The organism is Salinisphaera sp. Q1T1-3 (genome assembly GCF_003602005.1).
Taxonomy (GTDB): Bacteria; Pseudomonadota; Gammaproteobacteria; order Nevskiales; family Salinisphaeraceae; genus Salinisphaera.
On record NZ_QZWD01000023.1, the window covers coordinates 1 to 47,818 of the forward strand.

Below are 47,818 nucleotides of genomic sequence, written 5' to 3' on the forward strand. Positions count from 1 at the left end.
CGCCTGCGCGCAGAACAAAGCGTTGCAGCCAGCGTAAACAGGCCCTAGTGTCCCGCGCATGAAGATCATCATCCTGGGGGCCGGCGAGGTCGGCGCCACGCTCGCCGAGACGCTGGCGCACGAGTCCAACGACGTGACCGTGGTCGATACCAACGAGGCCCTGCTGCGCCCGCTGCAGGACCGTCTGGATATCCGGGCGGTGCACGGCTACGCCGCGCATCCGGCCGTGCTGCGCGATGCCGGGGCCAACGACGCCGACATGATCATCGCCGTCACCGCGGTCGATGAAATCAACATGGTGGCCTGCCAGATCGCCTACACGCTGTTTCATACACCAACCAAGATCGCGCGTATTCGTTCCTCGGAATATCTGGTCGAGGATCGACTGTTCCACCAGGACGCGATCCCGATCGATATGTCGATCAGCCCGGAACAGCTGGTCACCGACTACATCAAGCGGCTGATCCAGTATCCCGGCGCGCTGCAGGTGGTCGATTTCGCGGACGGCCGCGTGCAGGTGGTGGGTGTCAAGGCCTATTACGGCGGCCCGTTGGTCGGCAACGAGCTGCGTGCGCTGCGCGAGCACATCCCGAACGTGGATACGCGGGTCGTGGCGATCTATCGCCGCGGCAAGCCCTTGATTCCGGAAGGAGACACGCTCATCGAGGCCGACGACGAGGTCTTTTTCGTCGCCGCGCGACGTGATATCAAGCAGGTGATCGGGGAGCTGCGCAAGATCGATCGCCCGGTCAAGCGGGTGATGCTCGCCGGCGGCGGCAACATCGGTACCCGTCTCGCCCTGGCGCTGGAGAATCAGTGCCAGGTCAAGGTCATCGAACACAATCCGGAGCGCGCGAGCTGGCTGTCCGAGCGCGTGAACCGCTCGATCGTGCTCAAGGGCGATGCCGCTAACGAGGCGCTGCTGCGCGAGGAGAACATCGAATCGGTGGATGTGTTCTGCTCGATCACCGACGACGACGAGGCCAACATCCTGTCCGCGATGCTGGCCAAGCGCCTGGGCGCGCGCAAGGCGATGTCTCTGATCAATCGCCTGGCCTATGTCGATCTGATCGAGTCGTCCGGAACACAGATCGATATCGCGATCTCACCGAAACAGTCGACCATCTCGGCGCTGCTTGCCCATGTCCGGCGCGGCGACGTGGTGCGGGCCCACACGCTGCGCCGGGGTGCCGCCGAGGCGATCGAGGCGATCGCCCACGGCGAGCGCGGCAATTCGCGCGTCGTGGGCCGACGCATCGACGAGATCAAACTGCCGCCAGGCGCCACCATCGGCGCGCTCGCCCGGGACGAGGAAGTGCTGATCGCGCATCACGACACCGTGATCGAGTCCGGCGATCATGTGATGATCTTCATCATCGACAAACGCTATACCACGGAAGTCGAGCAGTTGTTCCAGGTCGGCGTGTCCTACGTCTAGTGCCGCGATGATCAACGGCCGACTCAATTATCGATTCGCCGGCGTGCAACGCGTGCTCGGCGTGCTGCTGATGATCTTCTCGGCGTCCATGCTGGTGCCGGCCGGCGTCGGGCTGGGCTACGGCGATGGCGAGGTGCCGGCGTTTCTGATCGGCTTCGCGGTCACGCTGTTCACCGGTCTGGCCGTCTGGCTGCCCACCCGGCGTGTGGTCAGCGAACTCAAGATCCGCGACGGCTTTCTGGTGGTCGTGCTGTTCTGGATGGTGCTGTCGTTGTTCGGCGCGATTCCGCTCTGGGCAGCGACGCGTCCGGACATGAGCTTCACCGACGCTGCTTTCGAGTCGGTCTCGGGACTGACCACCACGGGCGCAACCGTGCTGACCGGCCTGGATACCCTGCCCCACGCAATCCTGTTCTGGCGGGTGCTGCTGCACTGGATGGGCGGCATGGGCATCATCGTGCTGGCTGTGGCTGTACTGCCGATGCTCGGCGTCGGCGGCATGCAGCTCTATCGCGCGGAAACGCCCGGGCCGATCAAGGATTCCAAGCTCACGCCGCGTATCCGCGAAACCGCGAAGGCACTGTGGTATCTGTATCTGTCGCTGACCGCATTTTCCGCGCTGCTGTTCTGGCTGGCCGGCAATCCCCCCTTCGATGCGATCTCGAACGCCTTCTCGGCGATCGCGACCGGCGGATTCGCCAACCATGATCTATCGATCGGTTATTACGACAGCGACTGGGTCTATCTGGCCGCCTGTGTCTCGATGGTGCTCGGCGCGGTCAGCTTCGGCATGCATTACGTGGCCTGGCGCAGCGCGAACCCGCTGACCTACTGGCGGGATTCGGAGACACGTACGTTTCTCGTGATGATGCTCATCGCGACGCTGGTGACGACCATCACGCTGCTGGTCGCGGGCACCTATGTCGACCTGCCCGATGCCTCGCTCAAGGCCTGGTTTCAGGTATTGTCGATCGGCACCACGACCGGGTTCACCACCGGCGATTATTCGGTCTGGCCGCGCTTCGTGCCGGTCTTTCTGCTCCTGGGCAGTTTCATCGGCGGCTGTGCCGGCTCGACCACCGGCGGCATGAAGGTCGTACGATTCATTCTGCTCGCCAAACAGGGCACGCGCGAAATCAACCGCCTGGTGCATCCCAACGCCGAAATCCCGATCAAGATGGGCAGCAAGGTCATTCCCGATCGGGTCGTGCACGCCGTCTGGGGCTTCTTTTCGGTCTACGTGACCATGTATGCCCTGATGTTTCTCGTACTGCTGGCCACGGGTCTCAACGAGCTGACCTCGTTCTCGGCCGTCGCGGCGACGATCAACAACGTCGGCCCGGGGCTGGGCTCGGTCTCGTCCAACATGGCCGGACTGCCCACGCTCGCGAAATGGGTGCTGTGTCTGTCGATGCTGCTCGGCCGCCTGGAGGTCTTCACCCTGCTGGTGATCCTGACACCGGCGTTCTGGCGACGCTGAGCGTACCGGCTGTCGTGGCGGTCGAGCGATTCGGCTCGTATCCGCTTGGAACAGGCCCTAAACTTGTGTTCATGACGATGCGAGACCAACTTCAAGCCATGATCGATGCGGGACGCGACACGCCGTTGGCGCGCTTCACGCTCGGTGAACTGTTGCACCGCGAAGGCGACCATGACGCCGCCATCGCCCATCTGGCCCAGGCCGTGGCCCAGGACGGTCAGTACTCGGCCGCCTGGAAGCTCTACGGACGCGCCCTGCTCGATGCCGGACGCCTCGACGAGGCCGACGACATCCTGGCGCGCGGTATCGCGGTCGCGCGTGACAACGGCGACAATCAGGCGGCACGCGAGATGGAAGTCTTCGCCCGTCGTGTCGCCAAGCAGCGCGGCTGATGTCGGTATACACGCGTCTTGACGCCACGCAACTGCAGGACCTGCTCACCGATTACGCGATCGGCGAGCTGGAGGATTTCACCGGCATCTCGGCCGGCGTGACCAACACCAATTATTTTGTCGACACGACACTCGGCCGCTGGGTGCTCACTCTGTTCGAGCAATCCGAGCCCGACGAGCTGCCGTTCTTCATGCAGTTGATGGATCATCTCGCGGCCCACGGCGTGCCGGGCGCCCATCCGGTCGCCCGCAATGACGGCGGCTTCCTGTCGCACGTCGGCGGCCGGCCGGCGGCGCTGGTCTATCGACTCGACGGCGCCAGTACCGATACCCCGAGCCCGGCCCAGTGTGGCGCGCTGGGCGGCGTCGTGGCCGAGATGCATCGGGCGGTCAACGGTTTCGCGCCCCGCCAGCGCAACCCGCGCGACCTGTCCTGGATCGAAGAGGCGGCCGGGCGACTGCGCGAGGTGCTGGCCGCCCCCGAACGCCGTTTTCTCGACGAAGAACTCGGCTTCCAGCGCGACGTGGCATGCCGCCAGTTCCGAGATCTACCGCGAGCCGTGATCCACGCGGATCTGTTCCGGGACAACGTACTGTTTCGCGACAACCGTGTGGCCGGCGTGATCGATTTCTATTACGCCTGTCACGAATGCCTGCTGTTCGATCTCGCCGCGATCTGCTGCGACTGGGCGTATTCCGATGCCACGTTCCTGGCGGCGCACTGGGAAGCGTTCATTGCCGCCTACGCCCGGCGACGGGCGCCGACCGAGGCCGAGCACGCCGCCTGGCCGGCGATGCTGCGCGCGGTGGCCCTGCGTTTCTGGGTCTCGCGTCTCGTGGATCTGCATTTTCCGATGCGCGGCCATGACGTCCAGGTGCACGATCCGGCGCCGTTCGCGCGCCTGCTCGAGCGCTTTCGCCAGGCGCCGCCGGCACTGGGCCCGGCGTGATCGCCCTCATCCAGCGCGTGCGCGAAGCACACGTGACGATCGATTCGGTGCGCGTCGGCCGGATCGGCCCCGGTCTGGTCGCGCTGGTCGCCGCGGTGCCCGACGACACCGAACAGACGGCACAGCGTCTGGCCGAGCGCGTTCTGGCCTATCGTATCTTCGCCGATGAACAGGGCCGCATGAATCATGGCGCGATCGCCGTCGGCGCGGGCGTGCTGGCAGTACCACAGTTCACGCTCGCCGCCGATACCCGCCGCGGCAACCGGCCCGGATTCTCTCGTGCCTGCCCACCCGATCGAGCCGCGCCATTGTTCGATACGTTCGTCGCAGAGCTGCAGCAACGGCACGCACCGATCGAGACCGGGCGTTTCGGCGCCGACATGCAGGTCGGCCTCGTCAACGATGGGCCGGTGACATTCTGGCTCGAGAGCTATTAATCCGGCACCCAAACAGCTGACGACCTCAGCTGTTTTCAACGCCATCGAAAGAAATGCCGGCACTTGTCCGTCGTTTTATTTTCAATGGCTTCACGGCCGTTGGCCGTGGCGCGCGTGCTGTCGCACACGCGCGTCATCAACCCGAAAAATCATCTATTTTCAGGCCGGGTTAATAAAGCCCCGGCCCGGCCGGCACGCGCCGGGTACGATGCAGCGCGCGGCGGCGACCACCCCGGGCCGTGCCGACGGCATTTCCGGTGCCGGTATTCGTTGCCGCGACAGGACTCGCCTCGGCGCGACCAAGCGCGTATGATCGACCGTCCGCAGGGGTCAACCAGTTAGCGTCCATGACATCGCGTTGCGCGACCGTCGAACGCCGCACGGCCGAAACCGCCATCCATCTGAGCCTGGATCTCGACGGCTCGGGCGCGTTTTCCGCCAAAACCGGCGTCGGTTTCTTCGAACACATGCTCCACCAGGTCGCCCGCCATGGCCTGATCGATATCGATGTCAGCGCCGAGGGCGATTTACACATCGACGATCATCATACGGTCGAGGACATCGGGATCACGCTCGGCAACGCCCTGCGTGAAGCATTGGGCGACAAGCGCGGCATCATGCGCTATGGCCATGCCTATGTGCCGCTCGACGAAGCGCTGTCGCGCGTGGTCATCGATTTCTCGGGCCGACCGGGGCTGCATTTCCGGGCTGATTTCACCGCCGAGAAGATCGGCACCTTCGATACCGAACTGGTCCGTGAGTTCTTTGGCGGCGTTGCGGCCGGTGCTGCGATGACGCTACATATGGACAATCTCGCCGGTGGTAACGCGCACCATATTGCCGAGACGCTGTTCAAGGCCTTCGGGCGTGCGCTGCGCAGCGCCGTCGCACGCGATCCGCGTGCTGCCGAAGCCCTGCCTTCCACTAAAGAAAGCCTCTAGTTCCAAACCGTTATGGCCACCGTCGGAATCATCGATTACGGAATGGGCAATCTGCACTCGATTGCCAAGGCTCTGCGCTATGTCGCCTCCGACGAGCAGATCGAAGTCAGCTTCGACCCGGATGTGCTCTCGCGCATGGACCGGCTGGTGCTGCCCGGCGTAGGGGCGATCGGCCATTGCATGGACGAGCTGCACCGTCTCGAACTCGATGCGATGCTGGCCGAGGTGCTCGGGCAGAAACCGTTGATGGGCGTCTGTCTCGGCATCGAAGCACTGATGACCCATTCCGAGGAATCGGGGGGCGTGGATACGCTGGGGGCCTTCCCCGGCAAAACGGTCAGGTTCGCCGAGCCGGATGCCCAGCCCGACGGGCGACGCCGCAAGATCCCCCACATGGGCTGGAACCAGGTGCGCCAGGAACGCCATCATCCGTTGTGGAAGGACATCGCGCCGTCGTCCTGGTTCTATTTCGTGCACAGCTACTACGTGGTGCCGGACGAGCCGCGGCATGTCGCCGGCACCACGGAATACGGCGTTCGTTTTGCCTCGGTCATCCTGCGCGAGAACACGTTCGCAGTGCAGTTTCACCCGGAGAAGAGCCAGTCCGCCGGGCTGCAACTACTCGCGAATTTCCTGGAGTGGGACGGCGCGGCCTACTGAGCCGACCGGCGGTACTCCAGCGATCCTTTCGACTCGAAGCCGTCATCAACGAGGAGTCACGGCGTGCTACTCATTCCCGCCATTGATATCAAGAACGGATCCTGCGTGCGCCTTCGTCAGGGCGACATGGACAACAACGTCACGGTCTTCGACAGCGACCCGGTCGCCGTCGCGCGCCGCTGGGCCGAGGCCGGCGCCGATCGCGTCCACGTGGTCGATCTCGATGGCGCTAAGGCCGGCCGGCCGGTCAACGACCGGGTGATCGGCGACATCGTCGACGCCGTGGCCGGCATACCGGTCCAGGTCGGCGGCGGCATCCGCGACGAAGCCGCCATCGAAACCTATCTCGACCGCGGCGTGGAATACGTGATTCTCGGCACGCGCGCAGTTTCCGAGCCGCACTTCGTGGCCGATGTCGGGGTGGAGTTTCCCGGACATATCATCGTGGGGCTGGATGCACGGGACGGCATGGTCGCCACCGACGGCTGGTCCAAGCTGTCCAACCACACGGTCGCCGATCTGGCACAACAGTTCGAGGCCGATGGCGTGGTCGCCATCATCCATACCGATATCAGCCGCGACGGCATGATGCAGGGGCTGAACGTGCAGGCCAGCCGCGAGCTGGCCTCGGCGCTGACGATTCCGGTCATCGCCTCGGGCGGTGTCACCGACATGCGCGATATCGAGGCCCTGCTGGAAGCCGAGACCGACGGCGTGGCCGGCGCGGTCATCGGACGGGCCATCTATGAGGGCACGCTCGATTTCGCCGCCGCGCGCGAACGCGTCAATGCCCGTCAGCAGAACAGCGTGGGGAGCTGACTCGTGTCGCTGGCCAAACGCATCATTCCCTGCCTTGATATCGACAAGGGCCGCGTGGTCAAGGGCGTCAAGTTCCTCGAGATCCGCGACGCCGGCGACCCGGTCGAGATCGCCCGTCGCTACGATCAGCAGGGTGCCGACGAACTCGTCTTCCTCGACATCACCGCATCCAACGAGGATCGCGACACGCTCATGGAGGTGGTTGAGCGAGTCGCCGGCGAAGTCTTCATTCCGTTGACGGTGGGCGGCGGCGTACGCACGTTGCCCGACGTCCGCCGTCTGCTTTCCGCCGGGGCCGACAAGGTGTCGATCAACACGGCCGCGATCAGCAATCCGGAATTCGTTGCCGAGGCGGCCTACCGCTACGGCAGCCAGTGCATCGTGGTCGCTCTCGACGTCAAGAACGCGGCGAAGAAGGATGAGGCGCCGCGCTACGAGATCTTCACCCACGGTGGGCGCAAGTCGACCGGCATCGAGGCCATCGGCTGGGCCAAGAAACTGGTGTCGCTCGGCGCCGGCGAAGTGTTGCTCACGAGCATGGATCGGGACGGCACCAAGTCCGGCTTCGACATCGCCCTGACCCGAGCCGTGTCCGAGGCGGTCACGGTGCCGGTGATCGCCTCGGGCGGCGTCGGTAGCCTGGATGATCTCTACCACGGGCTGACCGATGGCTGTGCCGATGCGGTGCTCGCTGCCTCCATCTTCCATTTCGGCACCTACACCATTCAGCAGGCCAAGAACTATCTGGCCAGCCACGGGGTGGCGGTTCGAGACGCAACGCTGCGCTGAGCACGTATCGAAGCAGGGCTCGTCTCTGCTCGTGCCGTCTCACGATAAAAAAACCCGGGCCGGGCCCGGGTTTTTCGCGTCTGCGACGCGGCTGACAATCAGGTGGTCTGATCTTCGTGCTTGCCTTCGGCGAATTCCTCGATCGCTTTCGCGCAGAAGGCATCCAGGTCATCGGGCGTGCGGCTGGTGACCAGGCCCTCGTCACAGACGACTTCCTGATCCACCCAGGTCGCCCCAGCGTTCTGGATATCGGTCTTGATCGACGGGAAGGACGTCACCGTCCGACCGTCGAGCACGCCGGCCTCGATCAACAGGATCGGGGCATGACAGATCGCCGCCACCGGCTTGTGCTGGGCAAAGAAATCGCGGGTGAACTGAACGGCCTTTTCGTTGGCTCGCAGCGCATCCGGATTGACCACCCCGCCCGGTAGAACCAGACCGTGATAATCCCCGGCCGAGACCTGATCGACCGTCTTGTCGACGGCAAACGTGTCGGCCTTGTTGATGTCGGCGTTCATGCCCTGGATTTCGCCGGACTTGATCGAGATCAGCTCGACCGTCGCGCCGGCTTTTTTCAGATCGTTCCATGGCCGCGTCAGCTCGACCTGTTCGAAACCGTCGGCCGCCAGAAACGCGATCTTCTTGCCTTGCAGTTCTTGCGTCATGCCAATGCCTCCTTGGGCTTGGTTTGCATACACGGAGAATGTGCCGCGAAACCCAGGTCTTTCCAATCAGGACAGTTACTTAGGGCATGTCGTCATGGGATAGGCAGCCGCATTTGCCCCCGCGAGTCGCGTCAAGCAAGGCGCGCAGAGCGGCGTGGCGCGACCGGCCGGGGCACCCGAAGGGCCCGAAGACCACCCGGCGTTATCGCGCGCTCACGTGGCTGGGCCACGCCGTGCTCGCGATGCCTTGTCCTGCGCCGATTCGCCGCGGATGCGACGGCCGATCTCGTGACGACGCACCCTGGATTGCGATGCCGGCGGCGTCGACGGCGCTGACCTGCCGCCTCATTCGCGAACGAGCACGGCGTAATAAAACCCGTCCAGGTCATGAGCGCCCGGGGCGATGCGCTGCCCGAACGCGGTCGGCTGCCCCACGAGCGGCGCCGGGTCGAGCGCGCTGGCATCCGGCGTGGCCGCCACGAAATCCTGCACGATGTCGTCGCCTTCGGCAGCCAGGATCGAACAGGTCGCATAGACCAGCCGACCGCCGTGTGCCAGCGTCGGCCACAGCGCCTCCAGCAACCGGCGCTGGCGGACCGCAGCCGTGTCGATATCGGTGGCTCGACGCAGCCATTTGATGTCCGGATGACGCCGGATCACACCCGTGCCGCTGCAGGGGGCGTCGAGCAGTATCCGATCGAACGGCTCGCCGTTCCACCAAGCGGCCGGTTCTGCTGCATCGCCGACGCGCGTGGTCGCCGACAGACCCAGACGTGCCAGCGTGGCCTCCAGCGTGGCCAGCCGACCGGCATCGATATCCAGCGCCGTGAGCGCGATATCGGCACGCTCGCACAGATGCGCGCTCTTGTTGCCGGGCGCCGCACAGGCATCCAGCACGCGCTGGCCGTCGTGCGCGGCCAGCAGATCGGCCGCGATCTGGGCCGCGCCATCCTGAATCGAGACCCGGCCCTCGGCAAAGCCGGGCAGGCGTTCAGCGGCGACCGGTGCAGCGAGCGTGGCGCCGTCCGCGCAAACCGTCATCGGCGAGGCCGACAGATCGGCTGTCCGCCATTCGGCGAGCATCGCATCGCGCGTCGTGCGTCGTCGGTTCACGCGCAGATGCATCGGTGCCCGATCATTGCCGGCCGCCAGCACCTCGGTCGCGGCCGCGCCCCAGTCGGCAGCGATGCGCTCGACCAGCCAGTCGGGGTAGCTGTGCATCACCCCGACCGCGGCCTCATCGCCAAGCCGGACAGGCTCGCGCTGATGCCCCCGCAGCACGGCATTGACCAGCCCCCGGGCCTTGGACAGTTTCAGGGATTTGGTCGCCGCGACCGTGGCATGAACCGCGGCATGGGCCGGTACACGCGTCGCCTCGAGCTGGAACAGGCCCACGCGCAACAAGGCATCCAGCACCGGCTGCGGTGTCTTTTTCAGGCGCGGCGCCAGCAGCGCCCCGAGACGGCGATAGTCGCGCAACGTACCGTAGGCCATCATGCGCGCCAGCGCGAGGTCGGCGCCGGACAGATCAGACGGCCATGCCGCGAGTGCAGCATCCAGGCTCTGCCCCTGATCGATCACGCCGGCCACGGCCCGCGCGGCCAGTGCCCGCGGCCGGGCCCCGGCATCGGCTGTCTCAGCGGCCAAAACGCTGGCCCACCCAGTCGCGGCCGTTGGCGGCCTCGGCCGCCGTCATGCGACGTTTGCCCGGCAGCTGGAGCTCGGTCACGCGCAGCAGACCATCGCCAGTGGCGATATCGATGCCGTCACGACCGGCTGCCACGACCTCGCCGGCCGTGCCCTGGCCTTCACGGGCATGCGCCTGCCAGAACCGTACCGTGGCGCCGTCGAGCGCGGCGTGGGCCACCGGCCACGGCGCGAACGCCCGCACGCGGCGCGCGATCTCCCGGGCCGGTCGATTCCAGTCGTCGATCATCGCTTCGGCCTTTTCCAGGCGCGCGGCATAAGTCGCCCGGGCATCGTCCTGGGCGACCGGTGACAGGCCGTCCGGCAGCTGATCCAGCACGTTGACGAGCGCCGCCGCCCCCAGGGCGGCCAGCGCGTCGTGGAGCGTTCCCGCCGTGGTCGTCTCGTCAATCGGCAACGGCCGGACAGCCAGCATGTCGCCGGTATCCAGGCCACGGGCCATCTGCATGATCGTCACGCCGGTCTCGGCATCACCGGCCTCGATCGCCCGGGCGATCGGCGCGGCACCGCGCCAGCGCGGCAACAGCGAGGCATGCACGTTGATCCCGCCATGGGTGGGCACATCGAGCACGCCAGGCGGCAGGATCAGGCCGTAGGCCACCACTACAAGCACGTCCGGCTGCCAGGCCGCCAGGGCGTCGACGGCGACCGGGTTCTTGCGGAACCGCTCCGGCTGGGCGACCGGCAGGCCGCGTTCCTGGGCCCGGGCCTTGACCGGTGAAGGCTTGAGTTTTCGTCCACGACCGGCCGGTCGATCCGGCTGGGTGAGAACGCCGACCAGTTCGTGATCGCTGGCGGCGATCGCATCCAGCGTGGGCAACGCGAATTCCGGCGTGCCGGCAAAGACGATGCGCATCAGGCCTCATCCTGTCGCTTGGCGTTCTTGGCCATCTTGCGCCGGATACGCTCGCGTTTCAGGCGCGACAGCTTGTCGATATAGAGCCCGCCGTCAAGGTGCGCCAGTTCGTGCTGCACGCACTGTGCCAGAAGCCCCTCGACCTCCATTTCGTATTCGCTGCCATCACGATCCTGGGCCGCGAACGCCAGACGCGTGGCGCGCGTGACACGGTCGTAGTGTTCCGGCACGGACAGACAGCCCTCGTCGACGACCTCCTCGTCCTCGGACCACAGGATGCGCGGATTGCACATCACGATCCGCTCGTTCTTGTCCTCCGAACAGTCCATGACGGCCACCCGCCGTATATCGCCAACCTGCGTGGCCGCCAGGCCCACGCCGGGCGCGTCGTACATCGTCTCGAACATATCATCGATGAAACGCGACAGCGCTTCGTCGAAGACCGTGATCGGCTCGGTGACCTCGCGTAGTCTCGGGTCGGGAAAATGCAAAATCTCGAGAATCGCCATACGCTATCGGCTAGTAAACGGATAAGTCGGTGCCGTTCCCGCGATCCGGGAACGACAAACGCGGGAGTATAACGGTTTGGGGAGACGTCAGACGGGCCGTATCTGGGCGACGTGGTCATTCGCGGTCGCGGCATTGGTATCAACCGGCTGTGCACACCGCCAGCCGACGACCCACGACGCGGCCGGATCATCGAAATCGACGTTGCCGATGCCGCGCCTCGACGCCGATCCCGGCTATGAATCTGCCCCCGACGATGGTGAGACGACGCCCGGCCCGTCTGTCCCGACACGCCAGACAACCGATCTGGCCTCGCACATGCGCGACGATGCACCGACGCGCTATATCGTCCAGCAGGGAGATACGCTCTGGGCCATCGCCAGCTATTATCTGGATGCCCCGTGGCTCTGGCCCCAGCTCTGGCATGCCAATCCGGCGATCGACGACCCGGATCTGATCTATCCCGGCGACGTACTCGTGCTGGCCCGCGGCATGGACGGCACGCCGCGGCTCATGCGCGACGACGACGAAGACGCCGCTGCTTCCGGAGCGCCCGCGGGCACAGTGCGCTTGTCGCCGCAGGTGCGCGTGGCCTCGCTCGACGATGCCATTCCCGTGATCCCAGCGGATGCAATCCGCGAATTTCTGGACAGCCCGCGCCGTGTGGATGCCGGCGTACTGCACGATGCGCCCTATCTCGTCTCGCTCGGCGACGAACAGCTCGTGGCCGGCAATCAGGCCCGCGTCTATGTCCGCGGCCTGCCGCCTGAGCACGCGGCGCGTTACTCGCTGGTCCGCCCGGCGGATGTGTATCGCGACCCCGAGAACCATCGCAAGCTCGGGCGCGAAGCCGTGCCCGTGGGCGAAATCACGATCGAGTCAGCCCCGGCCGACAGCGATGTGGCGATCGGAACCCTGACACGCATCCAGCGCGAGGCACGCGCCGGGGATCGCCTGTTGCCGCTGTCCAATGCCGACCTGGTCCGGGACTTCCATCCGCGCACGCCGGCGGCCGAAGTCGCCACGCACATCGTCTCGGTCTACGGCGGTATCAGCCAGATCGGCCAATATGATGTCGTCGCCCTGGCCGACGAGGGCAGTCCGCGCTTGTCGCGCGGCGACGTGCTGGACATCTATCAGGCCGGCCGCACTGTCAACGACCCGATCGCCGGCGGCCAGGTTCGTCTGCCGCGCCGCCGCGCCGGCCAGCTCATGGTGTTCAAGAACGACGGCCCGGTCAGCTATGCGCTGGTCATGTATGCCACGCGCGCCATACACGTCGGCGACGTCGTGCAATCCCCGGGCGCGTCATGACCCCACGTGATGCCTGGCTGCGTCTGGCCACCACGCCGGGCATCGGCCCGGTCACAAGCGATCGGCTGCTCGCGCGTTTCGGCGATGCCGCCACCGCCTTGTCCGCCGGCGACCGCGCCTGGCGCGAGGCCGGCGTCACAGCCGCGGCTCGGGCCGCACTGGCCGACGAGCCGAGCACGCTGACCGCGCGTACCCACGAATGGCTCGACGTCCCGGGGCATCATTTCATCACCCGTGACAGCGCCGCTTATCCGGACACCCTGGCCGCACTCGATCCGCCGCCGCCCTGGCTCTATGGCATCGGCGATCTCGACCTGCTCGGGCTGCCCGCGATCGCCATCGTGGGCAGCCGCAATCCCTCGCATGCGGGCGCAGCGGCCGCCGCCGAGTTCGGTGAAGCACTGGCAGCCGCCGGATTCGTCGTCGTCTCGGGCCTGGCCCGCGGTATCGATGCCGCCGCGCATGAAGGTGCACTCGCGGCCGACGGCATGACTCTCGCCGTCACCGGCACCGGCCTGGACCGGGTCTATCCCGCGGCCAACGAAGCCCTGGCCCGTCGCATCGCAGAGTCCGGGCTCATGCTTTCCGAGTTCTCGCTCGGCACACAGCCCGCCCGGGGCAATTTCCCGCGTCGCAACCGCGTGATCGCCGGCCTGGCGACGGCGACACTCGTGGTCGAGGCCGCCCGCGCTTCCGGCTCGTTGATCACGGCCCGGCTGGCCAGTGCCGCCGGCCGCGAAGTCTTCGCCATGCCCGGTTCGATCCACAATCCGCTGGCTCGCGGCTGTCATCAGCTGATTCGCGAAGGCGCGAAACTGGTGGAGACGACCGACCACATCATCGAAGAGATCGCGGCGGTGCTGCCCGGCTATCGCAGCCCCCGCACCGAACCGACGATACGCACCACGGACACCGGCCCGACCGCCTCCTCGGCCCGATCCAGCGATGATGTCGCCAGCTCGACCGATACCGACGAAAGTGGCGCCCTGTTCGATGCGATCGGGCATGACCCGGTTCGCATGGATGATCTGATCGCCCGAACCGGCTGGACCGCCGATGCCGTGTCGTCCTCGCTATTGATTCTGGAACTCGAAGGCCGCATCAAGACACTGCCCGGCGGACGCTACGTACGCGCGACCGACTGAAGCGTGATGCATCGGCGCCGATACCGGGCTTGTACCCGACACTCACAGAGCCTAGAGTCGCGGCATGAACGAGAACGTGCTGGATCTTCTGCTGTATCTGTTCGAAAACTTCTCGCTACCCGATATCGGTGCCAGTGGCGAAGTGCGCGACGATCTCGGCGAAGCCGGTTTCTTTCCGGAAGAAATAGACGATGCCTTTGACTGGCTGGACGCCACGCGGGGCGACGGGCGCGCGCGTTTCGCGGCCCCCGGCTCGGATGCAGTACGCGTCTACGTCGGCCCGGAATTGATGGTGCTGGATGCCGAATGCCGCGGTTATATCACGCGGCTCGAGCAGGCCGGCGTTCTCAATGCCGAAAACCGTGAGCTGGTCATCGATCGGCTCATGGCACTGGCCGAGGACGAATCGGCGACCGCCGAACTCGAACAGGTCAAGTGGGTCGTCATGATGGTACTGTCCCAGGCGCCCGACCAGGATATGGCCTACGCCCGCATGGAAGCCATGATGCACGCCGATACGCCCGGCGCTGCACACTAGCCGTCCGGCACCGGGCATGATCCCGGCTCGGTACGGACTTCCGTTCGCTTTGATCGCACAACGACTTGAAAGCCGCGCGCCGGCCTCACAAGTTGACGCCCCTGTGCAACGCATGCTTCAAAAGGCTGTGCTACGGTTCGCCGCGGCTACGCCTCGACCCATCACCAGCAAGATCTTTCCATGAGCCGCAACCTCGTCATCGTGGAGTCTCCGGCCAAGGCCCGGACGATCGAGAAATACCTCGGCAAGGACTATCAGGTCCTGGCCTCGTACGGCCATGTCCGCGATCTGATCCCCAAGGAGGGGGCGGTCGATACGGCGAACAACTTCGCCATGCACTACGACATCATCGACCGCAACGCCAAGCAGGTCGACAAGATCGCGAAGTCGTTGAAAAAGGCCGATGCCCTGTTGCTGGCCACTGACCCCGACCGCGAAGGCGAGGCGATCGCCTGGCACCTGCTCGAGCTGCTGCGCGATCGCGGCCTGCTCGAAGAAAAGCACGTGGCACGCGTGGTCTTTCACGAGATCACCAAGCGCGCCGTGGCCAACGCGGTCGAAAACCCGCGCACGATCTCCAACGATCTGGTCAACGCCCAGCAGGCCCGACGGGCCCTCGACTATCTCGTGGGTTTCAATCTCTCGCCCCTGCTCTGGCGCAAGGTCCAGCGCGGCCTGTCGGCCGGCCGGGTGCAATCGCCGGCATTGCGGCTCATCTGTGAACGCGATGCCGAGATCGAAGCCTTCGTCCCCGAGGAATACTGGCGGATCGAGGCACGCGCCGAGGCCGAGGACACGCCTTTTTCGGCGCGCCTGTCACAACTCGACGGCGAACGGGTCGAACAATTCACCGTCAACAACCAGGGCAGCGCACGCACGGCACTGGACACACTGGCCGGCGCCGCCGGTGCCGCGGTCGAAACCTATGAAGTCGCGGCCGATGACAACAAATCATCGGGCATGCGGGCCGCCGGCGGCAGGCTGCGCGTAGCCACGGTCGAGAAGAAACAGCGCAAGCGCAATCCGGCGCCGCCATTCACGACCTCCACGCTACAGCAGGAAGCGGCACGCAAACTCGGCTTCAACGCGCGGCGCACCATGCGCACCGCCCAAGGGCTGTATGAAGGCGTGAAGCTCGGCGATGGCGAGGAGACCGGCCTGATCACCTACATGCGGACCGACTCGGTCAATCTGGCCAACGACGCGTTGGCCGAAATCCGCCAGACCATCGGCGATCGCTACGGCGCCAAGAACCGCCCGGACAGTCCGCGCAGTTTCAAGACCAAATCCAAGAACGCCCAGGAGGCACACGAGGCCATCCGCCCGACGGCCAGCGCGCGTATTCCGGACGAGATCAAGCGCTATCTGACCACCGATCAGTTCCGGCTTTATGAGCTGATCTGGCAACGTACCGTCGCCAGTCAGATGGTCCATGCCCTGTTCGATACGGTCTCGGCCGACCTGGCCGCGGATGATGCGAACAAGCACCTGTTCCGGGCCACCGGCCGTACGCTGCGCTCGCCGGGCTTTCTGTCGGTCTACAAGGAAGGTCGCGACGACGACAAGGGCGACGACGATGCCGACAAGCGCCTGCCCCCGCTCGAGGAAGGCCAGATTCTCGATCTGAACGAGATCGTGCCGACCCAGCACTTCACCGAGCCGCCGCCGCGCTTCACCGAGGCCGCGCTGGTCAAGACGCTCGAGGAATACGACATCGGGCGGCCGTCGACCTATGCCGCGATCATCTCGACGCTGCAGGACCGCGAGTACGTCGAAATGGACGGCAAGGCGTTCATGCCGACGCCACTCGGCAAGATCGTCAACAAGTTCCTGACCGACCATTTCACGCGCTACGTGGACTACGAGTTCACCGCCAAGCTGGAGGACCGGCTGGACGCCGTCTCGCGCGGCGAGCAGGAATGGCAGCCGTTGCTGGCCGAATTCTGGGATCGTTTCTCGGATCAGATCGAGGCCAAGCAGGATCTGTCCCGCGAGGAAGTCGCTCAGGCGCGTGAACTCGGCACCGATCCGGAGACCGGCAAACCGGTGATCGTACGTATCGGCCGCTATGGCCCGTTTGTGCAGCTCGGTTCCAAAGACGACGAGGAAAAACCCCGTTTCGCCGGCCTGCGCAAGGGCCAGGACATGGACAAGATCACGCTCGACGAGGCGTTGTATCTGTTCAACCTGCCACGCGATCTGGGCGAGACGCCGGAAGGTGAGGAGATCCAGGTCAACATCGGGCGCTTCGGTCCGTATGTCCGTTACGGCAAGAAATTCGCCTCGCTCAAGGAAGACGACCCTTACACCATCTCGAAAGAGCGCGCCCTCGACGTCATCGCCGAAAAGAAAGAGGCCGATGCCAAGAAACTGATCGCTCATTTCGAGGATGCCGGCATCAAGGTCCAGCACGGCCCCTACGGCCCCTACATCACCGACGGCAAGAAGAACGCCAGTGTGCCGAAGGAGCAGGAGCCGGCCGAACTGACGCTGGAACAGTGCCAGGACATCCTGGCCAAGGCGCCGGAAAAGAAAAAACGCGGTCGCAAGAACGCCAAGACCGGCGCGTCCAAGGCCTCGTCCTCGAAAAAGACCGCCAGCAGCAAGGCGACAAGCGCCAAGTCCGCCAGCCAGACCAAGAGCGCATCCAAGACAGCGGCCAAGACCAAGACGTCGAGCAAGAAGACCGCGTCGAAGTCCACATCCAAGAAGACCGGCTCGAAGTCTGCTGCAACGAAGTCCGGATCCCGCAAGACGGCGGCGAACAAGGGCAGCAACAAGAGCGATAGCGCCAGCTGATCGATCGTTGCATCCGATCGGCCGGCGCGCGGGTATTCTGTTCAAGACAGACCGACCATGTGAAGCGCCGACGCCGATCGGCCCCGGGGGCAGCGCCGTCATCTCTTGCGCCACCGGCCGCCGCGCGGCCGGTGGCCGGGCGACGTGGGCAACATCACGAATCAGACGATCGCGCCAAGGATCGATCATCATGGAAAGCACATCGATGCAAGCGTTCAGGCTGCGTCGCGCCGCGCACGCACTCGCGGCCGGGGGCGTGATCGCCCATCCGGCCGACGGCGTCTGGGGACTGGCCGCGGATGCCTATGACGCCGTGGCCGTCGATCGGATCCTGACCCTCAAGCAACGTGATGTCTCGCGCGGGCTGATCGTGATTGCCGCCGACCCGGCGCACCTCGCTCCGCTGGTCGCACCGGATGCCGGCTCGGCCTGGCAACGTGCGGTTGCATCCTGGCCGGCGGCCGTCACCTGGCTCCTGCCGGCCCGTGCGAATGCACCGTACTGGCTGACGGGCCGCCACGATCGCATCGCCCTGCGCCAGCCCGCACATGCCTTGACGCGCGCCCTTTGTGCATCGTTCGGCGGCCCGTTGGTCTCGACCAGCGCCAATGTATCCGGGCGCCCGCCGGTACGCTCGACCTGGACCGCTCGTGCACAGTTCGGGCCCTACATCGAACAAGTGCTTGCCGGCGCGCCGGACAGCCCCGGCGTGCCCAGTACGATTCGTGATGCCGTGACCAACGAGGTGATCCGTGGCTGAAGACCAGGCTGTCTCGACCGAAGCCGTGACCGACTATTTCCGTGGGCTGCAGGACCATATCGCCGCCCGCTTCGCGTCGTTCGAGACGAATATCGATTTTCACGTCGACGAATGGCAGCGTGACGGCGGCGGCGGTGGCGATACGCGGGTCCTGGCCGATGGCGATGTCTTCGAGCGTGCCGGCGTGAATTTCTCGCATATCGTGGGCGACTCCCTGCCCGCCTCGGCCTCGGCACGCCGGCCGGAACTGGCCGGTCGGTCGTTCGTGGCTACCGGAGTCTCGGTCGTGGCCCACCCGCGTAATCCCTATGCTCCGACCGCCCACGCCAATGTGCGCTTCTTCGTCGCGGAAAAGCCGGGAGAGGCGCCGGTATGGTGGTTCGGCGGCGGTTTCGATCTGACCCCGCATTACGGCTTCGATGCCGATGCGGTGGCCTGGCATCGCGCCGCCCGCGATGCCTGTGTGCCGTTCGGCGAAACGCTCTATCCGCGCTTCAAGTCCTGGTGCGACGAGTATTTCTATCTACCGCATCGCGAGGAGACGCGCGGCATCGGCGGCCTGTTCTTCGACGATTTCGACGAACTCGGCTTTGCAGACTCCTTCGGCTTCGTGCAATCGGTTGGCCAGGCCTTCATCGATGCTTACGCCCCGATCGTGGCGGCCCGTTGCGAAACGCCCTATGGCCAGGCCGAACGCGACTTCCAGCTGTATCGTCGCGGCCGCTACGTCGAGTTCAATCTGGTCTACGACCGTGGCACGTTGTTCGGCCTCCAGTCCCGCGGGCGGACCGAATCCATTCTGATGTCGATGCCGCCGCTGGCGGCATGGCAATATGGCTACACGCCGGCGCCTCACAGCGCCGAAGCCGATCTCTACGAGCGCTTCCTGACGCCGCAGGACTGGCTGGGCTCGTAGGCCGAGGGGGAGCTCGTCGCCGATGCATATCACGCTGACCGAACTGCGCTACCTGATCGCACTCGATAAAGAGCGCCATTTCGGCCGCGCCGCCAAACGAGCCTTCGTCAGCCAGCCCACGCTGTCGGTGGCCGTGAAGAAGCTCGAAAGCGAGCTCGGTGTCACCGTGTTCGAGCGCAACCGCGGTGAAGCACGCGTGACACCGATCGGCCGTCGCATCATCGAACAGGCCTATCGCGTGCTCGGCGAAGTCAGCGCGCTTGAGACAGTTGCCGAACAGGGCCGCGACGAGCTCAAGGGCGCGCTTCGTCTCGGCGTGATCTACACCGTCGGCCCGTATCTGCTGCCTCATCTGATACCGCGATTGCGCGAATCATGTCCTGAGATGCCGCTGGTCATCGAAGAGAATCTGACCGGCAATCTCACCCAGCAGCTGCGCAACAACGAACTCGACGCCGTCATCGTGGCCATGCCCTACGATGTCTCGGGCATGGCGCTTTGGCCGATCTATAACGAAGGCTTCGTGGTGGTCATGCCCCAGCAGCACAGCTGGGTGGCGCGTGAGGCAATCGAACCGGACGATCTGGCCCAGGAGAATCTGCTACTGCTCGGGCCGGGCCACTGCTTTCGCGATCAGGTCCTCAATCTGTGTGCGGAATGTCGCGAATCGGACGAGGCCAGCCGCACCCGGTCGGGCTCGTCGCTGGAGACGATCCGTCACATGGTCGCCAGCGGCCTGGGGATCACGGTATTGCCGCGCTCCTCGATTCCGAACCTGTCGGAGGAATCACGGCTTCTGGAGACACGACCGTTCGCCGGCGCCACGCCGCAGCGCCAGATTGCGATCGCCTGGCGACGCAGCTTCCCGCGCCCGCGCGCGATCACCGCGCTGCGCGATGCCGTGATGCAATGTGACCCGGCCGGCGTGGAACTATTGACCGAGGCGCAGGCCCACAACGTGGACGACGGTTTTCAGGACGCATCCTAGGGCCTGTTGAGGTTTCGTTCGAGCGCCTTTTCGTCGAGAGACCGCCGTGTGTCCGGCAAGGCGCGAGTCGCCGATCGTGGCGTGCCACGATCAAGGCTCGCAACGCCGCCGGGCGCCCATCGTCGATTTTCATGGGCGGCCCAACCCGAAGGGACAAGTGCCCCAAAATCAAAAACACGACGGCAATCCAGCGTTCTAGCACGCTGGCGCAGAATAACTGAATAACTGCGCGGCGCCTGCTACGCCTCGTCTTGCCGCACAACAGCGCTTGGCGCGGACTCGCACGAAACCTCAACACGCCCTAGCCACACAGGCGTTGCGAGCCGACCGACCGGGACGCCACCTGCGTTACACTCGACTCCATTTCATCGTCTGGCCGGTTACTCATGCGCGCGTTATTGGTCCTCGGGGCATTGTTTGTCGCCCCACTCGTCGCGACGGCCGCCACGCCGCCGAACGCCGACAGCATCAGCAACTACGACAGCGCGACACGCCGGGATTTCATGGATGCCCTGTCGGCGGCTCGACGCGGCAATCTGTCGAGCCACGCCGACGAAGTCGCGCGCCTGCGCGACTATCCGCTGTTCGATTATCTGCGCGCCGCCGAGTTACGCCACGACCTGTCCGGCAACGCCGATGCCACGCTGGACTCGCGCATCGCTCGTTTCGTCCAGGCCCATCCCGATCTGCCGCCCGCCCAGCGCCTGAAAAGCCACTGGCTGGATAATCTCGCCGATCGTGGCCAGTGGCAGACGATCGTCGATCAGACCCGCGACGAGGACAGCACCACCGCGACCTGCCGTCGCGTGGCGGCCCAGATCAAACTCGGCCGCGCCACACTGGGCCAGGCCCGAGCGCTCTACGATGTCGGCGCCAGCCAGCCTTCGGCCTGTGACCCGGTCTTCGCCTGGCTCGAGAGCACCGGCAATCTGACCTCGGCGCTGGTACGCGATCGCGCACACAAGGCAATTCTGGCGGGCAATACCGGCCTGGCCAGCTATCTCTCACGCCAGCTGCCGAGTGCCGACACCGCGACTGTCGATACGTGGCTGTCGGCGCTGAACAATCCGAGCACGCTGGCTCAGGCCGCTCCGGATCTCGATGACGACATCGTGGTGGCAGCCTTCAAGCGTTTCGCGCTGGCCGATCCGGCGAGCGCGGCCGATGCCCTGCCGGGTATCGTGACACGCTTTGGCCTCGATGCCGCCGATCAGTATCAGGTCAAACGCTACATCGCCCTGCTGTTCGCCGAGGAACACCGCCCGGAGGCATTGCTCTGGTACGCACGCCTCGACCATGCGCGCATGGTCGAAGAGGCCGACGACCATGCCCTGGGCTGGGAGATCCGGGCCGCGATCTATCAACGCCGCTGGCCGCTGGTCCTGGATTTCATCAATGCCCTGCCGGCGAGCATTGCCAAGGACGAGGAATGGCGATACTGGCGAGCCCGTGCACTGGCCGAAACCGGGCACAAGAATCAGGCCAAGACGCTCTACGCGAGCCTCGCCGCCGAGCGCTCGTATCACGGTTATCTGGCCGCTGATGCACTGGGCATGAAATACCGCTTCAACGAGCGCCCGGTCCCGAACGACCCGGCGGTACAGGCCCGGCTTCAGAATGACGCCGGCTTTCGGCGCGCACGCGAGCTGTATGCCTTGGGCATGGACAGCTATGCCTATCTGGAATGGAAACAGCTCGCGGCCACACTGCCCAAGGATCAGCTCATGCAGGCCGCCCGCATGGCCTACCAGTGGCAGTGGTACGCCCGGGCCATCCTCACGTTGGCCGACGCCGACTACTGGGACGATCTGGACATCCGCTATCCGACGCCGTTCGCGGCCACGGTGCGCCAGGCTGCCCGGACCAATGATCTCGATCCGGCCTATGTGTATGCCATCATTCGGACCGAGTCGCTGTTTCAACCGACCGTCCGCTCCCCGGTCGGCGCCCGCGGCCTGATGCAGCTCATGCCGGGCACCGCCGATCATCTCGCACGTCAGATGGGCCGATCGGCCCCAAGCGCCAGCGCGTTGAACGATCCGGCGACCAACGTCGGTTTCGGCACGCGCTATCTCGCCGACATGATGGCCGACTGGTCCAACAACATCGCGCTTGCAACCGCCAGCTACAACGCCGGTCCGCGCAAGATCGCGCAATGGCTGCCTGCGACCGACATGCCCGCCGACATCTGGATCGCCAATATTCCGTATACCGAGACACGGAAATACGTTCAGCGAGTCATGTCGCACATGACCGTTTTCCAGCACCGGCTCTCCGAATCCGTCACGCCGCTGGACAAGCGTCTGGATACGGTGCGTCCGTCGTACCGCACCAGTAACGACACAACATTCTGAGCGGCATGATCGACCGTACGCTGCGCAACGCTGGCGACCGTCACGCCGAAAGATCGCACCCATGACGCGTTATCTCGTCGGTGGCGCGGTGCGCGATGCACTGCTCGGCCTGCCGGTCGCCGATCGCGACTGGGTGGTGGTCGGCAGCACGCCCCGGGCCATGACCGAGGCCGGCTACACACCGGTCGGTCGGGACTTCCCGGTCTTTCTTCACCCCGAGACGGCCGAGGAACACGCCCTGGCGCGCACCGAGCGCAAATCGGGACACGGCTATCACGGATTCGTCTTCCACGCCGGGGCCGATGTCTCCCTCATGGACGATCTCGCCCGGCGGGATCTGACAATCAATGCGATCGCCCGGGACGACGACGGCACACTTCACGATCCGTACCACGGCCAGCGGGATCTCGAACGCCGGGTGCTGCGCCACGTGTCGCCGGCCTTCGTGGAGGACCCCGTGCGCATCCTGCGGCTGGCCCGCTACTACGCGCGATTCGCGCGCCTTGGCTTCCACGTTGCCGAACCGACACGCCAGCTGTGCTGCGACATGGTCGCGTCAGGCGAGATCGACCATCTCGTGCCGGAACGTGTCTGGGCCGAGGCCGAAAAGGCGCTCATGGGCGACGAGCCGGCGACATTCTTCTATTTCCTGCGCGAGATCGGTGCGCTGGCTCGATTATTCCCCGAGCTGGATGCCCTGTTCGGCGTGCCGCAGCCCACGCACTATCACCCCGAGGTCGACTGCGGCGTGCATACGCTGCTCGTGCTGGATCGCGCAGCCGCAGCCGGCGCCGGCCTGCCCGCCCGCTACGGCGCGCTGTGCCACGACTACGGCAAGGCGCTTACCCCGGCCCGTATCCTGCCCGGGCATCACGGCCACGAAGAGCGCGGCGTCGCACCGGCAGAGGCGGCCAGCCAGCGTCTCGGCGTGCCCAAGAAACTACGCGACAGCGCGCCCTTGATCGCGCGCTGGCATACCCATGTCCATCGCATTGCCGAACTTCGGCCCGCTACCGTCCTGAGCCTGCTCGAGGGTATCGACGCACTGCGTCGCCCGGAACGCCTGGACGATCTCGTCGCTGTCTGCGCAGCCGATGTACGCGGCCGGCTCGGCTACGAGGGCCGGACGTATCCCCAGGCCGAGCAGGTCCGCCGAGCCCATGCCGCCGCTCTGTCGATCAGCGGCCGCGACATCGCCCGGGATCGGGCCCTGTCCGGCCCGGAGATCGGCAAGGCACTGCGCCAGGCGCGCATCCGTGCCATTGGGGATGCCCTGTCCGCGACACCGGCGCCATACTGATCGCATCCATTCCGTTTTCGGATCCGGCATGACACAGACCGAGACCGCCCCTGTCGTCGTCACCGGCGCCAACCGACACGTCGGCGCGCATATGGCGCATCGCTTTCTCGATGACGGCTTCGCCGTGATCGCCCAGTACCGCACCACGACCGACGAGATCGAACGGCTCACCGAGCGCGGCGCCATCGGCATCCAGGGGGATTTCGCCGATACCGAATCCACGCTTGCTGTCGCCCGTAGCATCGCCGATCAAGCCGACCGCCTGCGTGCCGTGATCCATAACGCTTCGGCATTCTCGCCGACCGAAGACGACCCCGAAGACGCCGCGGCCCAGTTCCAGGCTTTTTTCGAGGTCCACATGCGGGCACCGTACCTGCTCAACCGCGTGCTCGGCCCGCAGATCCGCGGCGAGAACGACACGCCGGGCGATATCGTGCACATCACCGATATCTACGCCGACAACCCCGGCCCGCAGTACGATATCTACTGTGCGACCAAGGCCGGCCTGCAGAACCTGTCGGCGTCGTTCGCCAAGCAACTGGCCCCCGAGGTCAAGGTCAATGCCATTCAGCCCGGGCCGATCTCCTTCGAGGACTGGGTCGACGAGTCGGCCCGGCAACAGATGCTCGATGCCACGCCGATGGCCCGCACCGGCCGCCCGGAAAATATCTACCGAGCCGTACGCGCCTTTCTGGATAACGACTATCAGACCGGCGCCGTCGTCGCGGTCGACGGCGGGCGTCGACTCGGCGGTTGAGCGGTCTCGCGATGGGCCGGAGGGATCGGCCCGGCCCCGGATTCGTCAGCCGTCGAGCTGGACGGCACGCAACGGCTGATCCGCATCGTCGAATGCCGCCCAGAGGTCGCGATAGCGACGCGTCTTCGTCGGATGAATGCCATTCGGGCGCAGCTCGGCGAGCGGGCCGAGAACAAAGGCATAGGTCAGGATATCGGCCCGCGGCACGCGGATATCGCCGTCGTCATGGACCGTGGCACCGTAGAGCAGCAGATCGAGATCCATCGTGCGCGAACCATCGCGGGCACGCTCGTCGCGGCCGAGTTCGGTCTCGATCTCGCGTAGCGCAGCCTGGACAGCGTCGATGCTTTCGGCGGTCTCGAACAACACCACGAGATTGACGAAATCATTGCCCGAAAAGCCGACCGCGGGACAGGCATAGGCAGTCGAGACCTCGAGTGCGGCGAAACGCGAACGCAGCGCGGCCAGCGCCGCCGGCACATAGTGCTCGGGGGCGATGTTCGAGCCCATGCCAACCGCGACTTCCACGGTCTTCACACTCATGCCGAACGCTCCCGCGTGATGCGGATACCCACGCCCTTGGCGCCGCGCAGCGCACGGGGCTTGTCGAGACGCAACGTCACGCGCGAGACCTCGAACTCGTCCAGCACGAGCGCGGCGATGCGCTCGGCCAGGGTTTCCACGAGATCGAATTTCGCGGCCTCGACGAAGGCGATCACACGCTTGGCCACGGCCTTGTAATCCAGCGTGGCCGCCACGTCGTCGCTGGCCGCCGCAGCGCGGATATCGAAATCCATTTCCAGATCGATGATCACGCGCTGCCGAATGGTCCGCTCCCAGTCATACAGTCCGATGACTGTATCGATGGCGAGCTGTTCGATGAAGATAGTGTCCAAGACGTCGAGCCGAAAACCTGGCGTGGGCCAATGACCGATCAGGATACCGGTTCCCGTCGCTCGACCCCACCGAAGCACGACATCCAGCTCATGACGCCGCGGCAGATGCCGGCGGCACGAGCGTTTCCAGCGACCAGCGCGGCACGGCCTCGGCAGGCACGATACCGGGCCTCATCTGCGTTCGGCGCAGATACCCGGTCAAGGCGATCATCGCCGCGTTATCGGTGCAGAAGGCCGGGCGCGGGAAATACAGGGCAAAACCGTCGACACGCCCACGCTCGGCCAGCGCGGCGCGCAGTGAGGCATTCGCCCCGACACCGCCAGCCACGACCAGCCGTTCCATGCCGGCCGCGCGCACGGCACGCGCGCACTTGGCCACAAGTGTTTCCACGACCGCCTGCTGAAAGCTCGCCGCGATATCCGCCTGGGCCGCTCGGGTGCGGCCGCCGGACTTGATCGCAAGCATGACCGCCGTCTTGAGGCCGGAGAACGAGAAATCCAGCCCCGGTCGATTGCACATCGGCCGCGGGAAGGCGTGAGCCGTCGGATCGCCCTCGGCGGCCAGTCGAGACAACGCCGGCCCGCCCGGATAACCGAGCCCCAGCATCTTGGCGGCCTTGTCGAACGCCTCGCCGACGGCATCGTCGAGGCTTTCGCCCAGTACCCGATAGCGACCGACGCCCTCGACGGCCACCAGCATTGTGTGGCCACCCGAAACGAGCAGCGCCACGTAAGGGAATGCGGGCGGCTCGGCTTCGAGCAGGGGTGAAAGCAGATGGCCTTCCATGTGGTGCACGCCGAGCACCGGCACCGACAGGCCCATGCCGTAACCGGCCGCCACCGACGCGCCGACCAGCAGGGCACCGACCAGCCCGGGCCCGCGCGTATAGGCGATCCCGGTGATCGTCGGATGTCCGGCCGTCGCGCACACGTTTTCGATCAGCGGCGCGATCTTGCGGATATGATCCCGCGAGGCCAGCTCCGGCACCACGCCGCCGTAGTCGGCATGGATCGCGACCTGACTGTGAACAGCGTGCGCGAGCAGGCCGGCCTCGCCGTAGAGGGCGGCCGCGGTCTCGTCGCAGGAACTCTCGATGCCGAGTATGATTGGCGTTCGTTGCATTGCAGCGTGGCTCGGCGTATTATTCATCGCCCTATTCTAGCCGCAGTGGGCCAACCGGTCAGCAGCGGCGTCGATAAACCACCGCTATACCCGGAGTGTGATGCTCAATGCCTAGCGTACGCGTAAAAGAGAACGAGCCGTTTGAAGTCGCGCTTCGTCGTTTCAAGCGCAGTTGCGAAAAAGCCGGCGTCGTGACCGAAGTACGCCGTCGCGAGTTTTTCGAGAAGCCCTGCCAGACACGCAAGCGCAAGCGTGCGGCGGCCGTGAAGCGGCACGCCAAGCGTCTGCAGCGTGAGCAGCAGCGTTTCACGCGCCAGTATTGATCGCACGCGATCACTGGCACGTCATCGATCAGGCTTGATCGTTGAAAACAGCGGCCTCGAGCCGCTGTTTTTTTGTCCGTCTCTTCCAGGAGGATCTCCTTGAATCTCAAAGAACAGCTGTCGGATGACATGAAGTCCGCAATGCGGGCGCGCGACAAGGAGCGTCTCGCCGTGATCCGCCAGGCGCAGGCCGCCGTCAAACAGCGCGAGATCGACGAAGGCACGACCCTGGACGATGCCGGGGTGCTGGCCGTGATCGAGAAGATGATCAAGCAGCGGCGCGATGCCGAAACCCAGTATCGCGACGCCGGCCGGGACGAACTCGCGGATGCCGAAGGCGCCGAGATCACCGTTCTCGAGCATTACCTGCCGGCTCGCCTGTCGGATGCCGAGCTCGATGCCGTCATCGACCGCGCGATCGCCGATACCGGCGCCGAATCGATGCGCGACATGGGCAAGGTGATGGGCCAGTTGAAATCCGAACTCGCCGGCCAGGCCGACATGTCCGACGTCAGCGCCCGACTCAAGACCAAACTGCAATAGACCGCAGGCCGCCGCGACGCACGCGCCGACTCGTGTGTCGCGACGCGGGCCGGCGGCGATCCGGTGCCCATGGCGCGTATTCCCCAGTCCTTCATCGATCAGCTGCTGGAGCGGACGGATATCGTCTCGCTGATCGATGCACGCGTCTCGCTCAAGAAAGCCGGGCGTGACTACAGCGCCTGCTGTCCCTTCCACGACGAGAACACACCGTCGTTCACGGTCTCCCCGACCAAGCAGTTCTATTACTGTTTCGGGTGCGGCGCGACCGGCACGGCCATCAGCTTCCTGATGGAATACGACCGGCTCGAATTCCGTGATGCCGTCGATGTCCTGGCCCAGGCGGCCGGCATGACCCTGCCCACCGACGAGACGGACGACAAACCGACCGGCCCGCCGCGTGCGCCATTGCTCGAAGCCATGCAACGGGCCGATCGCCATTATCGAAAGGCGCTGCGCAACAGTCCGGAGACCATCGCCTATCTGAAAGAACGCGGCGTGACCGGCGACATGGCACGCTGCTTCGGCCTGGGCTTTGCCGCCGACGCCTGGGACGATCTGACAAGACGCATGCCGGACAAGAAGGCCGCCTCCGAGGCGGGCCTGCTCATCGAGCGCGATAACGGCGGCTGGTTCGATCGGTTCCGTAATCGCCTGATGTTTCCCATCCGCGATACCCGGGGGCGCACCATCGCCTTCGGCGGACGCACGCTCGGCGACGACAAGGCCAAGTACCTCAACTCTCCGGAAACGCCGCTGTTCCACAAGTCGGACCAGATGTACGGCCTCTACGAGGCACGTCAGGCGATGCGCGATCTGCCCCGCCTGCTCGTCGTCGAAGGCTACATGGACGTGATCGCGCTTGCCCAGCACGGCTTTCCCAATGCCGTGGCCACGCTCGGCACGGCCACCACAGCGAGCCATCTGACCACGCTGTTTCGTCATACACAGGAAGTGATGTTCTGTTTCGACGGCGATTCGGCCGGTGTGCGGGCGGCCCGCCGCGCGATGGAGATCAGCCTGCCGGTGATGCGCGGCGCACGTCGGGTGCGTTTCCTGTTTCTGCCCGAAGGCGAGGACCCCGACACGCTCGTACATGGCGAGAACGGGCGCGAGGCCATGCAGGCCGCCATCGACGCGGCACGACCGGCCTCGGAAGTTCTGCTCGACTCGCTCACCGACGGGCTCGACCTGAGCCGTGCCGATGGCCGCGCCGAATTGATCGAGCGCGCGCGCAAGCCCATCAACACGCTCCCACCGGAAGCATTCCGGGCCGAATTGATCGGCGAGATCGCCACCCTGTCGCGTCTGCCGGCCGACGATCTGCGTACGTTGTATGCCGACGGCGGCCAGAGTGCGCAGCCGGCGGCGCGCTCGGCGTCGACGAGTACCGGCACGTCGCATACCGCGGCGGCCGATGAAGCAGCCCGTGTCTCGCCGATCACACGGGCCCTGGCACTGCTACTCGCCGACACCACGCTCGCCGCCCAGGCGCATCACGCGGTCGCGGACCTCAACGATCACGACAATCCGGGCGCGCAAATTCTGGCCGAGGCGATTGACTTTTTCGAAAAAAACCCAAATGTCTCCGTTGCACGATGGCTAGAACGCCATCGGGACAACCGATTCTTTTCGCGACTTCAGACGCTGGCATCACAACAGCCACCGGGTGACACGGAACAGCGGGCCGCCGAATTCAACGATGCCATCGCCCGGCTGTCGCGCCAGCGTCGCTCGCGACAAACCTTGCGACAACGCTACAACGCGTTGATCGCCAAGCAGGAAAGCGGACCGCTGGATGCAGCGGCTGCACAGGAGTTGAAGGACGTCTTGAGCCAGCTACAGGGCGACATCGAAACCTGAACCCGCGTCGTTCGCGTCGCCGCCCCCAGGCGCCGATGCTAGAATGGTGGGTTATCGCCGAGTTCGCCCTGCCCCAGATTCAAAACGCAGCGAGTCACATGAGCAGCAAAGACAAGAAATCCCAGCTTCGGCTGTTGATCGCCCACGGCAAGCAGAAAGGGTATCTCACCTACGCCGAGGTCAACGATACCTTGCCTGACGATATCGTCGATCCGGAGCAGATCGAAGACATCGTCAACATGATCAGCGACATGGGCATCACGGTGCACGAGCAGGCACCGGATGAGGACGATCTGTCGATCGACGGCAATGCCGTCAACGACGATGACGACGACGATGCCGAGGAAGCCGCCGCCACGCTGGCCGCGCTCGATCCGCAGTTCGGGCGCACCACGGACCCGGTGCGCATGTACATGCGCGAGATGGGCACCGTCGAGTTGCTCGATCGCCAGGGTGAGATCCGCATCGCCAAGCGCATCGAGGAAGGCCTGTCCGAGATGATGTACTCGCTGGCCTATTTCCCGGCGACCACCGGGCGGCTGCTCGAGTTGTGGGAACAGGTCGATGCCGGCGACAAGCGTCTGTCGGATCTCATCGTGGGCTTCGTGGACCCGGATACCGGCGATCCGATTGTCGCCAACGAGGAAGAAGCGGAAGCCGCCGAGGCCCCCGAGGCCGAAGAAGAGGCCGAGGACGAAGACGAGGAAGAGACCAGCTCGGCGGCGCCGAGCAATGACGGTCCTGATCCGGAAGAGGCCAATGTCCAGTTCGCCGAGCTCAAGCGACTGCATGCCCAGGCCGTGTCCTGTCTCGAGGACAAGGGCCGTGAACATGCGCAGACGGAAGTGGCGCTGGCTGGCCTGGCCACGCATTTCATGCGCTTCAAGCTCGTACCCAAGACCGCCGACGACCTCACGCTGCAGCTGCGCACGGCGATGATCGACATCCGCAGCGCGGAACGCGACATGCTGCGCATCTGCGTCAACGAGGCCGGCATGCCGCGTCGCGACTTCGTGCGACAGCTGCCCGAGAACATCACCAATGAGGATTGGCTGGACAAGCTGATCCGTGCCAAACGTCGTTATTCCTCGACGATCGCGAGCCGGCGCGAGGATATCGTGCGGCACATGGGACGGATCCGCGAAATCGAGACCGAGTCTTCCCTTGACGTCAATCACATCAAGGAAATCAACCGCAAGATGTCGATTGGCGAGGCCAAGGCCCGCCGCGCCAAGAAGGAGATGGTCGAGGCGAACCTCCGTCTGGTGATCTCGATCGCGAAGAAATACACCAACCGTGGTCTGCAGTTCCTGGATCTCATTCAGGAAGGCAACATCGGCCTGATGAAGGCGGTCGACAAATTCGAATACCGCCGCGGTTACAAGTTCTCGACCTATGCAACGTGGTGGATCCGTCAGGCCATCACGCGTTCGATCGCCGATCAGGCGCGCACCATTCGTATCCCGGTGCACATGATCGAAACGATCAACAAGCTCAACCGCATCTCGCGGCAGATGCTCCAGGAGATGGGCCGCGAACCCTCCCCGGAGGAACTGGCCGAGCGCATGGAAATGCCCGAAGAGAAGGTGCGCAAGGTCCTCAAGATCGCCAAGGAGCCGATCTCGATGGAAACGCCGATCGGCGACGACGAGGATTCGCACCTCGGCGACTTCATCGAGGACATCAATGCCATCGCGCCGGACGACTCCGCGTCGGGCGAATCACTGCGCGAGGCCACGCACAACACGCTGGCCAGCCTGACACCGCGTGAGGCCAAGGTCCTGCGCATGCGCTTCGGCATCGACATGAACACCGACCACACCCTCGAAGAAGTCGGCAAGCAGTTCGATGTCACCCGCGAGCGTATCCGTCAGATAGAGGCCAAGGCGCTGCGCAAGCTGCGCCATCCGTCGCGTGCCACGTTCCTCAAGAGCTTTCTTGACGAATAGACGCACCGACACAACGCTTGTCTGTTCAACTGCCCCGCGTCGGACGACGCGGGGCAGTTTTTTGGGCAGCGCATGCGTCGCAACACCCCGCATCGCGACGTTTGGCAGGCACGTTGCCCGTGTTTTTGTCGGATCACACCTCGATTGCGCACGCGCAATTGGGATACAGTCAGTTCGTATGCCGAGCTTGTATTCGGGGGGACGTGTGTTCAAACAAACCACGGCCGTATCCACGGCCCGGGCGCGAGGTTGTAGCCATCATGCGGTCGGCATGCCATCGTCATACGGTCACTGGACCGTCTCGCCCAGCGATCGCCGGCTGCACATGCGTCTTCGGGCCCACACTCTTGCTTGAACCGCCGTCACCAGTTCCATCAGCCCGACAGCCGCCCGCGCCACGCATGACGCGCGCTGACACAGCTTGCCAGGCACGAGCCCACATCGCCGCCGCGCCCGGCGCCAATGCGAACGGCCAACCGCACGCGCGATACCTCGATACCCGCCTGAAAATCCGCACACGGGGCATGCCACGGCGCGTGCCGGATCCAGAACGCTAGCATGCGCCTATTGCGGAACTTCACTCGGCTACGCGCCCGCATGTTCGTGGCACTGCTGATCTTCGCGCTGATCGCGGAAAGCAGCGTCGCACTCGCGGTACTGCGCCTGAACTACCTGCGCGCCGTGCATCAGGCCGACCAGAGCCTGGTGGTCGGCACCCGGGTGATGCGGCAGTTCATGGTCGAACGGGACCGACAGCTCTCGCTCATGGTCGATATCCTCACCTCGAGCCCCGACTTCAAGTCCGCGATTAGCCTCGGCGAGCAGCGCACCCTGCACAGCGCATTGCAGCATTTCAACGAGCGCGTGCATGCCGACGTCTCGGTCCTGCTGTCCCCCGAGGGCCGATTGCGCGATTCCGTCGGCGGCGGCCGATTGCTTCAAGGGCCCAGCGGTACACTCGATCCGCTCATCGATGATGCCCGACGCGCGGGTAGCAGTAGCGGTCTCGTGATGATTCACAACCGCCCCGCACAGTTCGTCATCGTCCCCATCCGGGACAATCATCTCTTGGCCTGGGCCGGCATGGGATTCGCAATCGACGGCGAGCTGGCCCGCACGCTGCATATGCTCACCGGCCTGCGCGTGACGTTCATCGCCTCGCACCACGGGCGACCGGTCTTTCGTGTATCCAGCGACGAACAGGACACCGCACCGAATGAAGACATTCCGCACGTCACACTGCGACGCACACTGCTCGATGCCGGCGACCGTCGACTCGATGTCCGCCTGAGCCTGCCCAACGGCGAAGTCCTGACCGGCTATTACGCCCTGGCGCGTCGTCTGATATTCATCTTCATCGCGACACTCGCAGCCAGCGGCCTGCTGGCGTTCTGGCTGTCTCGCCGGCTTTCGGCGCCGCTCGACCAACTCAGCCGGTTCGCACGCACGGTCGCCGACGGCGAATACTCCAACCCGCCGCCCAGTCGTGGCATCGGCGAGCTCGATCAGCTGGCCACCGCCTTGACCGAGATGCGCGATGCGGTGCGCGAGCGCGAGGCCAGAGTTCGACATCAGGCAAGCCACGATGCCCTTACCGGCCTGCCCAATCGCGGGCTCGCCCGCGAGCATCTCGACCGGATGCTGCGCGAGGGCCAGTCCTTCGTCGCCGTCCGGCTCGCGGTACGCGGGTTTCAACGCATCAACAGCGCGCTGGGCTATCAACTCGGCGACCGCGCGCTCCAGACCGTATCCGAGCGCCTGCGCGAGGCAACCGACGACGACTCGTTCGTCGCGCGCACCGAAGGCAACGACTTCCTGATCGCGTGCCCGAACATCGAAACGGAGTCCGGGCTGCACGAACGCTGGCAGCGCGTACGCGAAACGCTCGAACAGCCGATGCCCCTGGCCGGCACCACGCTACAGCTCGAATTCGCCATTGGCGCCCTGTTCAGTCCTGCGGATGCCGACGACGTGGAGACCGTCTGGCGTCGCTCGACGATCGCCCTCGGACAGGCCGTCGAACATCGCGGCACGCTCGTGTTCTATCACCCCGGCATGGACGAACAGCAGAACCGCGAGCTGACGATCATCCGAGACCTGGCCCGCGCCGTGGCCCGCGACGAACTGTCTCTCGTCTATCAACCCAAGCTGAATCTGGCGACCGGCCGGATCGCGCACGTCGAAGCCCTCGTACGATGGCAGCACCCGACGCTCGGCTTCGTACCACCGGACGAATTCATCGGCCTGGCCGAGCGCTCCGGTCAGATCGACACCATTACCGGCTGGGTCTGCGAGGCGGCGGCGAGCCAGCTGAGCGCCTGGCAGGCTGCCGGCATCGACCTCGGCATGGCACTCAATCTCTCGGCCGATGAAATCGCCAACGACGATCTGCCTCGGATGATCAAACCCGTGCTGCGTACCGCGCGCACGCCGAGCGCGATCACGCTCGAAGTCACGGAAAGCGCCATACTGCGCGAACCTGCTGCCGCACGCGCCAACCTCGCCCATCTGCAACGATACGGCGCGCGCATCGCCGTCGACGACTTCGGTACCGGCTACTCCTCGTTCTCGCAGCTCGGCCAACTCAGTGCCGACGAGCTCAAGATCGACAAGTCACTCGTGCAGACGCTCGAAAGCGCTACCGCCAACCAGCACATCGTCAATGCGATTATCAGCCTGGGACACCGACTCGGATTGAGCGTTGTCGCCGAAGGCGTGGAGAACGCCCAGACCCTGCAGTTCCTCGCCGCGCACGACGTCGACGCCATCCAGGGCTTCTTCCTGGCCCGACCCATGACGCCCCAGGATCTGACCGAGTGGCTCGCGCAGCCCATACCGGCCGCCGTGCGCGAGGCCATCACCACCGCCGCGCGCCCTGAACTCTGAAAAGACAGGTCGGATCTCGCACCGTCGTCCGACACGCTGGCGTGCAGCACCGATCACGGTTGGCCTCGATCGGCGCGCCGCGTATAGTGCCAAACGCTTGCGCAGGGCCTGTAGCTCAGTGGTTAGAGCAGGGGACTCATAATCCCTTGGTCGTCGGTTCGAGTCCGACCGGGCCCACCAATCGGATCAGTGACCTGGGATGAGCGTACTGCACGTAAGCGTCTCGACTGAACGCTCGGACTCATCCGTGGGAAACGGCGGCGGCCTGCCACAGGGCAACCGGTCGCGGCAGATCATCGCCGGCCAGGGGTCGAGCTTGGCGCTACCGAGTCACGAGACCGGGCCCATGGGGGAGTGCGGTTTCTGCCTCGGCTCTGAATAGCCATCCGTGATCGACACGGGCTGACGATCTCGCCGGGTCCGATTCTGCGAGAGCATATCGCTTGCGGACTTGCCAGGCGCAATGGGCGCTCTTCCTCAAGACCAGCGCTGTTCAAAAACGCCCTGACCATCCCATCACAATGGCGACGGTTCGGGTTATAAAACGCGTCAATGAGAAGATAGCGGCTCTGGCCAGATCACATACCTTGTTCAGGCGCGAGACGCACAGCCGCACTCGCGATTTTCATAGTGGGTGCTGGCGATGATCGCGCGGTTTCATGCCTCAGCACGATGGCCGACCGAATCGAGCCGCGTTACGGCTCACGCCGATATTGCCAGAGCGTTGCCGGGGGCCAGTTGCGCTGAATGCGCCGCCAGCGCGTGGCGCTGTATCCCCATCGCTCGAGCCGATGTCGGCGTACCGGCGAGCCCGGGAGATAGGTGATCTGGGTGAAACAGGCGCTCGACGCGGCGTGGGTGAAACAGCCGTCTAGCACGGCCCGCTGGTCCGGTGTATCGAAATTGAGAATCGGCAGCGTGGACAGGATCGCACCGACGTGCTCGTGTCCGCGGCGGCGGAGCAAACGCGCGATCGTGGGCGCCAGCGCGCGTGCATCAAGGCAGAGCATGCCCGCCGGGCCGAAGCGCCGGCACAATCTGGCATGCAGGATGTGATCGGCCTCGACTGCGATCAGGCGATTCCGATCGAGGCCCGCGGCCAACAACGTTGCCGTGATCGGACCGGTGCCGGCGCCGAGTTCGACGATGAGGCCATCCGGCGCCGCTGTCGCAGCGTCGACGAATGCCGCACCGACGGCGGCACTGCTCGGTGCCCAGGTCGCGATCTGGCGCGGCTTGGTCAACCAAAGTCGCCAGAGCGTCGTGAAATCGGACAACGAGGGAGCGGTTCGCGTATTCATGGCATCAGCTAACCGCGGCGACGTGACCGGTCGATGACAATCGCCGGCATGCGGCAGGCGTCATGAACCGTTCACGGCGGCGTCATCGGACCATCATGCGTCCTGACCACAATCGGCGGCAGTTCAACCCGCGGAGATCGCCATGTCCGCCGTATTACCGCTACTGGATCGATTGCACCGCACCGGCCGTTTCGCCTACGGCTTCGCCCAGACCGATGCCGACCTCGAGGACAGTCTCGCCCTGCGGCATCGCGTGTTCGTCTCGGAAATGGGCGCTCAAGCCCACGGCGGGCCGAACCGTGAAACCGACGCGCTGGATGCGTATTGCCTGCACGTGATCGTGCGCGATGCCCATACCAGGGAAATGGTCGCCAGTACCCGCGTGCTCACGCACGAGGCGGCAATCGCGGCCGGCGGCTTCTACTCGGCCCACGAGTTCGATATCGATCGGGTACTGGCCTGCCCTGGCCGCTTTCTCGAGATCGGGCGCACGTGCGTCGCCGCCGAACATCGCCACGGCGGCGCCATCACGGCGCTGTGGTCGGGCCTTGCCGAGCTGGTGCGCAGCGATCATTACGATCATTTGATCGGCTGCGCGAGTATCGATCTCCGGGATGGCCTCGGCCACGCGCATGCGATCTGTCGACGCATCCACGCACAGGCCGCCAGCGATGCCACCCGACGCGTACGACCGTATCGACAGCTGCCGCCTGCCGCCGAGGCACTGCCGGGCTCTGTTTGCCTGCCGCCTTTGATCAAGGCATATCTGCGTATTGGCGCGCGGGTCGGTGGGCCACCCTGTCACGATCCGGATTTCAACGTCGCCGATGTCTTCATGCATCTCGATCTCGGCGCGCTGACGCCCCGCTATGCCCGGCATTTTCTGGGCGCGCCGAAAGACATGGCCACGCCCGGTCGGCGGCTGGCGCGCGTTGCGTTATAAAGACAGCGGCCGCGGCCTGGCCACGCCCTGTAAGCTGTGCCCTTTTATCAAAGGGCAAAGGACGACGTGGGCGATCTGATCAACGTGGTGCTGCTGGGCATCATCGAAGGCATTACAGAATTTCTGCCGATCTCAAGTACGGGTCATCTGCTGATCGCTGAGCGCTGGCTGGGCCAGCGCTCGGATCTGTTCAATATCGTGATCCAGGCCGGCGCCATCCTGGCGGTGTGCCTGATCTATCGGGCGCGGCTGGTACAACTGGCCACCGGCTGGCGTGACCCCGGGGTGCGCGATTACCTGGCCAAGCTGGCCACGGCATTTCTGATCACGGCAGTTCTGGGGCTGATCGCGGTCAAGACCGGCTTCCAGCTGCCCACGGAAATCCACGGCGTGGCCTGGGCATTGATCATCGGCGGCATCTGGATGATCGGCGCCGAACAGATCGCCGCCCGGCGCCCCGAGTCGGCCCGCGTGACCTGGACGGTCGCTATCCTGGTCGGCCTGGCGCAGATGGTCGCCGGGCTGTTTCCGGGCACCTCACGTTCCGGAGCGACGATCTTCGTCGCACTACTGGCCGGCACCAATAATCGTAGTGCGGCCACCGAGTTCGCTTTTCTGGTGGGCATCCCGACGATGTTCGCGGCCAGCGGTTACGAGCTGCTCAAGCAACTGCATGCGCCGCATGCCGCCGCTCATGTGGACTGGACCGCGGTGAGCGTCGGTTTCATCGTCTCGACCATCGTGGCGTTTGTTGCCGTGAAATGGTTGCTGACGTTCATCCAGAGCCATCGATTCACGGCATTTGCGATCTATCGCATCATCTTCGGTGCGGCACTGTTGCTCTGGCTCGGCGCCTGATGCTCGACAGAGCCGCCGGCTCGACAGGCGCGTGATTGACCACGGCCGGGCCCGGCCGCGCGACATCAACGATCGTGCGAAGGCTGGGGCTGTCAGTCGCCGCTGGCAGCCACCGGCGAATCGAGCCGACCGGCATGATTCGTCGCGGCGGGCGTCGCCGTCACCAGATCCAGCAGATGCTCCGGATCGAAGGGCTTGCGCAGGAACGACATCGCACGCGGCCCCGGTGAGGCGAGTGCTTCAGGGCCGTGCTGGCCGCTCATCAGCACCAGATTGACCAACGGCGTCTCCGCGGCCTGCTGCCGGCAGAGCGACTCGCCGCTCATGCCCGGCAGAACCCAGTCGATGATCAGGCAATCGAAAGCCGCGCCGGCCGCCGAAGCGCGGAGGAAATCCTCGGCCGAGGCAAACCGCTCCGCGCCGAATCCGTCCGATGCCAGCAGCGACAGCACGGAGGCTGCAAAGCCGTCGTCGTCCTCGATCACCGCGATCCGTGTCGTCTTTCGCATCGATGGCATGACCTGGACTGCTCGATTGGAAAAGTGGCCACCCGTGTCTGACATACCGGGCGGTGAACCGCCGGCATCCGGCGTCTCGCAAGGTGCAATCCGGACGACCGCGCCCAGCGACGCGCCCCAAGACTGCCGCAATAGACAAATGACTGCACGTGAGCCGCCTTGTCCCGATGCATCCTGACGGAGTTCCCACACGACCCGGATACGGGAAAACGCATAGAGCCGGCGCGACGCACCGCCCGGCCTTGGTTGGGCTGTCGAGCCTATGCAATCTCCCCTAGGGCGTGTTGAGGTTTCGTGCGAGTCCGCGCCAAACGCTGTTTTGCGGCAAGACGAGGCATAGCAGGCATAGCGTGTCATTCTGCGCCAGCGTGCTAGAACGCTGGATTGCCGTCGTATTTTTGATTTTTGGGCGCAACCCGACGGGACGGCGATCATTTTTCCACAATCCGGCGTTGTCGTTCGCGACGCGAGAATGACGGCCGTACGCGCCCGATGCCTTGTCTTGCGAAAACAGGCCTTAACATGAATACCCGAGACGTCGGCGCGATTGAGGTCGATACGGCGATGCCCGCCGCCCCCGTCCGGCAACAACACGCCCGGCGCTGGCCCGCAGGCAGCCGGATTGGCAATATTCACCGCAAGACGGACTTGCCGATCGCCCGTGCCGGGTACGGCTGATTTCGACGCATGAACAACCCAGAGGGAGACCACCGGCATGGCATCGGAAACGTTCGAGCCGACAGAGGACGCCGCATACGTCCATCGACAGCTGCAACTTCTGGCCGACATCTCCGATCAGGCCGTGGCCTATCTCGATACACGACGCCGGTTCCGGCTCACGAATACCGAGTTCGATCGACGCTTCGGCGAACCGCCGAAAAATCGTCATGCCGGGGATTTCTTCGAGGGGGTGTGCTCCCCGGCCGTCGACGAATATCTCAAGCGCGCCGTCGATTCCGGCGAAAGCCTCAAGGCCCAGCTCGATTGCAGCAGCCCGGAGGGCGGTGGTACCGATCGTCTACGGCTCAAGGCCGTGCCGCATCTCAACGAGGGCACTGTCGTCGGCGTCTTCGTCAGCTTCCACGAAACCGAAACGCGGCACTCGAGCGAAACCACGGACGATCACGGCCCTCTCGACCCGGCGGATGCGCTTCGCGATCATCGCGAACGCATGGCCCGGCTCGGCGAAATGGCCGCGGGGCTCACGCACGAGATTCGACAACCGCTGGCCGCGATCATCAATTATGCGGGCGTGCTCAAACGCCGGCTGCGCAATGACCCCGCGGCGGAGGCAATCACCGGCCTCGCCGACCATATCGTGAGCCAGGCGCGGCGGGCCGACAACATCGTGGCCAGCGCACGCAGCATGGCCGGCAAGGGCAAGACGCCTCGCATCGAATTCGACATCATGCGGGTGGTCGAGGATTGCATGGGCCTGGTCGAGCGTCGCGCCCGCAAACTCGATGTCGATATCCGCATCGGCAGTCAAGCAAAACTGCCGACGCTTCAGGGCAACCCGCATCAGGTCGAACAGATTCTCGTCAACCTGCTCAACAACGCGCTGGATGCCATGAACGATGCCGACAAACGCGTGCTGAGCATCGACGTCGACACCGTGGCCAGCACTGACACGGTGCGCGTTCGCGTCAGCGATACCGGCCCGGGCATCGACGCCGACCGAGCTCAGCGCATCTTCAACAGCATGGAGACCACCAAACACGACGGCATGGGTATGGGGCTGTCAATCTCCCGTGCGCTGGCCGAAAGCCACGACGGCAAACTGTGGCTTGACACCCAGGCCGCCGAAGGCGCTTGCTTCGTACTCGATCTGCCACTGGCTCTGGCCGAGATCCCCGACACACAGACAGTCTCGGCCTGACCACCACCCAACAGGCCAGCCCGTCAACGTTCGTTGCATCGGTCGTACGACCACAGGCACCCGATCACGGTGGATGACCGGCGCGACGCGATCAGGCGGGTGCCAGAGCTGCCCGCGTCATCCCACGAGCACCAGCGCCAACGTCGCAATCCCCAGCAGTATCGTGCCGAGCGTCAGGCTGCCGACCACCCCGGGCGCGGCCAGCGGAGACGGCAACGGCCGTTGCACGAGAACCCGTCGACGGCGCCGGCTCATCGTCAGCGTCAACACGAACAACGCGAGCGCCAGGCCCACGGCGATCCCCTGGAGCCACAGCGGCCCCGTCAGACGATGCTGCATCAGCAGCAGACCGCCGTTGACCGCACAGGAGAGTGCTGTGCGTGACCAGGACAGATCGGTACGCTCGGCCTGCAGTCCATCCTGGGATACGACCGGATCCGACATCACGCGCCGTTGACACCGTATGTCAGCGCAAACGCCATGATCAGCACCCCGACGATGACCACGCCGCCGGCCAGCAACCACGGCAATAACGTCGAGGGCAGTGGTGCATCACACCGCATGGCCCTCTGGGCCGACCGCCATCGCAGCGCGCTGCCGGCAACCACCGCCACACTCAATATCGCCAGCATGGCCGCCAGCAGCTCACGGGCATGGGGAATACCGAAATCGGGCACCAGCTGCGTGATGGCCACTGCCCCGGCCAGCAACGCCAGCGCGGTCCGGATCCAGGCGAGAAAAGTCCGCTCGTTGGCCAGCGTGAACCGATAATCGGGCTCGTGCTCCTTGGCCGGTTCGTCGGATTCGCTCATGCGTTGCTGGAATATCGATATGCCTTGACGCTTAGTATGCGGCCTGATCCGGATCACGCCCAAACGCCACCACAACCAGCCCGACCGCGTCATGCGGTGCGACGGCTGGATCGCACCGCCCACGACACATCAAGTGATCCCCGCGCCAGGGCTCGCGCACCGGTGCATCGAGGCCGGTGACGCGGTGGCCGACCACCATCCGCCAATGGACGACCGGCGCGATCTATAGCACTATGAACACCCGCTGACGCATCCGACTAAGGTCTAACAGCGTAAGCGAGACAGGCGCAAGGAGAACGGTTGCGCGACACCGCCGCGATCGGTGGCATCGAAAGCCGTTCGCCCGACGCCCGAGATGCGGTCGCCCGGCGGCCGGCTTCGCTCAACCGTGGAATCGTGTGTCCATGAAAATAGGTAATCTAAGCTCCGGACTCAGGGCCTTTCTGGGGCTGCTGCTGATCGCCGTTCTGGCCGGCTGCAGCAATAGTCCCGTCCAGGATCCGCTGTGGTTTCTTCATCCCAACGGCCCGATCGCGCGCGCATCGATCTACTATCTCGTCGTCGATGTCCTGCTGCTGCTGATCATCATCGTTCCGGCCACCGCCCTGGTGATCTGGACGTTCTGGCGCTATCGGCGCGGTGGCGGCGGCGAATATGACCCGACGTACAACCACTCGATTCCGATCGAAGTCATCGTCTGGGGCATTCCTCTGCTTCTGGTCGCTGTGCTGTCCTACTTCAGCTATCAGGGCGTCAAGGATGTCGAGCCTTATAGTCCGCAGGCGCTCGACTCTGTCACGGCCAAGAATGGCGGTCAGAAACCGTTGCATATCGACGTCATCTCGACCGACTGGCAGTGGCTGTTCATCTATCCCGATCAGCACGTCGCCCTGGCCAACCGCCTGGTGGTGCCGACCGGACGCAAGATCGAGATGGATCTGACGTCCACGACCGTGACCAACGACTTCTACGTGCTCAAGGTCGTCAACCAGATCTACATGATGCCGGGGATGCGCACCAAGCATAATTTCTATGTCGAGCGTCCCGGCACTTACCAGGGCTTCTCGACCGAGTTCTCCGGGCCCGGTTTCTCGTGGATGAACTACAAGATGCAGGTCGTCAAGCCGAAGCAGTTCGACCAGTGGGTCCAGCGCGCTCAGGCCTCCGGCAACCGCATGCACTGGCAACAGTTCCTCCAGTTCGCACAGCCGACGATCAACACCGGCAACGCCTGGAAGATGTACAGCGATGTCGAACCGAATCTGCTGCGCAAGACCATCCACGCGGTCAACACGGGTCAGCTGAACATCAAGTGGCCGATGCGGTTCTCCGAAGAGATGACGTCGCCGGAATTCGAGCAACGCTTCGGCACGGGTGACGCAGAGTCGAGCCCGGACGGCACGACCGCCGACGAGCCCCAGAACACTCCCGATCGATAAGGGCGGCAGACACTATGTTTATGGACGTACAAGGACCATCGAACGCGCTGTTCGGGCGCCTGCCGATGATCCTCGACCTGCACTACAACAATCCGTGGATCATGTTCGCCTTCGCCCTCGTGGTGATCGGTGGCATCGGTACGGTAGCCGCCCTGACCTACTTCAAGAAGTGGGGCTGGCTCTGGCATGACTGGCTGACGACGGTCGATCACAAGAAGATCGGCATCATGTACATCATCGTCGGCCTGATCATGCTGTTCCGCGGCTTCTTCGAGGCCGCCATGATCCGGACCCATCAGGCGATGGCCGTCGGCCCGGATTCTCCCGGCTTTCTGGGTGCCGTCCACGGCTATCTGACCCCATTCCATATCAGCGAGATTTTCACCGTGCACGGCACGCTGATGATCCTGCTCGCGGTCACGCCGATCCTCGTGGGTTTCATGAACCTGATCGTGCCGATCCAGATCGGCGCCCGGGACATGGCCTATCCGTTTCTCAACGCCGTCGGCCTGTGGCTGACCACCGCCGCGGCCGCGCTGTGCATGATCTCACTGTTCGTCGGCTCGTTCTCGCATGCCGGCTGGGTGGGCCTGACACCCCTGACACAGCTCGATCATTCACCGGGCGTGGGGGTCGACTACTGGATATGGCTGATACAGATCAGCTCGATCGGCAGTACGTTGGGCGCGCTGAACCTGATCGCCACGATCCTCAAGATGCGCGCCCCGGGCATGTCGTTGATGCGCATGCCGATCTTCTCCTGGACGACGCTGGCCACCAACATCATCGGCCTGACCTCGTTCCCGTTGCTGACCGTAGCCCTGTTCCTGCTGACCCTGGATCGCTACATCGGCACGCATTTCTTCACCGCCGACGGCGGTGGCAACTTCATGATGTACACCAACCTGTTCTGGCTCTGGGGCCACCCGGAGGTGTACTTCGTCGTTCTGCCGGCCTTCGGCTTTTTGTCGGAAATCATCCCGACGTTCTCGGAAAAGCCGTTGTTCAACCACACCAGCATGATCGCCGCGACCATGGGTATCGCCGGCGTCTCCTGGCTCGTCTGGCTGCACCATTTCTTCATCATGGGCGCCGGCCCCGAGGTCAATACCTTCTTCTCGGTGGCCACGATGCTGGTCGGCATCCCGACCGGCGTGAAGGTCTTCAACTGGGCCTTCACCATGTACAAGGGTCGCGTGCGGCTCGAGACCCCGATGCTCTGGGCCCTGGGCGCGGTGCTGCTGCTGATCGGCGGCGGTATGACCGGCATGATGCTGGCCATCCCGGCGATCAACTATGTCTCGCATAACAGCGTGTTCGTGGTCGCCCATTTCCACAACATGTTCCTGATCATCGCCTTCGCGATCTTCGGGGCCGTGACGTACTGGTGGCCCAAGGCCTTCGGTTTCCGTCTCGACGAGCGCCTTGGCCACATCTTCTTCTGGTTGTTCTGGGCCGGCTCAGTGTTCGTCTTCGTGCCGATGTATGCGCTGGGCTTTCTGGGCATGACGCGACGTCTCGACTACATCGCGCATCCGTCCTGGTGGCCGCTGCTGGCACTGGAAGTGGTAGGCATTGCGCTCTACATCGCCTCCGTTGCCGCCTTCGTGCTCCAGATCTATGTGTCTTTCCGGGATCGCGAACGCAATAAGGTCACGACCTCGGACGCCTGGGAGACTTCGCGTAGCCTCGAGTGGGCCGCACACTGCCCGCCGTCGTTCTACAACTTCGCGGCAACGCCGATCGTCCATTCCAACGACGAGTGGGCCTGGCGTCGTGAACACGGCGTGACGAGCGTGGTACCGGAGAAATACACATCGATCCACATGCCGAAGAACTCGATGGTTCCGGTCGTGCTGGGTGTGCTGTTCATCATCTTCGGCTTTGCCGGCACGTGGCGTATCGGCTGGATGTTCTTCGGCTCGATCATCGCCATCACGGCGGTGTTGATCTTCCGGATGTTCCAGAAGGACATCGACTACAACATCCCGGCCGAGGACGTCGAAGCCTACGAGCGCGAGAAGCTCAAGTCCGTGGATCGCGCCGCACAGGACAACGTCCATCAGACCGGCGAAATGGGCGATGCCGGAACCGACAGCCCGGCCCACGGCTAGTCACGGAGTAGCAAGCAATGTCTATTGATCAGAACAAGGTCTCGGACACCAGCGATATCCAGCTCTATGCCACCGAGCCGGATCATCACGACTCGATCAGTCTGCGCTCGATCGGTTTCTGGCTCTACATGATGAGCGACGCCATGATATTCGCCGGGCTGTTCGCAGCCCACGGCGTGTATCTAAACGCCTACGGCACCAGCGACATCACGGCCGGCGACGTCATCGAACCGGTGACAGCGCTGCTGCCGACCCTCATCCTGATGCTCAGCGTGCTGCTGTTCGGCTTTGCCAGCGTCGCCCTGTCGCGCGAGGACAAGGCCGGCACGCTGCGCTGGATGGGGGCCTCGCTGGCACTCGGCGTGTTCTTCCTGCTCGACGAGGCCGCGGAATTCGCACGGCTGGCGCTTGACGGCGCCACGCCGCAGGCCAGCGCCTTTCTCTCGGACTTCTGGACACTGATCTGGGTCCACGGCGCGCATGTCTTCTTCGGCCTCATCTGGATGGCCGCACTGATGATCCAGATCGCGCGTGATGGTTTCACCGAAGGCAGCGTCGGGCGTTTCATCAACCTGCGTATCTTCTGGTTCTTCCAGGCCCTGATCTGGGTCTGTGTCTACACCTTCGTCTATCTCATGGGAGTCAGCTGATGGCACACCACGACCAACATCCGCTCGATCATCCCGAGGTTCAGGCCAGCAGCACGCCGAAATACGTCTTCGCCTTCATCCTGGCGATGGGCGTCATGATCGCGTCGTGTCTGATCACGGTCGTCGGGGACATGAGCCAGCTGGCCACCCTGACCTGGATCGGCGTACTCGCCCTGATCGCCGTCATCGGACAGCTGTATTTCCTGTTCAAGCTCGATACGTCGAAGGCCATGATCTGGCACACGGTTTCTGCCGCGGCCACGATACCGCTGTTCTTCATCGCGATCGTGCTGACCATCTGGATGTTCCATCATCTTGAGATGCGCGTCATGCTCGGCGCCGGTTAGCCTCGCGCGGCCGGTCCGCCGTTTGAAAACCCCGCCCGGGTAAACCGGGCGGGGTTTTTTGTGCCCGTGAGGCGCGCACGATCAGACCGATCGACGGGCGGACCACCGGTCCGCCGCTGCCCATACACAATGATGACGCGGCCGGCTCAGTCCGTCTTTAGCTGTCCCGGCGAACGAATCGATTCGACCAGACGCTGTAGTTCGGCGCTCGGCGGCCGTGTCACGGCACAGACACCGAAAGCCACGGCGAAATTGATGGCCGCACCGATTGCACCGAAGGCCTCCGGCTGAAGGCCGAACCACCAGTACGTTGCCGTGTCCGGGAACAGATTCGTACCGGGTATGAAAAAGACCCCCTTGAACAAGAAGATATAAGCGATTGTGGTGCCCAGGCCGGCCAGCATGCCACTGATCACCCCCTCTCGATTCATGCGCTTGTAGAAGATACCGAGCAGCAGCGCAGGGAATATCGACGAGGCCGCCAGACCAAAGGCCAGCGCCACCACTTCGGCCGCGAACCCCGGTGGATTGATGCCGAGATAACCGGCCACGAGAATCGCACCGATCATGGCCAGGCGGCCGGCAAGCAACTCGCCTTTCTCACTGATCTGCGGCATGACCATACTCTTGAGCAGATCGTGTGATATGGCCGAGGAGATAGCCAGCAACAGACCGGCGGCGGTCGACAGCGCCGCGGCGACACCGCCGGCTGCAACCAGCGCGATCACCCAGGCCGGCAGGTTCGCGATCTCCGGGTTGGCCAGCACCATGATGTCGCGGTCGACCGTCGTCAGCTCGTTCCCCGCCCAGCCGTAGCCCGCTGCTTCGTCAGCGAAGGCCGGATTCTTATCGTTGTAGTACTGGATTCGCCCATCGCCGTTCTTGTCCTCGAACGCCAGAAGCCCGGTGTTCTCCCAGGTCCGGAACCAGTCCGGGCGCGCCGCATAATCCAGATTGGCATTGGCCGCGCCGACCGGGGCGCTCTGGACCGTTTGCATGAGATTGAGCCGGGCCATCGCGCCAACCGCCGGTGCGGTCGTATAGAGAATAGCGATGAAAACCAGCGCCCAGCCGACGGATTTACGCGCATCGGCAACCCGCCGCACCGTGAAAAACCGGATGATGACGTGCGGCAGACCGGCCGTGCCAAGCATCAGGGACAGCGTCAGCAGCGCGATATTGAGCGTCGAATGTTCCGGATCGGTGAACCGGTCGAATCCAAGGTCAGTGATGGTCGCGTTGAGCTTGTCGAGCAGGTAAAGACCGCTGCCATCGGCCAGCCGGGCACCGAGCCCGATCTGTGGCAACGCCACGCCGGTCAGCTGGATGGAGATGAAGATCGCCGGCACCGTGAACGCGAAGATCAACACCACGTACTGGGCGATCTGTGTGTACGTGATCCCCTTCATACCACCGAGCACGGAATAGACGAAGACCACAGCCATGCCGATGAGCACGCCGGTCTCGAATTCCACTTCGAGAAAACGGCCGAAGGCCACACCCACGCCTTTCATCTGGCCGATGACATACGTGATCGAAGCCACGATCAGACACAGAATGGCCACCGACCGCGCCACGTTCGAGTCGTAGCGGGCACCGATGAACGCCGGCACGGTGAAACTGCCGAACTTGCGCAGATACGGCGCGAGCAACAGAGCCAGCAGAACGAATCCACCGGTCCAGCCCATCAGATAAGGCGAAGCGTTGTAACCCAGAAAAGCGATCAGGCCGGCCATGGATATGAACGAGGCCGCGCTCATCCAGTCCGCAGCCGTTGCCATGCCGTTGGCGACCGGGCCGACGCCGCCGCCGGCAACATAGAAATCGTCGGTGCTGCCGGCTCGCGAAAGAATCGCAATCACGAAATACAGAACAAAGCTGCCACCGACGGCGAGATAGATCCACGTTTGCGTATCCATCGCCCTAGTCCTCTTCCGAGACGCCGAAGCGGCGATCCAGCGCATTCATGCGCCAGGCATAGAAGAAGATCAGCCCGACAAAGACATAAATCGCGCCCTGCTGCGCGAAGAAATAACCCAGCGGATAACCGCCGAGCTGGACCTGGTTGAGCGTGTCCACGAACAGAATGCCGCAGCCATAGGACACGACGAACCATACAATGAGCAGCATCGACAGCAGACGGAGATTGGCACGCCAATAGGCCCGTGCCGGGGAGTGTTTCGAATCACGCACGGCTTTTTTTTCTTGTGGATATGGTAATCGCCAATTTCCACGGCACTCGAAGCACGCTCAATACGACATTTATCTAGGTTTTATGGTGTATTTTGAAGCTATTTTTCGGGAATCATGAATTATGAAACCGATATCCGATCAGAACTCGCGCAGCCTCTTATACCGCCTGATCGTGAATGATTCGGAACCGACAAAACCGACGGTCGCGCGGAGCGTGCCGAGAGAAATACAGCCCTAGGGCCTGTTGATGTTTCGTTCGAGCGCCGCGTTGGCGCCACAAATCGTGTCCTGCAAGGCGCGAGTCGCAGGGCGCCCATCGTCGATTTTTCATGGGCGGCCCAACCCGAAGGGACAAGCGCCTCAAAATCAAAAACACGACGGCAATACAGGGTTCTAGCAGGCTGGCGCAGAATGACACGCTATGCCTGCTATGCCTCGTCTTGCCGCCCATCGTCAATTTCAGGGCGCACTTGGCGCGGACTCGCACGACACATCAACAGGCCCTGGGCCGATCACGTTTTCAACATCTACGACCGAGCACAAAAAAGCCCGGCCGAAGCCGGGCTTTGTCATATCGGGTTCGCGCTGCGCGATCAGCCGCCCGCGCGCTGGGCCTTGTGCTCGCGCCGACGGGCATGCAGCACCGGCTCGGTGTAGCCCGACGGCTGTTCG

Annotated in this window: 46 protein-coding genes and 1 tRNA gene; 33 read left to right on the forward strand and 14 right to left on the reverse strand. The window is 64.4% G+C overall.

All coding sequences use genetic code 11. The annotated features are described in order from the left end of the window. Positions 1–58: 58 nt before the first annotated feature. From trkA to hisF, 9 genes are all read left to right on the forward strand, one after another. Positions 59–1,438, forward strand: coding sequence for a Trk system potassium transporter TrkA (gene trkA / locus D3260_RS15915; RefSeq protein WP_120099602.1), 1,380 nt, complete (start codon positions 59–61; stop codon positions 1,436–1,438). A 7-nt stretch (positions 1,439–1,445) separates the two neighbouring features. Beyond that, a complete protein-coding gene (locus D3260_RS15920; protein ID WP_120099603.1) occupies positions 1,446–2,918 on the forward strand; it encodes a TrkH family potassium uptake protein in 1,473 nt (490 codons plus the stop codon). 98 nt (positions 2,919–3,016) lie between these two features. Beyond that, positions 3,017–3,310: a tetratricopeptide repeat protein gene (locus D3260_RS15925; RefSeq protein WP_233544111.1), complete on the forward strand. Its 294-nt coding sequence runs from the start codon at positions 3,017–3,019 to the stop codon at positions 3,308–3,310. After that, the gene (locus D3260_RS15930; RefSeq protein WP_120099604.1) at positions 3,310–4,260 is read left to right on the forward strand and encodes a homoserine kinase; all 951 of its coding nucleotides are present in this window, start codon (positions 3,310–3,312) and stop codon (positions 4,258–4,260) included. Before D3260_RS15925 ends, D3260_RS15930 begins: the two co-directional genes overlap by 1 nt. Continuing rightward, positions 4,257–4,697, forward strand: coding sequence for a D-aminoacyl-tRNA deacylase (gene dtd, locus D3260_RS15935; protein WP_120099605.1), 441 nt, complete (start codon positions 4,257–4,259; stop codon positions 4,695–4,697). The genes D3260_RS15930 and dtd overlap by 4 nt, the downstream gene beginning before the upstream one ends. A gap of 347 nt (positions 4,698–5,044) precedes the next feature. Then, positions 5,045–5,638, forward strand: a complete 594-nt coding sequence (gene hisB, locus D3260_RS15940; protein WP_120099606.1) for an imidazoleglycerol-phosphate dehydratase HisB — start codon at positions 5,045–5,047, stop codon at positions 5,636–5,638. Positions 5,639–5,650: 12 nt separating this feature from the next. Continuing rightward, a complete protein-coding gene (gene hisH, locus D3260_RS15945; protein WP_120099607.1) occupies positions 5,651–6,298 on the forward strand; it encodes an imidazole glycerol phosphate synthase subunit HisH in 648 nt (215 codons plus the stop codon). 63 nt (positions 6,299–6,361) lie between these two features. Then, on the forward strand, positions 6,362–7,117 hold the full coding sequence (gene hisA, locus D3260_RS15950; RefSeq protein WP_120099608.1) for a 1-(5-phosphoribosyl)-5-[(5-phosphoribosylamino)methylideneamino]imidazole-4-carboxamide isomerase: 756 nt from the start codon (positions 6,362–6,364) through the stop codon (positions 7,115–7,117). 3 nt (positions 7,118–7,120) lie between these two features. Further along, entirely contained in the window at positions 7,121–7,906 is a 786-nt protein-coding gene (hisF, locus tag D3260_RS15955; RefSeq protein ID WP_120099609.1) for an imidazole glycerol phosphate synthase subunit HisF, read from the forward strand. A gap of 98 nt (positions 7,907–8,004) precedes the next feature. Here hisF and D3260_RS15960 read toward each other — a convergent pair whose 3' ends face one another. The 4 genes from D3260_RS15960 to def all read right to left on the reverse strand — a co-directional run bounded on the left by D3260_RS15960 (position 8,005) and on the right by def (position 11,643). Then, on the reverse strand, positions 8,005–8,571 hold the full coding sequence (locus D3260_RS15960; RefSeq protein ID WP_120099610.1) for a type 1 glutamine amidotransferase domain-containing protein: 567 nt from the start codon (positions 8,569–8,571) through the stop codon (positions 8,005–8,007). 345 nt (positions 8,572–8,916) lie between these two features. After that, positions 8,917–10,218, reverse strand: coding sequence for a 16S rRNA (cytosine(967)-C(5))-methyltransferase RsmB (rsmB, locus tag D3260_RS15965; RefSeq protein WP_120099611.1), 1,302 nt, complete (start codon positions 10,216–10,218; stop codon positions 8,917–8,919). After that, a complete protein-coding gene (gene fmt / locus D3260_RS15970; RefSeq protein ID WP_120099612.1) occupies positions 10,208–11,134 on the reverse strand; it encodes a methionyl-tRNA formyltransferase in 927 nt (308 codons plus the stop codon). The genes rsmB and fmt overlap by 11 nt, the downstream gene beginning before the upstream one ends. After that, complete coding sequence (gene def / locus D3260_RS15975; protein WP_120099613.1) at positions 11,134–11,643, reverse strand: peptide deformylase; 510 nt, start codon at positions 11,641–11,643, stop codon at positions 11,134–11,136. The genes fmt and def overlap by 1 nt, the downstream gene beginning before the upstream one ends. A gap of 208 nt (positions 11,644–11,851) precedes the next feature. Between def and D3260_RS15980 the strand changes: the two genes are divergently transcribed. The 10 genes from D3260_RS15980 to D3260_RS16025 all read left to right on the forward strand — a co-directional run bounded on the left by D3260_RS15980 (position 11,852) and on the right by D3260_RS16025 (position 24,512). After that, complete coding sequence (locus D3260_RS15980; protein ID WP_120099614.1) at positions 11,852–12,955, forward strand: LysM peptidoglycan-binding domain-containing protein; 1,104 nt, start codon at positions 11,852–11,854, stop codon at positions 12,953–12,955. Then, positions 12,952–14,100, forward strand: a complete 1,149-nt coding sequence (gene dprA, locus D3260_RS15985; protein ID WP_120099615.1) for a DNA-processing protein DprA — start codon at positions 12,952–12,954, stop codon at positions 14,098–14,100. Before D3260_RS15980 ends, dprA begins: the two co-directional genes overlap by 4 nt. A 64-nt stretch (positions 14,101–14,164) precedes the next feature. After that, positions 14,165–14,638: a DUF494 family protein gene (locus tag D3260_RS15990; protein ID WP_120099616.1), complete on the forward strand. Its 474-nt coding sequence runs from the start codon at positions 14,165–14,167 to the stop codon at positions 14,636–14,638. Positions 14,639–14,818: 180 nt separating this feature from the next. After that, positions 14,819–17,437 (forward strand): DNA topoisomerase I, encoded by a 2,619-nt coding sequence (locus tag D3260_RS15995; RefSeq protein WP_120099617.1) that lies wholly within the window; start codon positions 14,819–14,821, stop codon positions 17,435–17,437. 190 nt (positions 17,438–17,627) lie between these two features. Next, on the forward strand, positions 17,628–18,197 hold the full coding sequence (locus tag D3260_RS16000; protein WP_199671551.1) for an L-threonylcarbamoyladenylate synthase: 570 nt from the start codon (positions 17,628–17,630) through the stop codon (positions 18,195–18,197). Continuing rightward, positions 18,190–19,113 (forward strand): oxygen-dependent coproporphyrinogen oxidase, encoded by a 924-nt coding sequence (gene hemF / locus D3260_RS16005; RefSeq protein WP_120099618.1) that lies wholly within the window; start codon positions 18,190–18,192, stop codon positions 19,111–19,113. The genes D3260_RS16000 and hemF overlap by 8 nt, the downstream gene beginning before the upstream one ends. 28 nt (positions 19,114–19,141) lie before the next feature. Further along, complete coding sequence (locus D3260_RS16010) at positions 19,142–20,101, forward strand: hydrogen peroxide-inducible genes activator (RefSeq protein ID WP_199671554.1); 960 nt, start codon at positions 19,142–19,144, stop codon at positions 20,099–20,101. Positions 20,102–20,487: 386 nt separating this feature from the next. Beyond that, positions 20,488–22,455, forward strand: coding sequence for a transglycosylase SLT domain-containing protein (locus D3260_RS16015; RefSeq protein WP_120099620.1), 1,968 nt, complete (start codon positions 20,488–20,490; stop codon positions 22,453–22,455). Positions 22,456–22,516: 61 nt separating this feature from the next. Beyond that, on the forward strand, positions 22,517–23,755 hold the full coding sequence (locus D3260_RS16020) for a multifunctional CCA addition/repair protein (protein WP_120099621.1): 1,239 nt from the start codon (positions 22,517–22,519) through the stop codon (positions 23,753–23,755). Between the two features lie 28 nt (positions 23,756–23,783). Then, complete coding sequence (locus tag D3260_RS16025) at positions 23,784–24,512, forward strand: SDR family oxidoreductase (protein WP_158583576.1); 729 nt, start codon at positions 23,784–23,786, stop codon at positions 24,510–24,512. 45 nt (positions 24,513–24,557) lie between these two features. On the opposite strand, the gene folK is transcribed toward D3260_RS16025, so the two are convergent. The 3 genes from folK to tsaD form a co-directional block, all read right to left on the reverse strand. Beyond that, positions 24,558–25,055, reverse strand: a complete 498-nt coding sequence (gene folK, locus D3260_RS16030; protein WP_120099623.1) for a 2-amino-4-hydroxy-6-hydroxymethyldihydropteridine diphosphokinase — start codon at positions 25,053–25,055, stop codon at positions 24,558–24,560. Then, on the reverse strand, positions 25,052–25,408 hold the full coding sequence (folB, locus tag D3260_RS16035; RefSeq protein WP_120099624.1) for a dihydroneopterin aldolase: 357 nt from the start codon (positions 25,406–25,408) through the stop codon (positions 25,052–25,054). Before folB ends, folK begins: the two co-directional genes overlap by 4 nt. 88 nt (positions 25,409–25,496) lie before the next feature. Then, complete coding sequence (gene tsaD, locus D3260_RS16040) at positions 25,497–26,531, reverse strand: tRNA (adenosine(37)-N6)-threonylcarbamoyltransferase complex transferase subunit TsaD (protein WP_120099625.1); 1,035 nt, start codon at positions 26,529–26,531, stop codon at positions 25,497–25,499. Between the two features lie 107 nt (positions 26,532–26,638). Between tsaD and rpsU the strand changes: the two genes are divergently transcribed. From rpsU to rpoD, 4 genes are all read left to right on the forward strand, one after another. Next, positions 26,639–26,854, forward strand: coding sequence for a 30S ribosomal protein S21 (rpsU, locus tag D3260_RS16045; RefSeq protein WP_037332947.1), 216 nt, complete (start codon positions 26,639–26,641; stop codon positions 26,852–26,854). Positions 26,855–26,953: 99 nt separating this feature from the next. Beyond that, on the forward strand, positions 26,954–27,397 hold the full coding sequence (locus D3260_RS16050; RefSeq protein WP_120099626.1) for a GatB/YqeY domain-containing protein: 444 nt from the start codon (positions 26,954–26,956) through the stop codon (positions 27,395–27,397). 69 nt (positions 27,398–27,466) lie between these two features. Continuing rightward, positions 27,467–29,257: a DNA primase gene (gene dnaG / locus D3260_RS16055; protein ID WP_120099627.1), complete on the forward strand. Its 1,791-nt coding sequence runs from the start codon at positions 27,467–27,469 to the stop codon at positions 29,255–29,257. Between the two features lie 98 nt (positions 29,258–29,355). Beyond that, positions 29,356–31,206: an RNA polymerase sigma factor RpoD gene (rpoD, locus tag D3260_RS16060; RefSeq protein WP_233544112.1), complete on the forward strand. Its 1,851-nt coding sequence runs from the start codon at positions 29,356–29,358 to the stop codon at positions 31,204–31,206. A 288-nt stretch (positions 31,207–31,494) separates the two neighbouring features. Here rpoD and D3260_RS18200 read toward each other — a convergent pair whose 3' ends face one another. Then, positions 31,495–31,737, reverse strand: coding sequence for a hypothetical protein (locus tag D3260_RS18200; protein ID WP_370456328.1), 243 nt, complete (start codon positions 31,735–31,737; stop codon positions 31,495–31,497). A gap of 27 nt (positions 31,738–31,764) precedes the next feature. On the opposite strand from D3260_RS18200, the gene D3260_RS16065 reads away from it, so the two are divergent. Both D3260_RS16065 and D3260_RS16070 read left to right on the forward strand, forming a co-directional pair. Continuing rightward, on the forward strand, positions 31,765–34,092 hold the full coding sequence (locus tag D3260_RS16065) for a bifunctional diguanylate cyclase/phosphodiesterase (RefSeq protein ID WP_120099629.1): 2,328 nt from the start codon (positions 31,765–31,767) through the stop codon (positions 34,090–34,092). 104 nt (positions 34,093–34,196) lie between these two features. After that, positions 34,197–34,272, forward strand: a tRNA-Ile gene (locus D3260_RS16070). 515 nt (positions 34,273–34,787) lie between these two features. Here D3260_RS16070 and D3260_RS16075 read toward each other — a convergent pair. Next, entirely contained in the window at positions 34,788–35,393 is a 606-nt protein-coding gene (locus D3260_RS16075; RefSeq protein ID WP_120099630.1) for a class I SAM-dependent methyltransferase, read from the reverse strand. A 142-nt stretch (positions 35,394–35,535) separates the two neighbouring features. Here D3260_RS16075 and D3260_RS16080 point away from each other — a divergent pair, with 142 nt between their 5' ends. Further along, positions 35,536–36,336 (forward strand): GNAT family N-acetyltransferase, encoded by an 801-nt coding sequence (locus D3260_RS16080; protein WP_120099631.1) that lies wholly within the window; start codon positions 35,536–35,538, stop codon positions 36,334–36,336. 66 nt (positions 36,337–36,402) lie between these two features. Then, positions 36,403–37,194 (forward strand): undecaprenyl-diphosphate phosphatase, encoded by a 792-nt coding sequence (locus D3260_RS16085; RefSeq protein ID WP_120099632.1) that lies wholly within the window; start codon positions 36,403–36,405, stop codon positions 37,192–37,194. 92 nt (positions 37,195–37,286) lie between these two features. Here D3260_RS16085 and D3260_RS17575 read toward each other — a convergent pair whose 3' ends face one another. After that, complete coding sequence (locus D3260_RS17575) at positions 37,287–37,703, reverse strand: response regulator (protein ID WP_158583577.1); 417 nt, start codon at positions 37,701–37,703, stop codon at positions 37,287–37,289. Positions 37,704–38,234: 531 nt separating this feature from the next. Here D3260_RS17575 and D3260_RS17580 point away from each other — a divergent pair. Together D3260_RS17580 and D3260_RS16095 are read left to right on the forward strand one after the other, a co-directional pair. Continuing rightward, on the forward strand, positions 38,235–38,390 hold the full coding sequence (locus D3260_RS17580; protein ID WP_158583578.1) for a hypothetical protein: 156 nt from the start codon (positions 38,235–38,237) through the stop codon (positions 38,388–38,390). A gap of 37 nt (positions 38,391–38,427) precedes the next feature. Then, a complete protein-coding gene (locus tag D3260_RS16095; protein WP_120099633.1) occupies positions 38,428–39,591 on the forward strand; it encodes an ATP-binding protein in 1,164 nt (387 codons plus the stop codon). 117 nt (positions 39,592–39,708) lie between these two features. Here the strand turns inward: D3260_RS16095 and D3260_RS16100 are convergent, their stop codons facing one another. After that, positions 39,709–40,035, reverse strand: coding sequence for a DUF202 domain-containing protein (locus D3260_RS16100; RefSeq protein WP_120099634.1), 327 nt, complete (start codon positions 40,033–40,035; stop codon positions 39,709–39,711). Continuing rightward, positions 40,035–40,403 (reverse strand): YidH family protein, encoded by a 369-nt coding sequence (locus tag D3260_RS16105; protein ID WP_120099635.1) that lies wholly within the window; start codon positions 40,401–40,403, stop codon positions 40,035–40,037. Before D3260_RS16105 ends, D3260_RS16100 begins: the two co-directional genes overlap by 1 nt. Before the next feature lie 404 nt (positions 40,404–40,807). Between D3260_RS16105 and D3260_RS16110 the strand changes: the two genes are divergently transcribed. Genes D3260_RS16110 through D3260_RS16125 form a run of 4 tightly spaced genes read left to right on the forward strand, consistent with a single transcriptional unit; the run spans position 40,808 to position 44,953 of the window. Then, on the forward strand, positions 40,808–41,842 hold the full coding sequence (locus D3260_RS16110; RefSeq protein WP_120099636.1) for a ubiquinol oxidase subunit II: 1,035 nt from the start codon (positions 40,808–40,810) through the stop codon (positions 41,840–41,842). Between the two features lie 14 nt (positions 41,843–41,856). Then, positions 41,857–43,956 (forward strand): cbb3-type cytochrome c oxidase subunit I, encoded by a 2,100-nt coding sequence (locus D3260_RS16115; protein ID WP_120099637.1) that lies wholly within the window; start codon positions 41,857–41,859, stop codon positions 43,954–43,956. A 17-nt stretch (positions 43,957–43,973) separates the two neighbouring features. After that, positions 43,974–44,606: a cytochrome c oxidase subunit 3 gene (locus D3260_RS16120; RefSeq protein ID WP_120099638.1), complete on the forward strand. Its 633-nt coding sequence runs from the start codon at positions 43,974–43,976 to the stop codon at positions 44,604–44,606. Further along, complete coding sequence (locus D3260_RS16125) at positions 44,606–44,953, forward strand: hypothetical protein (protein WP_120099639.1); 348 nt, start codon at positions 44,606–44,608, stop codon at positions 44,951–44,953. Before D3260_RS16120 ends, D3260_RS16125 begins: the two co-directional genes overlap by 1 nt. A gap of 146 nt (positions 44,954–45,099) precedes the next feature. Here the strand turns inward: D3260_RS16125 and D3260_RS16130 are convergent, their stop codons facing one another. Further along, positions 45,100–46,872, reverse strand: coding sequence for a sodium:solute symporter family protein (locus D3260_RS16130; protein WP_120099640.1), 1,773 nt, complete (start codon positions 46,870–46,872; stop codon positions 45,100–45,102). Between the two features lie 4 nt (positions 46,873–46,876). Then, the gene (locus D3260_RS16135) at positions 46,877–47,146 is read right to left on the reverse strand and encodes a DUF4212 domain-containing protein (protein WP_233544114.1); all 270 of its coding nucleotides are present in this window, start codon (positions 47,144–47,146) and stop codon (positions 46,877–46,879) included. Positions 47,147–47,818: the final 672 nt, after the last annotated feature.

Excerpts from the sequence above, each read along its gene's own strand:
- D3260_RS17580 (WP_158583578.1), top strand. The coding sequence starts at position 38,235 with ATGAATACCCGAGACGTCGGCGCGATTGAGGTCGATACGGCGATGCCC.
- D3260_RS15980 (WP_120099614.1), top strand. The coding sequence starts at position 11,852 with ATGCCGCGCCTCGACGCCGATCCCGGCTATGAATCTGCCCCCGACGAT.
- D3260_RS15995 (WP_120099617.1), top strand. The coding sequence starts at position 14,819 with ATGAGCCGCAACCTCGTCATCGTGGAGTCTCCGGCCAAGGCCCGGACG.
- D3260_RS16025 (WP_158583576.1), top strand. The coding sequence starts at position 23,784 with ATGACACAGACCGAGACCGCCCCTGTCGTCGTCACCGGCGCCAACCGA.
- tsaD (WP_120099625.1), bottom strand. The coding sequence starts at position 26,531 with ATGCAACGAACGCCAATCATACTCGGCATCGAGAGTTCCTGCGACGAG.
- D3260_RS16100 (WP_120099634.1), bottom strand. The coding sequence starts at position 40,035 with ATGTCGGATCCGGTCGTATCCCAGGATGGACTGCAGGCCGAGCGTACC.
- D3260_RS16095 (WP_120099633.1), top strand. The coding sequence starts at position 38,428 with ATGGCATCGGAAACGTTCGAGCCGACAGAGGACGCCGCATACGTCCAT.
- D3260_RS16130 (WP_120099640.1), bottom strand. The coding sequence starts at position 46,872 with ATGGATACGCAAACGTGGATCTATCTCGCCGTCGGTGGCAGCTTTGTT.
- D3260_RS16075 (WP_120099630.1), bottom strand. The coding sequence starts at position 35,393 with ATGAATACGCGAACCGCTCCCTCGTTGTCCGATTTCACGACGCTCTGG.
- def (WP_120099613.1), bottom strand. The coding sequence starts at position 11,643 with ATGGCGATTCTCGAGATTTTGCATTTTCCCGACCCGAGACTACGCGAG.
- dprA (WP_120099615.1), top strand. The coding sequence starts at position 12,952 with ATGACCCCACGTGATGCCTGGCTGCGTCTGGCCACCACGCCGGGCATC.
- D3260_RS16020 (WP_120099621.1), top strand. The coding sequence starts at position 22,517 with ATGACGCGTTATCTCGTCGGTGGCGCGGTGCGCGATGCACTGCTCGGC.
- D3260_RS15925 (WP_233544111.1), top strand. The coding sequence starts at position 3,017 with ATGATCGATGCGGGACGCGACACGCCGTTGGCGCGCTTCACGCTCGGT.
- D3260_RS16105 (WP_120099635.1), bottom strand. The coding sequence starts at position 40,403 with ATGAGCGAATCCGACGAACCGGCCAAGGAGCACGAGCCCGATTATCGG.
- fmt (WP_120099612.1), bottom strand. The coding sequence starts at position 11,134 with ATGCGCATCGTCTTTGCCGGCACGCCGGAATTCGCGTTGCCCACGCTG.
- D3260_RS15930 (WP_120099604.1), top strand. The coding sequence starts at position 3,310 with ATGTCGGTATACACGCGTCTTGACGCCACGCAACTGCAGGACCTGCTC.
- hisB (WP_120099606.1), top strand. The coding sequence starts at position 5,045 with ATGACATCGCGTTGCGCGACCGTCGAACGCCGCACGGCCGAAACCGCC.
- D3260_RS16115 (WP_120099637.1), top strand. The coding sequence starts at position 41,857 with ATGTTTATGGACGTACAAGGACCATCGAACGCGCTGTTCGGGCGCCTG.
- D3260_RS15920 (WP_120099603.1), top strand. The coding sequence starts at position 1,446 with ATGATCAACGGCCGACTCAATTATCGATTCGCCGGCGTGCAACGCGTG.
- D3260_RS16120 (WP_120099638.1), top strand. The coding sequence starts at position 43,974 with ATGTCTATTGATCAGAACAAGGTCTCGGACACCAGCGATATCCAGCTC.
- rpsU (WP_037332947.1), top strand. The coding sequence starts at position 26,639 with ATGCCTAGCGTACGCGTAAAAGAGAACGAGCCGTTTGAAGTCGCGCTT.
- D3260_RS16080 (WP_120099631.1), top strand. The coding sequence starts at position 35,536 with ATGTCCGCCGTATTACCGCTACTGGATCGATTGCACCGCACCGGCCGT.
- folK (WP_120099623.1), bottom strand. The coding sequence starts at position 25,055 with ATGAGTGTGAAGACCGTGGAAGTCGCGGTTGGCATGGGCTCGAACATC.
- rpoD (WP_233544112.1), top strand. The coding sequence starts at position 29,356 with ATGAGCAGCAAAGACAAGAAATCCCAGCTTCGGCTGTTGATCGCCCAC.
- D3260_RS16125 (WP_120099639.1), top strand. The coding sequence starts at position 44,606 with ATGGCACACCACGACCAACATCCGCTCGATCATCCCGAGGTTCAGGCC.
- D3260_RS16110 (WP_120099636.1), top strand. The coding sequence starts at position 40,808 with ATGAAAATAGGTAATCTAAGCTCCGGACTCAGGGCCTTTCTGGGGCTG.
- D3260_RS17575 (WP_158583577.1), bottom strand. The coding sequence starts at position 37,703 with ATGCGAAAGACGACACGGATCGCGGTGATCGAGGACGACGACGGCTTT.
- D3260_RS15960 (WP_120099610.1), bottom strand. The coding sequence starts at position 8,571 with ATGACGCAAGAACTGCAAGGCAAGAAGATCGCGTTTCTGGCGGCCGAC.
- D3260_RS16065 (WP_120099629.1), top strand. The coding sequence starts at position 31,765 with ATGCGCCTATTGCGGAACTTCACTCGGCTACGCGCCCGCATGTTCGTG.
- trkA (WP_120099602.1), top strand. The coding sequence starts at position 59 with ATGAAGATCATCATCCTGGGGGCCGGCGAGGTCGGCGCCACGCTCGCC.
- D3260_RS15990 (WP_120099616.1), top strand. The coding sequence starts at position 14,165 with ATGAACGAGAACGTGCTGGATCTTCTGCTGTATCTGTTCGAAAACTTC.
- hisH (WP_120099607.1), top strand. The coding sequence starts at position 5,651 with ATGGCCACCGTCGGAATCATCGATTACGGAATGGGCAATCTGCACTCG.
- D3260_RS16000 (WP_199671551.1), top strand. The coding sequence starts at position 17,628 with ATGGAAAGCACATCGATGCAAGCGTTCAGGCTGCGTCGCGCCGCGCAC.
- D3260_RS16015 (WP_120099620.1), top strand. The coding sequence starts at position 20,488 with ATGCGCGCGTTATTGGTCCTCGGGGCATTGTTTGTCGCCCCACTCGTC.
- dnaG (WP_120099627.1), top strand. The coding sequence starts at position 27,467 with ATGGCGCGTATTCCCCAGTCCTTCATCGATCAGCTGCTGGAGCGGACG.